The organism is Actinomadura barringtoniae (assembly GCF_017573505.1).
In the GTDB taxonomy this organism is placed as follows: Bacteria; Actinomycetota; Actinomycetes; order Streptosporangiales; family Streptosporangiaceae; genus Spirillospora; species Spirillospora barringtoniae.
In genome coordinates, this window is sequence record NZ_JAGEOJ010000038.1 from 1 (window position 1) to 57487 (window position 57487).

At 69.6% G+C, this 57487-nt stretch carries 50 protein-coding genes, 1 tRNA gene and 1 pseudogene (1 of these 52 cut by a window edge); 24 read left to right on the forward strand and 28 right to left on the reverse strand.

The window, feature by feature from the left end; genetic code table 11:
- Window positions 1-17 precede the first annotated feature (17 nt).
- The 6 genes from J4573_RS51135 to J4573_RS51160 form a co-directional block, all read right to left on the reverse strand.
- Entirely contained in the window at window positions 18-485 is a 468-nt protein-coding gene (locus J4573_RS51135; protein WP_208263738.1) for a SixA phosphatase family protein, read from the reverse strand.
- Window positions 486-877: 392 nt separating this feature from the next.
- Window positions 878-3466 carry a sodium-translocating pyrophosphatase gene (locus J4573_RS51140; RefSeq protein WP_208263739.1) on the reverse strand — a complete coding sequence of 863 codons (2589 nt, stop codon included), beginning with the start codon at window positions 3464-3466 and terminating at the stop codon, window positions 878-880.
- A 740-nt stretch (window positions 3467-4206) separates the two neighbouring features.
- Window positions 4207-4404 carry a hypothetical protein gene (locus tag J4573_RS51145; protein ID WP_208263740.1) on the reverse strand — a complete coding sequence of 66 codons (198 nt, stop codon included), beginning with the start codon at window positions 4402-4404 and terminating at the stop codon, window positions 4207-4209.
- Window positions 4401-4580, reverse strand: a complete 180-nt coding sequence (locus J4573_RS51150) for a hypothetical protein (RefSeq protein ID WP_208263741.1) — start codon at window positions 4578-4580, stop codon at window positions 4401-4403. Before J4573_RS51150 ends, J4573_RS51145 begins: the two co-directional genes overlap by 4 nt.
- 211 nt (window positions 4581-4791) lie before the next feature.
- The gene (locus J4573_RS51155; RefSeq protein ID WP_208263742.1) at window positions 4792-5232 is read right to left on the reverse strand and encodes an ATP-binding protein; all 441 of its coding nucleotides are present in this window, start codon (window positions 5230-5232) and stop codon (window positions 4792-4794) included.
- A gap of 9 nt (window positions 5233-5241) precedes the next feature.
- On the reverse strand, window positions 5242-5595 hold the full coding sequence (locus tag J4573_RS51160) for an STAS domain-containing protein (protein WP_208263743.1): 354 nt from the start codon (window positions 5593-5595) through the stop codon (window positions 5242-5244).
- Window positions 5596-5832: 237 nt separating this feature from the next.
- Here J4573_RS51160 and J4573_RS56875 point away from each other — a divergent pair.
- Window positions 5833-6120, forward strand: a pseudogene (locus tag J4573_RS56875) (DEAD/DEAH box helicase); the annotation flags it as partial.
- Window positions 6121-6234: 114 nt separating this feature from the next.
- On the forward strand, window positions 6235-8622 hold the full coding sequence (gene sftH / locus J4573_RS51165) for a Zn-binding domain-containing protein (protein WP_372443051.1): 2388 nt from the start codon (window positions 6235-6237) through the stop codon (window positions 8620-8622).
- A 164-nt stretch (window positions 8623-8786) separates the two neighbouring features.
- On the opposite strand, the gene J4573_RS51170 is transcribed toward sftH, so the two are convergent.
- The 5 genes from J4573_RS51170 to J4573_RS51190 all read right to left on the reverse strand — a co-directional run bounded on the left by J4573_RS51170 (window position 8787) and on the right by J4573_RS51190 (window position 13403).
- Complete coding sequence (locus J4573_RS51170; RefSeq protein ID WP_208263744.1) at window positions 8787-9176, reverse strand: hypothetical protein; 390 nt, start codon at window positions 9174-9176, stop codon at window positions 8787-8789.
- A 990-nt stretch (window positions 9177-10166) separates the two neighbouring features.
- Window positions 10167-11495: a hypothetical protein gene (locus J4573_RS51175; RefSeq protein ID WP_208263745.1), complete on the reverse strand. Its 1329-nt coding sequence runs from the start codon at window positions 11493-11495 to the stop codon at window positions 10167-10169.
- Window positions 11496-11737: 242 nt separating this feature from the next.
- Window positions 11738-12067: an Rv3654c family TadE-like protein gene (locus J4573_RS56880; protein WP_208263746.1), complete on the reverse strand. Its 330-nt coding sequence runs from the start codon at window positions 12065-12067 to the stop codon at window positions 11738-11740.
- A 770-nt stretch (window positions 12068-12837) separates the two neighbouring features.
- Window positions 12838-13212, reverse strand: coding sequence for a TadE family type IV pilus minor pilin (locus tag J4573_RS51185; protein ID WP_208263747.1), 375 nt, complete (start codon window positions 13210-13212; stop codon window positions 12838-12840).
- Complete coding sequence (locus tag J4573_RS51190) at window positions 13209-13403, reverse strand: DUF4244 domain-containing protein (protein ID WP_208263748.1); 195 nt, start codon at window positions 13401-13403, stop codon at window positions 13209-13211. The genes J4573_RS51185 and J4573_RS51190 overlap by 4 nt, the downstream gene beginning before the upstream one ends.
- A 320-nt stretch (window positions 13404-13723) precedes the next feature.
- On the opposite strand from J4573_RS51190, the gene J4573_RS51195 reads away from it, so the two are divergent.
- On the forward strand, window positions 13724-14104 hold the full coding sequence (locus J4573_RS51195) for a VOC family protein (protein WP_208263749.1): 381 nt from the start codon (window positions 13724-13726) through the stop codon (window positions 14102-14104).
- Window positions 14105-14927: 823 nt separating this feature from the next.
- Here J4573_RS51195 and J4573_RS56525 read toward each other — a convergent pair.
- The 6 genes from J4573_RS56525 to J4573_RS51225 form a co-directional block, all read right to left on the reverse strand.
- The gene (locus tag J4573_RS56525) at window positions 14928-15668 is read right to left on the reverse strand and encodes a type II secretion system F family protein (protein WP_208263750.1); all 741 of its coding nucleotides are present in this window, start codon (window positions 15666-15668) and stop codon (window positions 14928-14930) included.
- 118 nt (window positions 15669-15786) lie between these two features.
- On the reverse strand, window positions 15787-16551 hold the full coding sequence (locus tag J4573_RS51205) for a type II secretion system F family protein (protein ID WP_208263751.1): 765 nt from the start codon (window positions 16549-16551) through the stop codon (window positions 15787-15789).
- Window positions 16548-17729, reverse strand: coding sequence for a TadA family conjugal transfer-associated ATPase (locus tag J4573_RS51210; protein WP_208263752.1), 1182 nt, complete (start codon window positions 17727-17729; stop codon window positions 16548-16550). The genes J4573_RS51205 and J4573_RS51210 overlap by 4 nt, the downstream gene beginning before the upstream one ends.
- A gap of 855 nt (window positions 17730-18584) precedes the next feature.
- Entirely contained in the window at window positions 18585-19664 is a 1080-nt protein-coding gene (gene ssd, locus J4573_RS51215) for a septum site-determining protein Ssd (protein WP_208263753.1), read from the reverse strand.
- A 2675-nt stretch (window positions 19665-22339) separates the two neighbouring features.
- Window positions 22340-22975, reverse strand: coding sequence for a pentapeptide repeat-containing protein (locus J4573_RS51220; RefSeq protein WP_208263754.1), 636 nt, complete (start codon window positions 22973-22975; stop codon window positions 22340-22342).
- Window positions 22976-23601: 626 nt separating this feature from the next.
- Window positions 23602-24393: a Fic family protein gene (locus J4573_RS51225; protein ID WP_208263755.1), complete on the reverse strand. Its 792-nt coding sequence runs from the start codon at window positions 24391-24393 to the stop codon at window positions 23602-23604.
- 544 nt (window positions 24394-24937) lie between these two features.
- On the opposite strand from J4573_RS51225, the gene acs reads away from it, so the two are divergent.
- The 5 genes from acs (at window position 24938) to J4573_RS51250 (ending at window position 30686) form a co-directional block, all read left to right on the forward strand.
- A complete protein-coding gene (gene acs, locus J4573_RS51230; protein ID WP_208263756.1) occupies window positions 24938-26908 on the forward strand; it encodes an acetate--CoA ligase in 1971 nt (656 codons plus the stop codon).
- A 373-nt stretch (window positions 26909-27281) separates the two neighbouring features.
- Window positions 27282-28526 carry a Na+/H+ antiporter NhaA gene (gene nhaA, locus J4573_RS51235; RefSeq protein WP_208263757.1) on the forward strand — a complete coding sequence of 415 codons (1245 nt, stop codon included), beginning with the start codon at window positions 27282-27284 and terminating at the stop codon, window positions 28524-28526.
- A gap of 198 nt (window positions 28527-28724) precedes the next feature.
- Complete coding sequence (locus tag J4573_RS51240) at window positions 28725-29186, forward strand: phage holin family protein (protein ID WP_208263758.1); 462 nt, start codon at window positions 28725-28727, stop codon at window positions 29184-29186.
- A 6-nt stretch (window positions 29187-29192) separates the two neighbouring features.
- Window positions 29193-30119 carry an alpha/beta fold hydrolase gene (locus tag J4573_RS51245; protein WP_208263759.1) on the forward strand — a complete coding sequence of 309 codons (927 nt, stop codon included), beginning with the start codon at window positions 29193-29195 and terminating at the stop codon, window positions 30117-30119.
- A 24-nt stretch (window positions 30120-30143) separates the two neighbouring features.
- Window positions 30144-30686 (forward strand): DUF309 domain-containing protein, encoded by a 543-nt coding sequence (locus tag J4573_RS51250; protein ID WP_208263760.1) that lies wholly within the window; start codon window positions 30144-30146, stop codon window positions 30684-30686.
- A 332-nt stretch (window positions 30687-31018) separates the two neighbouring features.
- On the opposite strand, the gene J4573_RS51255 is transcribed toward J4573_RS51250, so the two are convergent.
- The 3 genes from J4573_RS51255 to nth form a co-directional block, all read right to left on the reverse strand.
- On the reverse strand, window positions 31019-32218 hold the full coding sequence (locus J4573_RS51255; RefSeq protein ID WP_208263761.1) for a MarP family serine protease: 1200 nt from the start codon (window positions 32216-32218) through the stop codon (window positions 31019-31021).
- 160 nt (window positions 32219-32378) lie between these two features.
- On the reverse strand, window positions 32379-33041 hold the full coding sequence (locus J4573_RS51260; RefSeq protein WP_372443050.1) for an NUDIX hydrolase: 663 nt from the start codon (window positions 33039-33041) through the stop codon (window positions 32379-32381).
- A 73-nt stretch (window positions 33042-33114) separates the two neighbouring features.
- Window positions 33115-33855, reverse strand: coding sequence for an endonuclease III (nth, locus tag J4573_RS51265; RefSeq protein WP_208263762.1), 741 nt, complete (start codon window positions 33853-33855; stop codon window positions 33115-33117).
- Window positions 33856-33971: 116 nt separating this feature from the next.
- On the opposite strand from nth, the gene J4573_RS51270 reads away from it, so the two are divergent.
- Entirely contained in the window at window positions 33972-34136 is a 165-nt protein-coding gene (locus J4573_RS51270; protein ID WP_208263763.1) for a hypothetical protein, read from the forward strand.
- A gap of 420 nt (window positions 34137-34556) precedes the next feature.
- Window positions 34557-35243 carry a Crp/Fnr family transcriptional regulator gene (locus J4573_RS51275; protein ID WP_208263764.1) on the forward strand — a complete coding sequence of 229 codons (687 nt, stop codon included), beginning with the start codon at window positions 34557-34559 and terminating at the stop codon, window positions 35241-35243.
- Window positions 35244-35376: 133 nt separating this feature from the next.
- Here the strand turns inward: J4573_RS51275 and J4573_RS51280 are convergent, their stop codons facing one another.
- The 4 genes from J4573_RS51280 to sp36 form a co-directional block, all read right to left on the reverse strand.
- The gene (locus tag J4573_RS51280) at window positions 35377-36333 is read right to left on the reverse strand and encodes an MBL fold metallo-hydrolase (protein WP_243774956.1); all 957 of its coding nucleotides are present in this window, start codon (window positions 36331-36333) and stop codon (window positions 35377-35379) included.
- Window positions 36334-36379: 46 nt separating this feature from the next.
- A complete protein-coding gene (locus tag J4573_RS51285; protein ID WP_208263765.1) occupies window positions 36380-37225 on the reverse strand; it encodes an NUDIX hydrolase in 846 nt (281 codons plus the stop codon).
- Window positions 37226-37417: 192 nt separating this feature from the next.
- Window positions 37418-37879, reverse strand: coding sequence for a RidA family protein (locus tag J4573_RS51290; RefSeq protein ID WP_208263766.1), 462 nt, complete (start codon window positions 37877-37879; stop codon window positions 37418-37420).
- 2 nt (window positions 37880-37881) lie between these two features.
- On the reverse strand, window positions 37882-38040 hold the full coding sequence (gene sp36, locus J4573_RS51295; RefSeq protein WP_157420262.1) for a Sp36 family protein: 159 nt from the start codon (window positions 38038-38040) through the stop codon (window positions 37882-37884).
- A 104-nt stretch (window positions 38041-38144) separates the two neighbouring features.
- On the opposite strand from sp36, the gene J4573_RS51300 reads away from it, so the two are divergent.
- The gene (locus tag J4573_RS51300) at window positions 38145-38642 is read left to right on the forward strand and encodes a GNAT family N-acetyltransferase (RefSeq protein WP_208263767.1); all 498 of its coding nucleotides are present in this window, start codon (window positions 38145-38147) and stop codon (window positions 38640-38642) included.
- Window positions 38643-39258: 616 nt separating this feature from the next.
- Here the strand turns inward: J4573_RS51300 and J4573_RS51305 are convergent.
- Entirely contained in the window at window positions 39259-39753 is a 495-nt protein-coding gene (locus J4573_RS51305; protein ID WP_208263768.1) for a MarR family winged helix-turn-helix transcriptional regulator, read from the reverse strand.
- An 81-nt stretch (window positions 39754-39834) separates the two neighbouring features.
- On the opposite strand from J4573_RS51305, the gene J4573_RS51310 reads away from it, so the two are divergent.
- A complete protein-coding gene (locus tag J4573_RS51310) occupies window positions 39835-41085 on the forward strand; it encodes an MFS transporter (protein WP_208263769.1) in 1251 nt (416 codons plus the stop codon).
- A gap of 792 nt (window positions 41086-41877) precedes the next feature.
- On the opposite strand, the gene J4573_RS51315 is transcribed toward J4573_RS51310, so the two are convergent.
- Window positions 41878-42918: a slipin family protein gene (locus tag J4573_RS51315; RefSeq protein WP_208263770.1), complete on the reverse strand. Its 1041-nt coding sequence runs from the start codon at window positions 42916-42918 to the stop codon at window positions 41878-41880.
- 439 nt (window positions 42919-43357) lie between these two features.
- Between J4573_RS51315 and bagA the strand changes: the two genes are divergently transcribed.
- Window positions 43358-44353 (forward strand): ATPase BagA, encoded by a 996-nt coding sequence (gene bagA, locus J4573_RS51320; RefSeq protein WP_307797544.1) that lies wholly within the window; start codon window positions 43358-43360, stop codon window positions 44351-44353.
- Window positions 44354-44355: 2 nt separating this feature from the next.
- Window positions 44356-45507: an ATPase BagB gene (gene bagB, locus J4573_RS51325; RefSeq protein ID WP_208263772.1), complete on the forward strand. Its 1152-nt coding sequence runs from the start codon at window positions 44356-44358 to the stop codon at window positions 45505-45507.
- Window positions 45508-45868: 361 nt separating this feature from the next.
- Here the strand turns inward: bagB and J4573_RS51330 are convergent, their stop codons facing one another.
- The gene (locus J4573_RS51330) at window positions 45869-46180 is read right to left on the reverse strand and encodes a WhiB family transcriptional regulator (protein ID WP_208263773.1); all 312 of its coding nucleotides are present in this window, start codon (window positions 46178-46180) and stop codon (window positions 45869-45871) included.
- A gap of 532 nt (window positions 46181-46712) precedes the next feature.
- Between J4573_RS51330 and J4573_RS51335 the strand changes: the two genes are divergently transcribed.
- Complete coding sequence (locus tag J4573_RS51335; protein WP_208263774.1) at window positions 46713-49037, forward strand: penicillin-binding protein; 2325 nt, start codon at window positions 46713-46715, stop codon at window positions 49035-49037.
- Between the two features lie 192 nt (window positions 49038-49229).
- Here J4573_RS51335 and J4573_RS51340 read toward each other — a convergent pair whose 3' ends face one another.
- Window positions 49230-49685, reverse strand: coding sequence for a GatB/YqeY domain-containing protein (locus tag J4573_RS51340; protein ID WP_208263775.1), 456 nt, complete (start codon window positions 49683-49685; stop codon window positions 49230-49232).
- A gap of 126 nt (window positions 49686-49811) precedes the next feature.
- Here J4573_RS51340 and J4573_RS51345 point away from each other — a divergent pair, with 126 nt between their 5' ends.
- The 9 genes from J4573_RS51345 to J4573_RS51385 all read left to right on the forward strand — a co-directional run.
- Window positions 49812-50714 carry a metallophosphoesterase gene (locus J4573_RS51345; RefSeq protein WP_307797545.1) on the forward strand — a complete coding sequence of 301 codons (903 nt, stop codon included), beginning with the start codon at window positions 49812-49814 and terminating at the stop codon, window positions 50712-50714.
- 97 nt (window positions 50715-50811) lie between these two features.
- Window positions 50812-50885, forward strand: a tRNA-Pro gene (locus J4573_RS51350).
- A gap of 594 nt (window positions 50886-51479) precedes the next feature.
- Complete coding sequence (locus tag J4573_RS51355; RefSeq protein WP_208263777.1) at window positions 51480-51965, forward strand: hypothetical protein; 486 nt, start codon at window positions 51480-51482, stop codon at window positions 51963-51965.
- Between the two features lie 120 nt (window positions 51966-52085).
- Window positions 52086-52625 (forward strand): RNA polymerase sigma factor, encoded by a 540-nt coding sequence (locus J4573_RS51360; RefSeq protein WP_307797546.1) that lies wholly within the window; start codon window positions 52086-52088, stop codon window positions 52623-52625.
- Window positions 52625-53611 (forward strand): CU044_5270 family protein, encoded by a 987-nt coding sequence (locus tag J4573_RS51365; protein ID WP_208263779.1) that lies wholly within the window; start codon window positions 52625-52627, stop codon window positions 53609-53611. Before J4573_RS51360 ends, J4573_RS51365 begins: the two co-directional genes overlap by 1 nt.
- Window positions 53612-53773: 162 nt before the next feature.
- The gene (locus tag J4573_RS51370) at window positions 53774-54727 is read left to right on the forward strand and encodes a D-2-hydroxyacid dehydrogenase family protein (RefSeq protein ID WP_307797547.1); all 954 of its coding nucleotides are present in this window, start codon (window positions 53774-53776) and stop codon (window positions 54725-54727) included.
- 10 nt (window positions 54728-54737) lie between these two features.
- Entirely contained in the window at window positions 54738-55805 is a 1068-nt protein-coding gene (locus J4573_RS51375) for a ketopantoate reductase family protein (RefSeq protein ID WP_208263780.1), read from the forward strand.
- 108 nt (window positions 55806-55913) lie between these two features.
- On the forward strand, window positions 55914-57305 hold the full coding sequence (locus tag J4573_RS51380; RefSeq protein WP_208263781.1) for an erythromycin esterase family protein: 1392 nt from the start codon (window positions 55914-55916) through the stop codon (window positions 57303-57305).
- Between the two features lie 91 nt (window positions 57306-57396).
- Window positions 57397-57487, forward strand: the start of a protein-coding gene (locus J4573_RS51385) for a HAMP domain-containing histidine kinase (protein ID WP_208263782.1). Its footprint extends 203 nt past the window's final position; the window shows 91 of its 294 coding nt (coding positions 1-91); its start codon is at window positions 57397-57399; its stop codon lies off the right edge, out of view.

Here is a 57487-nt window from a genome sequence, read left to right on the forward strand (position 1 = left end):
CCAACTAGCGCGCTGGCTCAGCCCTTGGGGGTGCGGGTGAGCGTGAGGACTCCTGACCCGCGCCAGGTGTCGGCCCATTCGCCGGACAGCTCAATGACGGCCAGTGCGCAGGTCGGGAAGGCCTCCGGCGCTTCTCCCGTGAGGTCGTGCACCAGTTGGTGAACGGACGGGTTGTGCCCCACCAGGAGCAGCGTCCGAACGCCGTCCCCGGCCTCCCGGACGAGGGACAGCAGCGTGTCAGCGTCGTTGTCGTAGATGCTGGACTCGAAGCTCACCTCGGACTCCAGCGCGAGCCCCTCAAGGGTCTCTCGTGTCCGTACCGCCGTGGAGCACAGCACCAGATCGGGCACCAGCCCGTTGTCCCGCAGCCAGTCGCCGGTGGCGGCGGCATCGCGGCGTCCCCGGTCGTTCAGCGGCCGGTCGATGTCGGCGAGCCCGAGGCCCGCGACGGCCTTGGCATGGCGCAGCACGATGAGCGTCGGCATGCAGCCACCCTAATCCGCGGCCATGTCAGGGAGCGACCAGCGCCGCCAAGATCCAGAGCACGAGCATGATTCCGAACATCCCGCAAAGGACGATGGCGAAACCCTTGGCTCCGGACACCGTGGACTTCTCGCCGCTCACCGCCGCGCCTCCTGCTGTCATCACTCGATCACGTCCACGGCGCAGACGCCGGTGGACTCCCGTACAGCGTACGACCGCCCCTCCGTGCTCCCGCCACCACCCACACCCAAGCGTGTCCCCCCGGCAGCACCCAGCCCCCCAGAAAGGCGCCCGTCGGGACGGCGAAGGGGCCGGTGGCTGGTGCCACCGGCCCCTTCTGGGTCGTACGGTCCGGGCGTTCGCTCAGCGAGCGGCGGTCCGGGGAGCGGGGAGGTCAGGCCTTGTTGGCCGACTCCTCGCGGTCGGAGTCGGGACGCGGCTTGGGCGGAACGTCGCCCGCCGTCTCCGCGGCTCCGTCGACCTCGGCCTCGGCGTCGACCTCGGCCTTCTCACCGGCGGCCTCGCTGCCGTTCTGACCGGCCTCGACCTCGGGCGCGGCCTCGACGGCCTCGGCCTCGGGGCCGGCCTCGGACTCGGCCTCGGACTCGGCGCCGGAGTCGGCCACCGCGCCGTCGGACGCGGGAGCGACGGCGGTCTCCGTGCCACCGGCCACCGCGGGCTGACCGGACGAGCCGATCGGGTCCGAGCGGCGCTTGGAGACCACGACGGCCGCGACCACGATGCCCACCGACACGACGGTGACGCCGACGCGCAGCGGGGTGTTGCCCGCGTACGTGACGACGGCGTCGGCGATCAGCAGCGCGACCAGGTTCATGACCTTGATCAGCGGGTTGATGGCCGGGCCCGCGGTGTCCTTGAACGGGTCACCGACCGTGTCGCCGATGATCGTGGCCTCGTGGGCGTCACTGCCCTTGCCGCCGAGCTTGCCCTCTTCGACGAGCTTCTTGGCGTTGTCCCAGGCACCGCCCGCGTTCGCCAGGAAGACCGCCATCAGCACGCCGCACGCGATCGCGCCGGCCAGGAACGCGCCGAGCGGCGCGTACCCGAGGCCGAAGCCGACCGCGATCGGCGTCATGATGGCCAGCAGGCCGGGCGTGGCCAGCTCGCGCTGGGCGTCGGCCGTGCAGATGTCGACCACCCGGTCGTAGTCGGGGGTCTCGGTGTAGTCCATGATCCCGGGCTTGGTGCGGAACTGCTCGCGCACCTCGACCACGACCCGGCCGGCCGCGCGACCCACCGCCATGATCGCCAGACCGGAGAACATGAAGACCACCGCGGCGCCGATGATCAGGCCGATGAGCACGTTCGGGCTGTCGATCCCCAGGTTGAACGTGGAGAACTGCGAGCCGAGCGCGTCCTTGGCGTCGTTGGACGCGTCGGCGAGCGCGCTGACCACGGTCGTACGGAACGAGCCGAACAGCGCGGTCGCCGCCAGCACCGCCGTCGCGATCGCGATGCCCTTGGTGATCGCCTTGGTGGTGTTGCCGACCGCGTCCAGCCGCTCGAGCACGGCCGCGGCCTCGCCCTCGACGTCGCCGGACATCTCGGCGATGCCCTGGGCGTTGTCGGAGACCGGGCCGAAGGTGTCCATCGAGACGATGACGCCGACGGTGGTGAGCAGGCCGGTGCCCGCCATCGCGACCGCGAACAGCGCGACGGTGGTGTTGCCGAAGCCGAGGAGGAACGCCCCGTACACCGCGGCGCCGATCACCAGTGCCGTGTAGACCGCCGACTCCAGGCCGAGCGAGATGCCCGACAGGATCACCGTCGCGGGGCCGGTGCGGGCGCTGTCGGTGACCTCCATGACCGGCTTGCGGTTGGTCTCGGTGAAGTAGCCGGTGAGCAGCTGGATGGTGCTGGCCAGCAGGATGCCGATCAGCACCGCGCCGAGGGCGACGACCTGCGGGTTGGCGTCCAGGCCGAGGATCTTGGGGTCGGTGACGCCGTTCAGGTCCTTGAAGGACGAGGGCAGGTAGCTGAACGTCGCGATCGCCACGAGGATCGCCGAGATGATCGCGGAGATGAAGAAGCCGCGGTTGATCGCCGACATCCCCGACCGGTCCTTGGCCCGGGGCGCCACCGCGAAGATGCCGATCACGGCCGTGATCACACCGATCATCGGCACGATCAGCGGGAAGACCAGGCCCTGCGTACCGAACGCCGCCGTGCCCAGGATGAGCGCCGCGACCAGCATGACCGCGTACGACTCGAAGAGGTCGGCCGCCATGCCGGCGCAGTCACCGACGTTGTCGCCCACGTTGTCGGCGATCGTCGCGGCGTTGCGGGGGTCGTCCTCGGGGATGCCCTGCTCGACCTTGCCGACCAGGTCCGCGCCGACGTCGGCGGCCTTGGTGAAGATGCCGCCGCCGACTCGCATGAACATCGCCAGCAGCGCGGCGCCGAAACCGAAGCCCTCCAGGACCTTCGGGGCGTCACCCTTGTAGGCGAGCACGACCACGGCGGCACCGAACAGGCCGAGGCCCACCGTGAACATTCCGGCGACGCCGCCGGTGCGGAACGCGATCCGCATCGCCTTGCGTTCGCCGCCCTCTTCACGAGCGGCCGCCGCGACGCGCACGTTGCCGCGCACCGCGAGCCACATTCCGGCGAACCCCGTGGTGGCGGAGAACAGCGCGCCGATGACGAAGAAGACCGAACGGCCGATCCGTTCACTTGCCGAATCGGCGGGGAGCAGAAGCAGCACGAGCGGGATCAGGACCACGAACACCGCGACCGTACGGAACTGGCGTTTCAGATAAGCACTGGCACCTTCTTGCACCGCTTTCGCGATGCTCTGCATCTTGTCCGTGCCTTGACCGGCGGCCAGTACTTCGCGTACCAGCCCTCCGGCTACGGCCAGTGCCAGCAGTGCGACCACTCCGACGACGACGACCAGGGTCAGGTCGCCGCCGCCGAGATCCACTTCTGAGCTGGCTGAGCTTGACAGGGAAAGCCCAGGCATCCGTCCTCCTCGACAGGGGCGTTGCGATCTTTGATCGACCGAAAGACGATCTCTACCGCGTACCCCGCGGGGGGCGATTTAGACGCCTCGCACGGCAACGCGGGTGCCGGGAGTCTACGCAGGCCACGTCTGAATTAGAAGCCTGTCGGTTCCTTAATGAGGCCGAAATGAAAAAGCAATCGACTTTACGCCGCGATTTGACCTGAAAGTGCCGAGAAGACGTATCGCCGCAGGTCAGAGAACCGCCACCGAACTGTGCCCCGATCGACCCCGACGAAACCCCCGGTTCGCTCCCCAAAACCTAGCGAAACCCCCACCCACATTCCAGCCCGACACAAACCACAAATACAGCCGGACCTAAATATTCTTCGAAGATCGACTCGCCTGAGATTCCCACACCGCCCTTTCCCCACCACCCCCCGACCCCCCACTTTTGGGCCGCCCCACCACCCACCCCAGCCCGTTCACCAAAGCCCCAACCTCCCCCCACCAAACGCCCCACCCCACGCACCCAGACACCCACCTCCACACCACCCTGCGCGGGCCAGCACCCGCCGCACAGCCGATCCAGCCGATCGCGTCCATGCCGCTCAAACCGGCGGCGATGTCGGGCAGCGCGATCGTCAACACCGTCTGGTCCAGCACCGACAGCAGCACCCCGAGCAGCAGGCCCACCGTGGCCAGTGCCACGTTGCCTGCTCGTACGGGCGGCGCCGCCTTCGCAGTCTCCACCGACACGGTCAGCTCCTTGCCCGGGCGAGCGGGTTCGGCAGGTCGAAGTCGGCGGACAGCAGGTCCTGGTCGATGACGGCGGCGGCGACCGTTCCACTGGCCGCAGCCGCGATGACGGCCGCCATCGGCACCGGAACGCTCGCCCCGCCGCGCCATGTCGCACGCCGCGTACACGCCGGGCACGCTGGCTGGTCGAACTCGTTCACCTCGACGCACCGTCGGCGAAGCTCGTACCGCCGAGCCGGTCGGCCAGGTCGGAGTGCTGGCGCGGCGCGTTGACGACGAACACCGCGTCCCTGTCCAGAGGCGGGCCGTCCTCGAACACGAACCGTTCCAGCTGCCCGCCGACACCCTCCAGGCAGTCGATCACCTCGTCGCGCACGCTGACGCCATGCGCCTCGAGTTCGTTCGTGCCACCGGATCGAGCGGCTGCCCGCCAGTGCACAGTGCGACGTCGGCAAAGCCCCTCAGCTGGAACGCGAGCCGTACCCGGGCCGCGTCCGCGCCCAGAGACGGGCGGCGGGCGGTGAGGGGCCGGGGGTATGAGTGAGGCCCCGCTGATGGGCGGGGCCTCACTTGTACGTCTGGTCGGGCTAGGCGGGCGCCGGGGTCTCGGCCGGCCAGCTCATGCGGATCTGGACACCCTTGGGGGTGGCCGCGATCTCCACGTCGTCGGCCAGGCCGGCGATGACGGCCAGTCCCAGCTCGGCCGCGCCTTCTCCCAGCACGAACTCCGGGTCGTCCGGCGCCGCGATCGGGGGAAGGCCGCCCGCGGCGTCGTCGCCTGGAACCGCGTCGTTCACGATGACCTCGAACCGGCCGTTCGCGCTGGTCAGCTCCAGCCGCACCGGTTCGTCCGGACAGTGCCGGCGATGCGCCTCGACTGCGCGAGAGCAGGCCTCGCCGACTGCCAGCCGTACCTCGTCCAGGATCGGCTCGGCGACCCCGCTGCGGCGGGCCACAGCGGTGACGATCAGACGAGCCGTTCGGACGTGGACGGGCAGCGCGCTGAAAGAGAGCTCAACGGTCGCCATCGCGGGCCGCTACTTGGCGCCCTTGCGCTTCTCCTGGGCCTCGGCGATCGAGTCGTGAATGCCGAAGACCTTGGTCAGCCCGGTGATCCGGAAGATCTTGAGGATGCGCTCCTGGGTGCACACCAGCTCCAGGGAGCCGTCGTGCGCACGCACGCGCTTGAGCCCGCCGACCAGGACGCCCAGCCCGGTGGAGTCGAGGAACTCGACCTTCTCCATATCCACGAGGAGGTGGAACTTGCCCTTGTTGACCAGGTCGATGAGCTTCTCGCGAAGCTTCGGCGCCGTGTAGACGTCGATCTCGCCCTCCACACTGATGACGGTCAGGCCATCGTCGGTGGTGTAGTCGTTCACCTTCAGGTCCACAGATCCTCCAGCGCCGTACAGCAAAACTCTCATCCCGTTCCCAAGGCCACCCGGGGTGACGGGACTCCGCCGTGATTCAACCACGCTCCGGCGTCGCGTTCACACGAAATCGCCACTCGGGCGAAAGTTCACGCCATCCCGTCTGACCTGCTGATCTGGGTGTCGGGCAGGGGGCGACAGAGCTTCGGCGCCGGGGCGTTCCCGTAGTTCTGCCCCGGCTGGCACACTGAAAACCTGATGGGACCTCAAAGATCTTCTGCCCCCCTGGAACGCCTCCTCGCCGACCCCACCAGGCGCGACCGCATCACGCATATCGAGAGCGTTCCCGCACGTCAGGGCCGTCGCGCGGAGTGGCCGCAATGGTCGCCGCAGCTGCTGCTGGAGCGCCTTGAGGCGGCTGGGATCGAGGCGCCCTGGGAGCATCAGGCGGTCGCCGCCGAGCACGCCCATGCCGGTCGTTCTGTGATCATTGCCACAGGAACGGCGTCAGGAAAATCGCTGGCTTACCTGCTGCCGGCGGTCGCAGCGATCTATGGGGATGAACGTCGCGCCGCGTCTGGCGAGCAAAGTTCAGCCAAGAGCGAAGCGCAATCGGCCGTCGGAGTCGTACGGCGCCCGGCACGAAAGCGGCGCGGTGCGATGCGCAAGGGGCCGTGGCAGGAGCTGACCGGCCCGTGGATCGCCGAACTCAAGCCCATCCTCGACCGCCGCGTCCCGATGCCCCGCCAGAACGCCGAGGACGCCCGCCCGCACGGCGAGAACGCCCGCCCGCACAGCGAGAACGCTCCTGGGCCTGAGCCCGAGCAGGCTCAGACCCAAGCCCAGGCCCCAACAGCCCAAGCCCTGGCGCCCGCGACTGCCCGCCGAGCCACCGATAGAGGTAACGGAGGCACCGAATCCACGCCCAGCGGTACGCCATCTGAGCCGCCCGCCAGCCGAGTGGTCGGCATCCGGCCAACCAGCGCGATCAGCGCGGCCAGCGCGGCCAGCGCCAGGAGGATCGGGGCCAAGGCCAAAGACTCCCTAAGGCCCGACGGGACAATCCTCTACCTCTCGCCCACCAAAGCCCTCGCCGCAGACCAGTTGCGCGCGCTGCGGGACTTGCACCTGACGCGCATGCGCGCCGCCACGTTCGACGGCGATACCCCGCGCGACGAACGCGACTGGGTGCGGCAGCACGCCAACTACGTACTGACCAACCCCGACATGCTGCACCGGTCGATCCTGCCTTCCCACTCGCGCTGGGCTTCCTTCCTGCGCCGCCTGCGCTACGTCGTCGTAGACGAGGCGCACGGCTATCGCGGGGTTTTCGGCTCTCATGTGGCGCAGGTCCTGCGCCGCCTACGCCGCGTGTGCGCGAAGTACGGGGCGGAGCCCGTTTTCATCCTCGCCTCGGCCACCACGTCCGAGCCTGCTACCGCCGCCTCACGACTCACCGGCCTGGACGTGGTCGCGGTCAGCGACGACGCCTCGCCCCGGGGATCGGCCACGTTCGCCCTCTGGGAACCGCCGCTCACCGACCTGCGCGGCGAACGCGGTGCTCCCATACGCCGTACCGCCACAGCAGAGACAGGCGACCTTCTCGCGGACCTTGTGGTCGAGGGCGTGCAAACCCTTGCCTTCGTACGATCCCGCCGCGGCGCGGAGTCGGTTGCCCTGGGCGCCAAGCGCGCGCTGGACGAGGTAGCACCACCCCTCGCCGAGCAGGTGGCCGCCTACCGCGCCGGTTACCTCCCTGAGGAACGACGCGCTCTCGAAGCCTCCCTACGTTCCCGCGAACTAGTAGGCCTGGCGACCACCAATGCCCTCGAGCTAGGCGTCGATGTCTCAGGCTTGGACGCGGTCGTCGTCTGTGGCTGGCCGGGAACTCGCGCCTCGCTCTGGCAGCAGGCCGGACGAGCAGGGCGCTCAGGCCAGGACGCCCTCGCCGTCCTCGTGGCACGTGACGACCCGCTCGACACCTTCCTGGTCCACCACCCCGAGGCGATCTTCGGAACGCCCGTCGAATCGACGGTGCTAGACCCCGACAATCCGTACGTCCTCGAGCCCCACCTCTGCGCCGCCGCGTCCGAACTCCCCCTCACCGACGCGGACCTGGCGCTCTTCGGCCCGACGACCGCAGACCTTCTTCCGGACCTCGTGCGCCGCGGGTTCCTCCGTCACCGGCCTTCCGGCTGGTACTGGACCCGCCGCGACAAGGCCGCCGACCTCGCCGACATCCGCGGAGCCGGAGGCGCGCCCATCCAGGTCGTCGAGGCCGCCACCGGACGTCTCCTCGGCACCGTCGACGAAGCCGCCTCGCACACCACCGTCCACGAAGGCGCCGTCTACATCCACCAGGGCGAATCGTTCATCGTCCAGACGCTCGACCTGGACGACTCCGTTGCGCTCGTAGAGGCCGCCGAGCCCGACTACTCGACGACCGCGCGCGACGTGACCGACATCAGCATCGTGGAACGCCTCCGTTCCACCGCCTGGGGCGAGGCCACGCTCTGCTTCGGCACGGTCGAGGTGACCCGGCAGGTCGTCGCGTACCAGATGCGCCGCACGCAGACCGGCGAAATGCTCGGCGAGAAGCCCCTCGACCTCCCCGCCCGCACGCTCCGAACCCGCGCCGTCTGGTGGACCCTCTCCCCAGACCAGGTCGAAGCCTTCGGCGACATGGACCTCGCCGGCGCCGCCCACGCCGCCGAACACGCCTCCATCGGCCTGCTCCCGCTCTTCGCAACATGCGACCGCTGGGACATCGGCGGCGTCTCCACCGCCGTCCATCCCGACACAGGCCTCCTGACCGTCTTCGTCTACGACGGCCACGAGGGCGGTGCAGGCTTCGCCGAACGCGGCTACTCCGACGCCGCCGAATGGCTCCGCGCCACCCAGAACGCCATCAAGTCCTGCGAATGCGAGTCCGGCTGCCCGTCCTGCATCCAGTCCCCCAAGTGCGGCAACGGCAACGACCCTCTAGACAAGCAAGGCGCCCTAACCCTCCTAGCCGAACTCCTCCGCCACGCCCCACCCTCGTCCTAAGCCAGGGCTCAGTTTGCTCGGAACTTAGAGACGGGCCGAGCGCGTAAACGGGCTGGACGCGGGTGGTCGCAGCACCACTGCATCCCACGTCGCCGCAGCCCGTGCGCTCTTAACGCCAGTGGCTACCCGTCCGCTAACGCGGCCACGGGCTGGCGTGCGCTGTGTCAGGACGTCGGGCGCGCGACCGGTCGGCCAGGCGCAGGTACAGCCTCGGCGCCTGCCTGGCCGCCGTTGTGGCGGAACCGGGCCAGCTCACGCTGAAGCTGGCGCTTCTCCAGCTCGAGGGTGTGAATCGACTCCTCGTGCTCTTCCCGCAGCTCACGCAGTTCGCGGCGAACGCGCACCGAGCGGTTGAATCCGAAGGCCGCAAGCGTGATGCCCGCCATGAACACGATGGCGACCACGGCGCCCGCGAGGAAGACCTGCCACTCCGACGTGATCCCCGGCATGGTGTCGCCGAACGCGGTCAGCTCCGCCTTCCCGGTGTTGTCCACGACGACTGCCGCACCGGCTACGACGGCCGCGATCGCGACCGCCAGCCCCAGGAACATCATGCGGAGGGTCTCCTCTCCGTACCGCTGGGAGATCTTGACTGGGAGGGAGCCTAGACCCTGGGCAAATCGGACGCCATCGGTTCAGCCCGCAATACCCCTTCAACGCACCCGCATACGCAACGGCATCAGCGCCGCCCCAGCAGCCCACCACCCCCCACCAACGACCAATCCACCAGATCCAGACGGAGCCCAGCGTCTCCACCCGGGGCCCCAGCGTCATCCATCACCCCGTGGGCCTACAGCGTCCTCACCCGTGGCCCCACGGCATCGTCACCCGTGGGCCCACAGCATCGTCACCCGTGGGCCCATAGCGTCGCGCCCGTGGGCCCCAGCGACGTCTTCTTGGCCCCGACGACATCTTCTTCTGGGCCACCGCCGACATCGGCTGCGGGTCCGATGTCGTCGGTTGGGTGGTCGGCCACTCCTGCATCGTCTACGGACCGGGACAACCGTCGTGCTGAGCACGCCCCGGGAGACATGCCCGGGGAGGGCCGCCAACCACAGATCTGCGGCCGCGCGAGCACGCCACTAGTGGGCCCACTCACACCCGGCCCTCCAGTACCCAAGCCGCGGTAGCCAATGCCCAACTCACCATCGGCCGGGCGAACTCGTCACCACGCAGCCAACCAAGCCTGGCCCACCTCACCGAACCCACCACCGGACTGGCTAGCGTAGGTCCGCGCGAATCCGCAGGCTCACCGCACCGACCCACTCCCAGAACCCGATCCAAACGGTCCCGTTCCACAGCACGGCGTGCAGGCAGGCATTCAGCTCGAGATAGGCCTGTACGAGGCGCTGGCCGCCGCACCGGACGGCAGCGGCCCCGCGATCTGCCCTCTCCCCTGATCTGTCCGCCGCGGCCCTGGCGTAGTTGCGAAGGAGCCCGCACCATCAACCGAGCAGGCCCGTCACCACTGGCAGGCGACGGCCTTAGCAGAAGCCCTTCTGACAAACGGTCCCAGCAAGCGGCGGCGCGAGTCTGAGCAGGTCCTACTTGTTACGGCGGCGACGGCCGCGGGCCGTGTGACCGGGCTTGCCGTCCGCGCCCTCTTGGCCGGCGATGCTCACGTCCACGCCTCCGGCGCGCTTGCCGAGCGCGGCCGGACGGCGCTTGGGCTTGTCCTTGCCCTCGCCACTGGTCCCCGGGGCCTTCATGACGGCGGTCGCGGTCTTGTCCACGGCCGCGTTCTTGCCAGCACCCGGCTTGGCGGGGGAAGGCGCGGGCTTACCGGGCGGCGTGAGGGTCGCGGTCTTGGCGATCGCCTCCGCTCGCGCGATCCGCTCGCGTTCCTTGCTGACCCTCTTGCGGCCGACGCCGGCGCGCGCCATCCGGGCTGCCATGCCGCGGTTGCTCACGCCGGCCTGCGCGACCCGGAGGCGCCGGGTCCACGTGCCCAGGTGAGCCGCGACGACCAGGAGCACCAGCGCGATCCCGACGCTCTTGCCCCACTGCAGGCTGCTGGTCGCGGCGACGTTCTTGGCCTTGGGCGACATCTGGTTGGCGACCTGCGGTGTCGGGTAGGCGAAGCCCGGCGTGGCCCCGTCCGGCTGCACGTTCGGCAGCGTGAGCGGAGACGAGCTGTTGAACGGGGTCAGCGGCGTGGTCGGGGTGGGCGCCGTGGTGCCTGGCGGAAGCGAGGGCGTGCTGCCAGGCGGAAGGTTCGCCCCTCCGCCGCCGCCACCGGCGTTCGCCGTCGCGGCCGCCGCGCCCGAGTAGACCGAGCCACCCGCGCCGCTCGGCCGCTTGGCCGTCACGCTGACGCCCACGTTCCCAGTAGCGCTGGACGGGAGGGAGAAGCTGGCGGAGCAGCTGGTGCCGGAGCAGAACGAGCCCGTCGATCCGGACCTGGAGCCGACGCCGCTGGCCTTGACCGTGTAACCGGACAGGTCGTCTTCGAGGCCGAGGTTCCAGTTCACCCGCAGCTTGCCGCCCGAAGCCGTGGCGGAGACGCCGCTCGGGCTGGCCGGAGGGATCCTCACCTTGAACGTGTTGTGGTCGTACACGTGGTTGGTGGGACGGCCGACGAGGTAGACCTCGTAGTTTCCGTTGCGCTGCAGGTAGATCGTGCCCGAGAGGTCACCGGTGCCGGACTTCTTGGCGAGGAACGAGTCGTCGCCGCTCGGCGTCTTCACCCGCAGCTCCATCGTGAGCGCGAAGTCGAAGTGCGCCCGCGCGGTCACCGAGGACCCGCTGGTGATCACCGAGCCGTTGCTCGGCGACAGCACGCTGGTCGTGGCTGCGTCCGCGGACAGCGGCAGACCTAGGACGGCGGATCCAGCCGCGAGAACGACTGCACCGATCCTGCGAATCCTGGTCACGGCCTCAATCCCTCCATCAACTCCTTCGCCGCACCCGGGAGCCTGGCCGGCTTCGGGGGGCGATGCAGCCGCCGTGTCTGGTGATACCACTGGGTTTACGGCAGCGTAACGTACTAATCGGTAGCGAACGTCACGGAAGGGTGACAAAGCGAGAGCGGCTCGTGGCCGCCCTTGGCCTCAGAGACCCTTCCACACGCCCGCCAGACCTCTATTGACGTTCGATTCAATACGAACCTGGTTGGTCAGGGTACGCCTTCGTCCCCCACAGGACCAGCCCTGGCCCGGGACGAGACCCGCAGATCACCTGCCGCGATCGGCACTCGGATCATCACGAACACCGAGACGTCGACGATCCTGCCACGCACCCGGCACGCCGACAGCCGCCCGCCGGAATCCGCCGCGATCGACGTCGCCGCCCGGCATGCGACCCCGGTCCCCTCTGCCACCCGAGCGGCCGCGGCCAACGCCGCCAAGTCCGCCGCCGCATCCGCCCGATGCCGAGCCGCCCTGACCCCGCCCACCATCATCGCGACCACTGCACCGAACCAGACAACCCCCATGACCGCCGCCACCCAGATCGTCCCAGCCCCCCGGTCACCAACAACTCCCCACCCTCGGGCACCCCACCCTGAAGCCCTCCGCCCTGAAGCCCTCCGCCCAAGTCCACCCATCGCCCGGCGCCTCCAATCCCGTCTCCGCCGCCAACACCTGACTCCTGGACTGCGACCGCCCAGCCGCCCCAACTCATGCATCCAGCACGTGCTGTCCCTGGCTGGTATGGCTTGCCGAAGTCACTCCAACCCCAGCCATCCCGACTCCAGCCGCCCTAACCCCGGCCGCCCTAACCCCGGCCGTCCCTAACCCCGGCCGCCCTAACCCCGGCCGCCCTAACCCCGGCCGCCCTAACCCCGGCCGCCCTAACCCCGGCCGTCCCTAACCCCGGCCGTCCCTGACCCCGGCCGTCGCGACCCCGGTCGCCCTAACCTCGCTGTTCGTCATCTGGTCGCTGACGGGGCTGGCGCTCGAGGTGCCGTCGGATGTGTGGGCGGACGCGTTCTCCCGTCGGCTCCCCGGCCGTCGCGACCCGGCCCTGGTCACCCCAACTGCAGTTGCCCAACTCCAGCCGCCCGACTCCGGCTGCCCGACCCTGGACCGTTGCCGGGCAGCTCGATGCTCACCGTGAAGCGCTCCATGCGAGCCGGATTCAGGCGGCCGAGGACCTGCCCTTGCCGTCTGGACAGGCAGCCATGGTCGCCGGGCCGCGTGCTCGCATGCAGAGAGCACCGCCATGCGTTCAGAGTCGGGCCCCACGGCTGTAGCCGATGGCCTGAGGACGGAAGCTCTAGCCGGACGGGCCTGCGTCCGCGGCTCCGGGCTCTGTGGCTGCGGCGGCGTGGGCGCTGACCGTGATGGGAGGGAGGCCGCTCGGCCCTGGCGCGTTGACCTGGACTGTGACGACGACCTCGGCAGTCTCGGCGTCCCGGCTCGCCTGGACTTTCGCCCCCGAGGGGACTGCATGGGCCACAACCTCACGAACCGTGGCCAACGACTCCCCACGGGCCGCAGCACGAGCGCCACTCCGGGCAGCATCCGTGCAGGCCAACTGAACCGAGGCGACCATCACGCCCCACAGCGCCGCGACCATGATCAGAACGAGGCCGGGCAGGGCCACGGCGATCTCAGCCGTGGCCGAGCCTCGGTCTCCGCGCCCCTTCACCCCGCGAGTTGGAGGGCGCGTTTGATGATCCCTAACAGAAGGGTGCGTACCTCCGGACTAGTTACGATCTTGAACAGAAGACCGGCGAACGCGGCTGCCGCGACCGTGCCGACCGCGTATTCGGCGGTCGACATGCCGGCGTCCTTCGCGGCCCGGCGCCAGCGCCGCACGATCGTTCTTGTCACCCGCATTCGGGGCTCCTTCCTTGTTGACTCGGACGCCCGTTAGCGCCCGAACCAAGCCTGCGGCGCCCCAACTCAGACCACCAGGCGAATCCCGTTCTGTGGATAACTCATCTGAGATCTGAACCCTGTGCACCGTTTGCCCAGCTAGAAGGCTGTTTCGCCACGGTCCCCTTGAGTGCCGTCCACCGCCCACAGGGACTCGTTCGCCCCCTCCTCTGGGATCGGGTTGGCCGATGACCCTCATCGCGCCCACATCTCGACCCGCGCGGCCGATCTTCCGAAGGTCAGCCAGGCTGTAGATCCCTCGATGGGGTAGAACGACATGCATGGCTAGTCGAATGAGTGAGCTGGTCCTGAAATGCCGCGACCCCGAGCGCCTCGCCGCGTTCTGGTCCGAGGCGCTCGGCTACGTGGAGATCGACCGCGAACCGGACGCCATCGCGATCGGCCCCGAGAAAGACGGGGACGGCAGCGGACAGCTCTCACTCCTCTTCGAGAAGAGCAGCGATCCCAGGCCCGGCAAGCCTTGGCTCCACATCGACATCAACGCCACGGATCGCGACCAGGACGCCGAACTCGAGCGCTTGTACGCCCTCGGCGCCACTCCGGCCGATGTCGGGCAGACGGGCGAGGAAACCTGGCACGTCCTAGCCGACCCCGAGGGCAACGAGTTCTGTCTACTCCGCAGGAGGCTGGACCCTCTGTAGGAGGAAGCCCAGCCGACTCAGCTGAGACCTTGGCCCATATCTGCAGTCGTTTCACGACAAGGCAGTCCGCCCGTTCCGGCAAAGCGCTTGAGGCCTTGCTCCTGGTGAAGTCTTGAGGCGCTGCCACAGCCGTCCTTGGCGGGTTCACTCTCGCGAGCGGCAGCGAAGGCGGAATGACCGGATGGCCACCGCTCCGGCGCGGCTCCCACCTACGCCCGGTACGGCAGCAACGCGCCGTTCACTGCGGTATTGAGGGCTCTGGAAGTGACTCTCGCACGAGATTGCATCCGCTCCTGGCGGCCTGATCACATGGAGGAACTGAGGACCAGAGCACTGATCAAGATCCTTCTTGATGTCTCTGCTCGCACCGATGAGCAGGACGAGGGGGGCCCTGCATCTAGCTCAGAGCGACCATCCCTAGGCTCGAAATTGCGTCCGATCCCAACACGGGACCGCGTTGTCGCCGCCTCCGCTGGTGAGTTGCTGGGAGAACTGGCCACGAGACTCGGCGGACTCAGGGAACAGGAAGTCGCGCGACTCACGCCCGCGACCGGACTCTCGACCCGCGCCCCACCCTCACCCCCACCCGTGACCCGTGACCCGTGACCCGTGACCCGTGACGAGTATCAGTCCGCGTCTCACGCAGAAGCTGAGGCGCACGCCGAACAGCGCCGAGGCGATTCTCCTGAGCACGAGCAGCGAATCACGACCCAATGACGGCAGTGCTCGGTCTAGCTCAGGGTGGTCAAGCCGACGCACGCCCAGTGGAACAGCAGGTCTTCTGTCACCTGCCGTGGCGCAGCGTTGGGCGCCATCCACTCGGCTACCAGGGCAAGAGGATCGTTGAAGCGATTCCGGCGATGGCAGGCACCACTCCCAGCAGAACGAAGGCAGGCAGGAAGCAAAGCCCCAGCGGAGCGACCGCACGGATACCTGCCGCTCGGGCTCGTGCCGCGGCTGCCGTACGAGCAGTACGGCGTTGATCGCGAGCAAGGCGGGAGAGGGTTGGGGCCAACGAGGCCCCACTCTGCGAAGCCCGTACGGCGGTCCTGGCCAAAGGTGCGAGGGAAGCATCTTCAGCGAGGGCGAGCCAAGCTGTGGATGGATCTGCGCCAAGACGTACCTGCGCAGCGACTCCGCTCAACGCCTCACCCAGCGGGCCACCAACCGTGGTCGCCACAGCCTCGACTGCCTCACCCCAGGGCGTGCCTCCCCGTAGGCACGCGGCGAGGAGGTCGACAGCGATCGGAAGGTCGGCGATCAGACGGGCTTTCCGACGGCGCTGCTCGGCGTTCGCCATGCGACCTGACGTCCTGGCCACGACCACGCCAACGACGAGACCGGCAACTGCGCCCACTGGTCCGCCCAATGTCACCGCAGTCACTAGGCCCGCGACACCGGCCGCCACAAGGCGGAGCTGCTGCTCGCGGCCTCGCGGTGGTGGAGGCCCGGGTTGCGACGGCGACCGCACGAGAGCGGCAAGCCTCTGCGCTCCTGGCGCAGGCCCTCTGGGCAGCAAGAGCCCGAACGCCGCCATGCACGCTAACGCCACCCAAACCAGCATCTCTCCTCCTCACAGGGCCCCGAAGCGCCACGTCGCGCAGCCCAGCTGTGCCGGACGCTCGGTGGTCTGCGGCGTGGTCGCCGGGATCTCGGCGGTCTTGGGCAGGCTGTGGGCGGGCTCATCTTGGGACCTCGGCGGCGCGGGCAAGGCGGCGGGTCCACCAGAGGCCGGTGGCATCGAGGGCTAGGCCGGTGAGGAGGCAGCCGAGGCCCGGGAGCGTGCCGAAGAGGAAGGCGAGTGGGTTTGCGCCGAGGGCGGCCGCCATGCCCAGGCCGAGTAGGGGCAGGCCAGCCAAGAGGCGGGCTGTGGCCTTGGGGCCGGCTAACTGGGCGGCTACCTCCTGGCGTTGGGTCTCTTCGTCGCGTAGTGCTGAGGCGAGGCCGTCGAGGACCGTCGCTAGTGTGCCGCCGCGTTCGGCGCCGATTCGCCAGCAGGCCACGAGGAGGCGTAGGCCTTCAGCACCTGGGCGTTCGGCCAAGGCCTCTAGGCGTTCGATCGCGGGGGTGTCCGCTGCGGCTTCGGGCGCCCTCGAAGGGATGTGGCTTGAGGGGTGTTGTTCGTCTGGGGCGGATAGTTCGTAAGCCACGGTTCGGTCCACGAAGGTGGCTGCTGCTGCGAAGGCCTCGTCGGGTGTACGGCCTGCGGCTAGCTCTGCTGCCATGCCATCGCAGAGCTCGATGACAGCCGTACGCCAGACGAGTTCCCGGCGGTTGCGGTCGCGGATGTTGTTCAGCCAGGTCGCCAGCTGGTTGAGGGGGTTGGGGTGGTCTGTTGAGTGTGGGTGCAGTAATTGAGCCAGGCGGTGGGCGGGTAGTGAAGGGCCTGCCAGGAAGTAGATGGCTACGGCGATGCCGACTGCGGCGAAGCCCAGTGGGCCGATCATGGTGATTGGTCCCTGGTGGGCGGGCATTTCCAGCGGTTTCCGAGGCGGTTGGCCAGGAGCTGGGCGCCGCTGGCTGCGATGAGGGTTCCGTTGGGAGTGACCGAGACGGCGGGGACGACCTCGACCAAGCCGTCGGAGCCGCGTTGGAGGAGACAGACCTCCGCTACGCGGCGGCGGCCGCCACCGGGTTCGCGGACCAGGTGTACGACGACGTCTAGGGCTGCGGCTAGCTGGCTGTGTACCGCCTCGCGGCTCAGTCCTGCGGCACAGGCCAGGGCCTCTAGGCGAGCCGGAACGTCGGCCGCGGCGTTGGCATGAAGCGTTCCGCAACCTCCTTCGTGGCCTGTGTTGAGTGCGCCTAGGAGGACGACGACCTCGGCACCTCGGACCTCGCCGACGACCAGGCGGTCTGGACGCATCCGCAACGCTTGCCGTACCAGGTCGAGGAGATCGACGCCGCCTGCGCCTTCCACGTTGGGTGGGCGGGCTTCCAGCCGTACGACGTGGGGGTGGGAAGGGCTTAGCTCGGCAGAGTCCTCGACCAGGAGGAGGCGTTCCCCTGGATCGGCTAGGGACAGTAGGCAGCTGAGCAGGGTCGTCTTGCCTGTACCTGTGCCGCCCGTGACTAGGAACGCAACGCGTGCAGACACCAGGGCGGACAGAAGCTGCGCGCCGTCGGAGGGGATTGCTCCTGCTTCCACAAGTTCGGTGAGGGTGAAGGCTCGCCGACGCGGGAGGCGCAGCGACAGGCACGTGCCGTTCGCGGCGACTGGTGGGAGAACGGCATGGAGGCGTACGCCGCCCGGGAGGCGAGCGTCGGCATAAGGTGCAGCGTCGTCCAGGCGGCGGCCGGCCGCAGCGGTCAGTCGCTGGGCCAGCCTGCGGAGGCTGGCCTCGTCCGGGAAGCGCATCGACGTACGGATCAGTCCTTCGCCCGCTTCCACCCATACTTCGTCCGGACCATTGACCAGGACGTCAGTGACTTCTGGGGCGCGGAGCAACGGCTCAAGGGGGCCCGCACCGACGAACTCGGCGCATAACTCGTCCGCGAGGGTCAGGACTTCGCGATCGCCAAGCAGGCGTTCTTCTGCCCTGAGTGCAGCGGCTACTCGGCCGGCTGTCGGCTCGGCTCCTGCGTCCGCGAGCCGATCTCGTACTGCGTCTGAGAACTTGTTCATGTCGGGGTCTCCTTTGGAGCTCGGCACTGTCTTGGGATCGGGTGCTGCTTGATGTAGTGGTGGCTGGGGCGGGCTCGTTTGTCGGCTGCCAGCGCGCTAGTGGGTGACTGGCTCGTGTCCAGTCGGCTGGGGCTCGCGCGCGGCGATGTCGATGGCTCGTGTGGCTTAATGCGCGTCTCAGACGCCTGGGTCCGAGCGATGGCCACCGAAACTTGTTGGTTGTCCGGGGGCCGCCGCCAGGCAGCAAGGCCTGTGGTGATGTAGCGCTGGCCTGGCGGGCGCGGACTCTCGGTTCTGCTTGCGGTTTCCAGCCTCTGTGCGCCGCGCCGCGCTGCACAGCGAGGCTGGTCTCTGGTTCAGGGTGCTTCTGCCAGGCGGCGGCAGGTGTCTCCCGGGCAGCACGGACGGACGTCGCTGCCCAGCGCTGTCTTTCGGAGCGCCGGGCAGCGACGCTTGCCGTCTCGTCCCTACAGTCCCCAGCTCAGCTCAGCGGCCGCATGCCGTTCAGGCGGAGTGGCACCGAGGTGACCGGCTGGATGTTTGAGCGACGGGTTGGGCACGGAGTGCGGTGTTGCTGAATGCCTCCTGGATGACAGGAATGGAGGCGCGGCGGGGACGTGTCTTGGCCGCGTAAGGCTTCTGGTGCGGCTCAGGGCGGTGACTTGGGTTGGTCTGGCATGCGATACGTGTTGAGGGCAGCCACCCAGCTCACTCCTCGGCGAGTGGCTTTGGGCATGGTTCGGACGTTCGAAGCAAGGTCTCGGGGGCTCTTGGGGGTGACGCGCGCTGCCGTGTTGGTTCGGTGTGCTCGGTCGAGTGAGTTCATTGCCGGGGATCGGGTTGCGGTGTGGGTGGTCATGCCGCCTCCATTCGGGGCTCGTAGGTGTGAAGGTCAAGCTCTTCGACGAGAGCCGAACAGAGGTCCGTGAGGGAGCCTCGTCGGGCGGCTCGGGGGAAGTCACCCTGCTCTAGGGCTGCGGGGAGACGTCGGTCGCGTTCGAAGGTGCCGCTGGGCGGGAGTGCCAGCGATTCGGCGATCACTTTCGGAGTCAGGCCGCCTGGAGACGGACCGCGCACGATCAGGCGGAGTTCGGAGGTCTCGCGGCGAAGCGCTGCGGCCTGCAGGTTGGCTGCGACGGCCGCACGGACCTCGGCCGGTACGAGGAGGAGGGTCAGGTCGGACGCCCTGAGCGCCGTTCGACCGATGTCTCCCAGGTGACTCGGTACGTCCACGACGACCAGGGCGAACCCGCGTACGGCGGCGTCTAGAAGCGACAGGATCGCTTCGGGCGCGACGGGCACCGGGTCTTCGCGAGACCACGAGAGCACGGAGAGATCTCCCAGACGTGGGAGCGCCTGGCGGAGAGTGGCCGCGCTCAGCCTGCCTTGCCGTTCGGCGAAATCAGGCCAGCGGGCGCCGTCGTACTCCTCAAGCCCCAGGACCAGGTCGAGGCCACCGCCAAGGGGATCGCCGTCCACCAGGAGCGTTCGCAAGCCCTGGCGTGCGGCAGTCAGCGCCAAGCCTGCAGCGAACACGCTCGTGCCGGACCCCCCTCTGGCACCGGTAACGCAGATCATGGTGCCGAAGCCGTCCACTGGTTCGGCCGCCGATGCGAGCGCGTCGATCAGCCAGGCCTCGTCGCGAGGCAGCAAGGCCAGATCCTGCGCCCCGATCTCGACGGCTTGACGGTAGATGTTCTCGGTCTCACTCTCCCTGCTGACGAGGACGACGCCGGCGCGGCGCTGTGGCTCTGCCGCGGCGACCTCGTCGGCTAAGTCGGTCCCCACGAGGACGAGGGGCGGACTATGCCAGGACGGGCGTGCTTGGTCGGGGTGGTGGGCGACCTCGGCCTGGGCGTTGGCCGCTGCTGCTAGCCGCAGCAGGTCGTCCTGAATGGTGGGGTCGGCGGTCACGATCATCGCCGCACTGGCCATCGGGGCCTCCTTCGCGTTCGGAGGTCTCCACCATGCGCCGCCGCGGTCGGGATCTGGAAGACCTTCCCCAACCTGTGGATAACTTCTTGAAATGGCTGGTGAGAGCCACCTACCTCGCCTTGGCACGAGCGATGACGCCTGAAGAACAGGCCTCTGACCTGCACGTTTGACCGAACGAGCCAATGACGGCGGCGTGGAGAGCGGCGCCAGCGGGGTGATTGCGAGCGAGACCACACGTGGAACTGCACTGCGGGCGGGACTACATGCAGCACCGGACTGCATGAACGCTGGGCTGCATGCGGCGGGACTGCACGCCGCGGGACTGCGCAAGGCAGTCCGGCATTGGACCGCGCGGCGCTGAGCCGTGGACGGGACGGCACGCGCCAATGCACTGCGCTCCATCGAACTGTGCACGGGTGGAATGCACGACGCTGGATTGCGCTGCACTGCGCTGCGCGGGATTCAACAGCGCGGCGCTGGGCTGTGCGGGACCGGCCTGCGCGGGCTCTGCACTGCACGGGCGCTGCACTGCACGGGCGCTGCACTGCACGGCGCTGAACCGCTCCGGGGCTGAACGCGCACGGGGCTGAACCGTGCGGCGCCGGCCTGTCGATGGGGCGGCACGCGGCGCTGCACTGCACACCGTCGAACTGCACTCTGCTGGGCTGCGCAGGGCTGGGACTGCGCGGGAATTAACTGCGCGACGCCGGGGCTGCGCGACGCCGGACGGCGCGGGGCTGGCCTGCGCAACGGGGCTGGACCGCGCATGGCCCAACTTAGCGACGCTGGAATGCGCGGCGCCGGACAGCGCAGGGCTGGGCCGCGCAGGGCTGGGCCGCGCAGGGCTGGGCCGCGCAGGGCTGGCCCGCGCAGGGCTGGCCCGCGCGGGGCTGGGCCGCGCAGGGCTGGGCCGCGCGGAGCCGGGCCGCGCGGGGCTGGGCCGCGCAGGGCTGGGCCGCGCGGAGCCGGGCCGCGCGGGGCTGGGCCGCGCAGGGCTGGGCCGCGCAGGGCTGGCCCGCGCGGGGCTGGGCTGCGCAGGGCTGGGCTGCGCACGGCTGGGCTGCGCAGGGCTGGGCTGCGCGGGGCTGGGTCACGCACGGCTGGGCTGCGCACGGCTGGGCTGCGCAGGGCTGGGCTGCGCGGGGCTGGGTCGCGCGGAGCCGGGCCGCGCGGGGCTGGGCTGCGCGACGCAGGACAGCACAGGGCTGGCTTGCATGGAACTGGCCCACGCTGGGGCTGGGCTGCGCAGGATCGGACCGTAGGGCCAGCCTGCGCGGGCCTGAACGGCGGAGGCCGGACGGCACGTGGCCGGACTGGGCGATGGTGGAGGAGGCTCCTCTGGGCGTCGGTCGCAGAGGGATGTCCACAGGTGCAGGGCAAGCGCGAGAGCGGGCGCTACTCACGCTCGAGCGCCAGAGGTGCGTTGTGGAAGTGGGCCCGTGGCGGAGACGACGGCGTCGGGACCGCGCGCTGGTGCCTGTGGGCTTGTGCTGTGGACGGACGCGCTCGCGGTGGGCGGCGTAGGTAGACGCACCTCTTGATGGCGGTGCTTCGGCTGGGGTGCGCTGAGGTTCTTGGGGTGGCTGGAGTGAGGGATGCGTTAGGGGTGTTGGCTTTGCGACGGAGTCTGCGTGTGGCCCGCTACGTGGGTGTTTGGCGCATGGCGGCAAGGAGCTGGTGACGCTGCGCGGCGGGCGCGGGGTGGGACGTTGGGCGGTGGGCTGGTTGTTCGGCACAGCCCACCGCCCGTGGCCTTGGGGGCGGCGGTGCCGCTACCCCAGGCATAGGGCGACCCCCGCCGGGGGGGAGAGCGGGGGTCGCCTAACGGTCCGGCTCCGGGGGGGTAGAGCCGGCCCGTTTTCCAAGAAAGTCCTCGAGGGAGATCACGCTATGCGAGACGCAAGTTTGATCTATAGGAGAAGCAAAGTCGTTGTCCCCAGTCTAGGCAGATACAACATATGCTGCCCGATCGTCGAGACTTCCGTCGAGCGGCAAAGTCGCCCTGACGGGTGACGTTTTTTCTCACTTGGTTGTGGTGATCCCTACCCCCGGGACCGAACCGCCCTCGGAGGCGGCACCTTCCCCGCCCGGGACGATGATCCCGCCTGTAAGGATCCGCCCGGAAGTGGGAGCGTACAGCACATCTAATGATCGTTCCGTCGCGGTACGAGATCGGCTACCAAAAAGAATCGATCACACTCCGTGATCGAATCACGGAGTTGCCGGACAGTCGCCGATACGGCCGGGAATGGCGCGTTCCATGGTCGTCAGTGCCTCCGGCGGCGGGCCGGCATGACTGGTCGTTACGGGTACGGGTGTCGCCTTTGGGTGGTCGCTTTTACGAATAGGGGCTTGTCATCAGGGCGAATGAGGCGTAGACAGGTTCTACGGACCAAGTGTCCGAGCACGGCAGCCGGGCACCCACGCGCGACCAGCCGCGGGAGGCGCGTCGAGACGGGCTTGACCCGCTCCGACGAATATGAGGTGCACGCTTGGTAACCCGGTGTGACGTGACTGGCGACGGCGTCCCCTAGTGATAGGGACGCCGTTCGCTACGTCTGAGGCCGAATCGGAATCGACACGCCGGACGGGCATTGGCCGTAGGGGCCCATAACGCGGCATGTCCGACTTGCGAGCCGACGTCACCGAATCGCGCGGAGGTTGTCGCCACTCGGTTAGGTGGCTGGATCGTCGTCCGGTCGTACGGCCAGGCCGAGAGACGTCGCGAGAACGACGGCCTGCAGCGGGTCGATCACGGCATTGCGGAGCTCGACCGTGTAGGGGTCGATCGAGGAGATCTCGCTGCCACGCAGATCACTGCCGGAAAGGTCAGCCTTGTGCAGCATTGCCCCGGAAAGGTCGACTCGACGCAGTGACGCGCCGGCACAGCGCGCGCCGGTTAGGTCCGCCTCCCGGAGACGTACGTCGCTGAAGGCGGCGCGCCGCAGGTCCGCCCCGGGCAGACCGGTGAACGACCAGTCGCCGCCGCTGACCTTCATCAGATCGTACGTGCAGCCGTCGAACATGCTGCCCACGAACTTGCAGCCCGTGAAGGTGGCGTCGAAAAAGCCGCACCGGACGAACGCGCAGTTGAGAAAGGCCGTGTCGATGAAGGTGGAGGCGTTGAACCGTGCACCCCGGAACGTGCATTCGGAGAAGACCGCGCCCGTCGCGTGCGCCTCGGTCATGTCCACGTCGATGAGCAGGACGTTCGCCTGTTCCTCGCCCGTCAGGTCGCGGGAGTCCCAGTTCTCGGACCGTACGGTGGTATCGGTGGGCGGAGCAGGAGCGCCGTGCGGCCGGTCAGCCATGCCTACCTCCGAGAACGCCCATATCGGCGACCGTACCCGCGAGGTCGGACACAACCGCCACCGCGCGGTGGCGGAGCGCTCAGTCGGCTAGGGCACGCCCGCCCGCGGCTGCGCGGCCTTGATGCGGCGGCCGGCGTTTGGAGGGGCTAGTGAACGAGGGCGCAGGCTACTCATGCGCGGAGGCATTCGCGTCAGTCGCGCAAAGGCCCAGCGGCGCTAGGCCAGTGTTGGGTTGGTCACGCAGAACGCGTCTTTGACCGTTCAAGCCCGCATCTGTCGCCCGGAGCCTGTGGCGCTGGCTGGGGCGGCGTTCACGCTGAGCCGTATGCCTGGCCGGCCATTAGAACGCGGGCGTTGGGCGGCCAAGAGGCTGAGGGCTAGAGGCCAGCTGTGTGTCGCGTTGGACTCTGTGGGGGCAGCCGCGCTGAGCCGTATGCCTGGCCGGCCCTCAGAACGCGGGCGTTGGGCGGCCAAGAGGCTGGGGGCGGAGGCGGAGGCGGAGGCGGAGGCGGAGGCGGAGGCGGAGGCGGAGGCGGAGGCGGAGGCTGGCTGTGTGTCGCCTTGGGCTCTGAATGGCGGTTACAGCTTGGCGTGGGCCTGCAGGGCGGCCAGGGCGGCCTGGGGGGTCAGCCTCGGAGGAAGGCTTCGCAGATTGCTTGGGAGTCGCGGGCGGCGGCTGCGGCGGCATCGGCGCAGTGGCGGATCCAGGTGGCTACGCCTTCGGGGGTGCCGGACGCGTAGGCGCGCAGGGATTCCGCGTACTGGTCCTGGAGTTCGGCATGGCCGACCTCGGGGGCGGTCAAGGACTTGGGGTCGAGACCGCGGGACACGTAGGTGAGGCGTTGGGCGGCGCGGGCCACGATGCCGTCGCCCCAGCCGAACGGCCTCAGCGTGAGGAGTTCGCCGTGGACGATTGCTGCTACCACTAGGGCCGGAGCCTTGGTCTGCGACGTCAGGAGACCGCTGAGCATGTCCAGGCGTCCTGCCACTTCCGCAGGGGAAGGGGGCTCGCCCAGGCCGAGGATGTCCTTGACGACCGTTCCCTCGCCGCGTGGGCGACCCAGGTCCGCCTCGTCGACGGCGTCGGCGGCAGCGAGTACGTGAAGGCGCGCCAAGACCTGCCTTGGCGCCTGACGCCAGGTCTCGGCCAGCGAACCCAACTCGGCAGAGACGCGCAGTGCGCCCTGGACGACCGGGTCGGTTGGGCTCTCGCCGCTCCGGAGCTCATCCAGCGTGACCGAAGCGCCTTCCAGTACGGCTGAGGCACGGGCGCCGCGCAGTGCGGACTCCGTCGACACCTCGGCACTGCGCCTACGCAGGATCCGGTGGCCCAGCAGCCGGTCCACCGCCTTGCGGGCGTCGGCGACGGCGTCGTCCACTCCGGGCAGGGCGGCCACTTGGGCGAGGGCATCGGTCACGTGCCGACCTTATGCGGTCGTCGATGCTGGCTCCGCAGGCCCCTCACGCTTCAGCCCCCTTCCGGGCTTCCGGCGCCCCGGTACCTGCCCCCTCCGGGCTTCCGCCTCCCAGGGCATCTGGATCCCGGCTGGTGGCCCCCGGGCATCCCGCGCCCCCGACATCCGGCCCCTCCCGCATCGCGTCCCTCCGGCGTCGGCTGCGCTTGGCCGGGTAAGGCTGGCCCCGCGTTCAGAGGGCTGGGGACCTGATGGGCAGAGGGGCCTGATGGGCAGAGGGACCGGACGGGCGGACAGGCCGGAGGCGGAGGGGGACAGGCCGACGGGCAGAGGGGCGGAGGGTTGATCCGGTGGTTAGCGGACATTGATTTGTTAGGACGAGAATGTGCAGGTCCGGCTGTGGCGGGCATCACTGAGCATCCGCCGGGGGCCGGGGAGCTGGTGAGCCTTGATCCGCGCTCATGGGGGAGGACTTGTGAGCGGGGACACTTCCCTGGTGAAGTGGGCTCACCGGGCGCCTCCCTCTTTCGCTAGCAAGGAGTACGCGTTGAGCCAGAATCAAGAGACACTTTCGAACCTGCTGCAGGAGACGCGGCGCTTCGCCCCGCCCGCGGAGCTCGCGGCGGACGCCAATGTCACGGCGGCCGCGTACGACGAGGCGGCGGCGGATCGGCTCGGGTTCTGGGAACGGCAGGCGGACCGGCTGACCTGGGCCAAGCGGTGGGACCAGACGCTCGACTGGAGCAACCCGCCGTTCGCCAAGTGGTTCATCGGCGGCGAGCTGAACGTCGCGTACAACTGCGTGGACCGGCACGTCGAGGCCGGGCGCGGCGCCAAGGTCGCCTTCCACTGGGAGGGCGAGCCCGAGGGCGACACCCGGACGATCTCGTACGCCGAGCTGCAGAGCCAGGTCAACAAGGCGGCGAACGCGCTGCTCGAACTCGGTGTCCGCAAGGGCGACCGGGTCGCGATCTACATGCCGATGATCCCCGAACTCCCGATCTCGATGCTGGCGTGTGCCCGCATCGGCGCGACGCACTCGGTGGTGTTCGGCGGGTTCTCGTCGGAGGCTCTTCGCACCCGGATCGACGACGCCCAGGCCAAGCTGGTCATCACGGCGGACGGCGGCTACCGGCGCGGCAAGCCGTCGGCGCTGAAGCCGACCGTCGACGAGGCCGTCGCCCAGACTCCGAGCGTGGAGAACGTCCTGGTCGTTCGGCGAACGGGGCAGGAGACAGCCGACACCGACCGCGACGTGTGGTGGCACGACGTCGTGGACCGGCAGAGCGACCAGCACACCGCCGAGCCGATGGACTCCGAGCACCCGCTCTACATCCTCTACACCTCCGGTACGACGGGTAAGCCGAAGGGCATCCTGCACACGACCGGCGGCTACCTCACGCAGGTCGCCTACACCCACCACGCGGTGTTCGACCTCAAGCCGGAGACCGACGTCTACTGGTGCTCGGCCGACATCGGCTGGGTGACCGGGCACTCCTACATCGTGTACGGCCCGCTCGCGAACGGTGCGACCAGCGTGATGTACGAGGGGACGCCCGACACGCCGCACCGCGGCCGCTGGTGGGAGATCATCGAGAAGTACAAGGTCTCGATCTTCTACACCGCACCGACCGCGATCCGCACGTTCATGAAGTGGGGCGACGACATCCCCGCGCAGCACGACCTGTCGTCGCTGCGCGTGCTGGGCAGCGTCGGCGAGCCCATCAACCCCGAGGCCTACGTCTGGTACCGCGAGCACATCGGCGCCAACAAGACGCCGGTCGTGGACACCTGGTGGCAGACCGAGACGGGCGCCATCATGATCAGCCCGCTGCCGGGCGTGACGTCCGGAAAGCCGGGCGCGGCCATGAAGCCGCTGCCGGGCATCGTCGCGGATGTGGTGGACGACCAGGCGCAGTCCGTGCCGAACGGCGGGGGCGGCTTCCTTGTGCTCCCCGAGCCGTGGCCGTCGATGCTGCGCACCATCTGGGGCGACGACGAGCGGTACGTGAAGACGTACTGGTCGCGCTTCGACGGGCTCTACTTCGCCGGTGACGGCGCCAAGAAGGACGACGACGGCGACATCTGGCTGCTCGGCCGGGTGGACGACGTGATGCTGGTGTCCGGCCACAACATCTCGACGACCGAGGTGGAGTCGGCGCTGGTCTCACACCCGAAGGTCGCCGAGTCCGCCGTGGTCGGCGCGACCGACCCGGTCACCGGCCAGGCGATCGTCGCGTTCGTCATCCCGCGCGGCAGCGCCGGCGAGGAGGTCGAGGGCGAGGACTTCCTGAAGGAGCTGCGCGACCACGTGTCCAAGACGCTCGGCCCGATCGCCAAGCCCCGCCAGATCATGATCGTTCCGGAGCTCCCGAAGACCCGGTCCGGCAAGATCATGCGGCGCCTGCTCCGCGACGTGGCCGAGAACCGCAGCATCGGCGACGTCACCACCCTCGCCGACAGCACGGTCATGGACCTGATCTCCGAGAAGCTCCCCAGCGCCAAGTCCGAGGACTGACCAAGGACCCACGACGTCGGCCGAAATCCCACGACCCGCCGACACGACGGCACCCCGACGCCCCGGCGCCCGACAACGGGCCCGGGGCGTCCGCTATGCATACGGCCCCGGGGCGTTCGGCACTCACGCGGGCCCAGGGCGTTCGGCACCCACGCGGCCGCCATGCTGCGGGCCCGGGGCCCTCGGCGTGCATGCAGCCCGGCCCTGCGGGGCGGTCTGGGCTGGTGGGCGGGCTTGAGGGGTGATCTTCTCGGGTACGTTGATCAGCAGGTGTGCCGGGAAGTCTGGTCGGCGGGGGCCGTTCCGTTCCGGCTTATGGCGGGGACGGGCACGGCGCTCGAGCCAGTCCGTCCGCTCACCGCTCGGGGGATCAATGCCGCGTCGTGTCGCCGCCATGTGGCCGTTCAGGCCGACCGTCAGGTACAGCCGCAATCTGACGGAGGCGTTGCGCACCGAGACGATCGGCGGCGTCATCATGCTGGCGGCCACGGTCGCGGCGCTGGTCTGGGCGAACACGCCGTGGGCGTCGGCTTATACGAAGCTGCAGAAGTACGAGCTGAGCCCGTCGTGGCTTGGCCTGGACCACATGGACCTGCAGCACTGGGCGTCCGGCGGGCTGCTCGCGGTCTTCTTCTTCATCGCCGGCGTCGAGCTGCGCGAAGAGCTCACGCACGGCGAGCTGCGCAATCCGCGAGATGCGGCGCTGCCCGTGATCGCGGCGTTCGCGGGCGTCGCCATGCCCGCGTTGCTGTTCCTCGCGGTCAGTTCCGGAACGGGCGGGGCGGCGCGAGGGTGGGCGGTGCCGACGGCGACCGACATCGCGTTCGCGCTGGCGGTGCTGGCCGTCACGTTCTCGCAGTGCCCGGCGCCGCTGCGCGCGTTCCTGCTGACGCTCGCCGTGGTGGACGACCTGATCGCCATCACGATCATCGCGATCTTCTACACCGACAAGCTCGCCTTCCTGCCGCTCGTGATCTCGGTCCTGCTCGTCGCGCTGTACGGGGTGCTGCAGGCCAAGGGGTTCCGTTCGCCCTGGGTGTACGTGCCGCTGGCGGTCGCCGCCTGGTATTTCATGCAGCGCAGCGGCGTTCACGCGACCGTCGCGGGCGTCGCGCTCGGCATGCTCACGAACCCGACCGAGACCCCGGACGAACGCCCCACCAACGCCGAGCAGGCCGACCATCAGCTCCGCCCGTTCGTCGCGGGCGTGTGCGTGCCGCTGTTCGCGTTCCTGTCGGCCGGCGTGGCGCTCAGCGGGCCCGCGCTGAACGCCGTCTTCCACGACCGGGTGGCCCTCGGTGTGATCGCCGGACTGGTGATCGGTAAATTCGTCGGCGTCTTCGGCGGGGCGTGGACGGCCGTACGGTTCGGCCTGGCCACTCTCGGAGAGGAGCTGCACTGGCGGGAGATCGCGGGTGTGGCGTTGCTGGCCGGTGTCGGCTTCACGGTTTCGCTGCTGATCGGCGGTTTGGCCTACCCCGACCCGGAACAATTCGAGAGAGTGACAACAGCGGTCCTGATCGCGAGCCTCATCGCGTCGGTGGCCGCCAGCATGGTCTTCCGGCACCGGGTCCGGCAGCGCGCACGTACCGACGGCGAAGTCGCCGCCACGGGTTGACGCCCACGTGACTCCCACGTGGACGCCTCGTGCAGGCGCCTTCGCGGGCACCCGCGTGGACGCCCACGTGACGCCCCGCGCGAGCGGCGGTACGGGTGCGGTGCCGGGGTGACGCATGCCGAGTAGCACGACCGACCGCCCGGCTGCCAGGCTGATGCGGCCCCCGCCGTTCCCTGGGGCACTGGAAGGAGAAGCGATATGACCGAGGCACTGCCGGGCGAACGCATCGAGGACAAATCCCTCGGTGAACTGGTCGCACTGGCTTCCAGCAACGTCTCGAACCTCATCAGGTCCGAGATGGATCTGGCCAAGCTGGAGCTCAAGGACGACGCCAAGAAGGCCGCCCTGGGCAGCACCATGTTCGCCGTCGCCGGGCTGTGCGCCGGGATGATCGTGATCCTGCTGTCGATCGCGCTGGCGTACGGGCTGGTCGCGATGGGGATCTGGCACTGGGCGGCGTTCCTCATCGTCTCCGGTGTGTACGCGCTGCTCGCGCTGGTACTGATCGGCATCGGCTACCTGCGGATGAAGAAGATCGACGGCGCCAAGCGCAGCCGCAGGCAGTTGCGCGAGGACTTCTCGATGCTGCGCAAGCGCGGCGAGGACCGTGACGAGGACCGCGCGGTCGCCGGCCCGGACGCGCGCGAGCTGACGGACTGACGAACGATGACCGGGCGCGACGCGTTCTCGGCCATCGAGGTCGAGGGACCCTGGACCCACCGGGCGGTGAGCGCCGGCGGGACCCGTTTCCACGTCGCGGAGATGGGCGAAGGGCCGCTGGTCCTGCTGCTGCACGGCTTCCCCGAGTTCTGGTGGTCGTGGCACAACCAGCTGGTCTCGCTCGCCGCGGCGGGCTACCGCGCGGCCGCAGTCGACCTGCGCGGGTACGGGGGCAGCGACAAGCCGCCACGCGGCTACGACCTGGTCACGCTCGCGAGCGACGCGGCCGGGCTCGTACGGGCGCTGGGCGAGGCGAACGCGGTGGTGATCGGCCACGACCTCGGCGGCCTCCTCGCCTGGACGATGGCGGTCTACCACCCGAAGGTCGTACAGCGGCTGGGCGTGGTGAGCGCACCCCATCCGCTGCGGCTCCGGCAGGCCCTGCGCGGTGACGTACGCGGGCAGACCTGGGCGACGCGGCACACGCTCGGCTTCCAGGTGCCCGCCTGGCCCGAACGGCGGCTGGTACGCGACGACGCGGCGCTGGTCGGCCGGCTGCTGCACGAGTGGTCGGGGCCCGGCTGGCCGGACGAACGCACCGAACGCCTCGTACGCAAGGCCGTGCAGATCCCCGGCGTCGCGCACTGCGCGCTGGAGTACCACCGCTGGCTGTTCCGCTCGCAACCGCGCCCGGACGGCATCCGGTACGCGCGCCGCATGCGCACGCCGATCCAGGTGCCCACGCTGCAACTGCACGGCGCGCTCGACCCGTGCATCCTGCCCGCGAGCGCGCAAGGCTCCGGGCGGTACGTGGCCGCTCCCTACCGATGGAAGCTCATCGAGGGAACGGGGCACTTCCCGCACCAGGAACGCCCGCGATCGTTCGACGCCCAGCTGATCAACTGGCTGCAGGACCCCGAACCCGAGCGCTGACCGTACGGCGCGTACCGTGAAGTCGTGGCGCGCGATCAAACCCCGGCGCAGAGCCAAGCGCAGAACGAGGCGCAGGCGCCGAACGAGGCCCAGCCGCGGAACGAGACGTCGCGGCGCGACCGCGACGAGACGGGCCGAGCCCGCAACGCCCGCCCGCGCGACGCGTACGGCCGCCCTCTCCCTCGCGGCTCCGTCGGCGAGCCCACCATGCCCGACGATCTCGACCTGCCGCCCGCCGAGGCCCTGATCGAGGCCCAGCGGCTCCTGGACGCCGACCGCCCCTTCCACGCCCACGAGGTCCTGGAAGCCGTATGGAAGGCCGCCCCCGAGTCTGAACGCGAACTGTGGCGAGGCCTGGCCCAAGTGGCCGTAGGCATCACCCACCTACGCCGAGGCAACACCCGAGGCGCCCAAGCTCTCCTGTCCCGAGCCGCCGACCGCCTAGAGCCCTACGCCACCGCCCCACCGCACAACATCGACGTCCAAGGCATCATCACCACAGCCCGATCCCTGACGAACAGCCCTGCTCAGCAGGGCGATGCCATCCGCCTCCGACTCATCCGCTGAGACCGCCGCCAGGCAAGGCACGGGCGGGCACAAGCACAGCCGTCCCAGGCGCACGCGTGCGACAGGCGCTCAAGCACAGCCACACCCCGCAGGCGGCAGCGACCCACCGCCCAGGCGCGCACAGACGTAGCAGCCACAGGAGCGCACAGGTACAGCCGCCGCAAGCGGACACACGCACGCACCCGCAGGCGGACACACGCACGCACCCGCAAGCGGGCAGACACAGGCACCCGCAGGCGGGCAGACACAGGCACACAAGGACAGGCCCCCGCAGGCGGGCACACCTGCAGCCGCCGCAAGCGAGCCGCTACAGGCGGGGGACGAGCGCTTGGTCAGTCGGAGCAGCCGTCGGTGGAGACGGGGATGGTGGCGTCCTGGCCGACTCGGGCGTCGACGGCGACTTCCTCGGAGGTGAGGGCGTAGCCGGTGGGGGTCGAGGTGTCCAGGGCGGCGGCGAAGATGACGCCGTAGACCGAGCCGTCCTTGGCCAGGAGCGGGCCACCGGAGTTGCCGGGCTCGACCACGCCGCGGATGGCGTAGATCTCGCGGCTGACCTTGCCTGAGTGGTAGATGTCCAGGCCGGTGGCGGTCTGCCGGGCGCGGACGCGAGCGGCCAGGGCGGTGAACGGGTGGCCCTTCGGGAAACCGGCGATGATCGCGTCGTCCTGGACCCGGGCGGGGCCGGCGAACCTCAGCGGCTTGGCCTGGAGGTCCGGAACGTACAGGACGGCGATGTCCTTCTTGGGGTCGTACAGAACGACACGGCCACGCACCTCGGGGTGCGTCAGGCTCTTGACCGTCGACGCGCCCTGCGCGCCCGCGACCACGTGGGCGTTGGTCATCACGTGGTTGGGCGCGAAGACGAAGCCGGTGCCCTCGATCCGCCGCTGGCACTGGGGCGCCGTGCTGGTGATCTTGACGATGCTCTTCTCCGCGTCCTTGAGCACCGGCGTGTTGAGGATCGCGTCGTTCGGCGGCGGCACCTCGGCGACCGACTCCCCACCGAGGCCGTTGAAGACCTGCGGGAACTTGCTGCTGGCGACGAAGCCCTTGAACGAGGAGAACCACGTCTGCGCCTGGCCGGGCATCACGTCGTTGACGCCCTTGATGATCGACGACCCGTTCACCTGGGTGCGGACCGGCTTGAACTCCGAGTGCGCGACCAGCGTTCCGAAGAACCACGCCACGATCAGCAGCGACAGGGCGCTCACCACGGCGCCGCCCGCGGCGTCGACCTGGCGCGCGTTCAGGCCCGTCACCCGGTTGCGCAGCACGGCGCCCGCCGAGGACGCGATGAGCTGGCCGAGCGTGGCCGACAGGAAGGCGATCACGATCGCCAGCAGTGCCTGCTGCGCCGCGCCCTCCACGGCCGCCTCGGCGATCGGTGGCGCGATGAGGACGCCCACGACGCCCCCGCCGACGAAACCGACGAAGCTCAGCAGGCTCACGATGAAGCCCTGCCGGTAGCCCGACACCGCGAACAGCACGATGAGGACAAGCAGGATCAGGTCGAGAAGGTGGTCGCCAAGCACCGCTTCACCGTATAGCGCGAACACCCGTGTTCACGTCCCCTCAGTGGACCAGATTCGGCGACATCACGTAACCGTGGGGAGCGATGCGCCTTTGTCCCGGTACGCGAAGGGGATGAGAGCGAGGCAAGAACGGGCGCTCAGACCGGGGAAATGAGAGTGGTCAGCCTCGGGCGGCCAGGTTGAGGACTTCGGGGGGCAGGTCCTCTACGTGGTCGGTGTCCCAGGGGCGTTCCCAGCCGCCCACCTGGAGGATTTGGGTGAGGATGCCGGCGGTGAAGCCCCAGACGAGCATGCCATGGACGCGGAACGCGGGGCCGAGCCTCATGCCGGACGGGTGGCGTACGGTCAGGCGGTTGGCCGGGTCGGTGAGCTCGGCGATGGGAACGCGGGAGACCAGGGCGACCTCGCCCGGGTGGCCCGGCGAGACCTCGGTCGGCTCCCGCCACCAGGCCGCCACCGGGGTGACGCGGTAGTCGCTGCGGCCCAGGTAGAGCTCGGGCAGAACGGCCAGGACGTCCACACCCTCGGGCCGTACGCCGCATTCCTCGCCGGCCTCCCGGAGCGCGGCGGCGACCGGGCCGTCGTCCTCGGGGTCGATGCGGCCGCCGGGGAACGCGGGCTGCCCGGCGTGGTTGTTGAGCGTCGCGGCGCGTTCGGTGAGCAGGATGTCGGGCCCCTCGGCCCCTTCCCCGAAGAGGATCAGCACGGCGGCGGCGCGCGCCGTGGCGGAGTTGGCCCGCATGACGGGAGGCACAGGCATGCCCGGCGCCTTCGCCAGGAAGGCGTCGAGCCACTCGGGGTGGGCAGCCGTTGTGTCCGTCACGCCAATCCCAACCCGATCAAGTCCAGAATCCTTCCCGAAACGTTCGACACCCCCGCCGCGATGGCGGGCGGGCTCAGTTGGGCGGGCCGTCCTTGACCAGCTTGCGGGCCTCCTCGGCGTCGATCGGGCCTTCGCCGTACGAGGGGCACAGGTCCGCGAGGGGGCAGACGCCGCAGGCGGGGCGGCGGGAGTGGCACATGCGGCGGCCGTGCCAGATCAGCCGGTGGGACAGCATCGTCCAGTCCTTGCGCGGGATCAGCTCGCCGACCTCGTGCTCGACCTTGACCGGGTCGGTCTCCTGGGTCCAGCCGAAGCGGCGGACCAGGCGGCCGAAGTGGGTGTCGACCGTGATCCCCGGGACGCCGAACGCGTTGCCCAGCACGACGTTGGCGGTCTTGCGGCCCACGCCGGGCAGGGTGACCAGCTTGTCCATGGACGGCGGGACCTCGCCGCCGAACTCGTCCCGCAGCGCCACCGACAGGCCCATGACCGACTTGGTCTTGGCCCGGAAGAACCCCAGCGACTTGAGGATCTGCTCGACGTCCTCGGGGTTGGCCGCGGCCAGGTCCTCGGGCGTCGGGTACTTGGCGAACAGCGCCGGGGTGGTCATGTTGACCCGCACATCGGTGGTCTGTGCCGAGAGCACCGTCGCGATCAGAAGCTGGAACGGGTTCTGGAAGTCCAGCTCGCAGTGCGCGTCCGGGTAGGTGTCGGCCAGCACCCGGTCGATCTTCCGGGCCCGCCGGACCAGCCCCAGATGTGTCTCTTTCGCAAACCTGCGAGCCCGCGCCGCAGGAGTCTCCACCCTCGCCATGCGGCAAGCGTACGGGCACCCTGCGACAAGAACGCCGCTCTCCGCCATCACGACCGTTCTGGCCTGCGAGAACCCCGGTGTCGGCGCGGCCCGCCAGCGATCATTACCGTACGAGCATGGCTCGTGACGCCGAGCTGGACTCGCTCCAGACCACCGCGGAGCCCTGGGAGGCCCACGACCGGATGGTGATGGCGACCGGCTTCTGGGTCATGCCCCGGCAACTCCCAGCGCCTACCAAGACCCCGATGATCAAGACCCCGACCAGGCGAGTGTCCAGATAGGTGAACATCCAACGGATCAGGACGTTCAGCAGGGCAACGGCGACCTCGGCAGGACCTCGGACCGGACTCCGGCGGCCTGACCTCGGGGTCCAGGGCCTGAATCCGGTCAGGCCATGACGCAGAGCATGGCCCGTTTTGAATAGGATTGTCGCTCTTGCTCCAGTGGACCATTGGTGGGTGATGAGCCCGGTGTGATGCCATTCACCCAGCGGTCCGTACACTGGAGTAACAAGAATCGTGATGCCCGGCCGTCGGGACGGACGCTGGTGTCCGAATGGACGCCCGGGTGCCGGTGGAGCGGTTCGAGACGCGAGGGCTGAGGAATTTCGGTCCTCCGTTTCGGCGCGCCGTGGCCCCACCTTCACGTACGCGGTGGGACGTACGTCACACTAAGCATGTAGGTGTTCGAGGAGGAGAAGCGTGACCGACCGCGACGTGGACGTTCTGAGCAGAGCTCCGCTCTTCGAGGCCCTCGACGAGCAGGGGGCCAAGGCGCTGCGCGCCAACGTGACCGAGGTGCGCCTGGCCCGCGGTCAGACGCTCTTCAACGAGGGCGAGACGGGCGACCGCCTGTACGTCGTTCTCGAAGGCAAGATCAAGCTGACCAGGACGGCTCCCGACGGCCGCGAGAACCTGCTGAGCGTGCTCGGCCCGAGCGAGATGTTCGGCGAACTGTCGCTGTTCGATCCTCGCCCGCGGACCGCGAGCGCGATCGCGGTGACCGAATGCCGTCTTGCCGGACTGGGCCACGATGACCTGCGGCCTTGGCTGACCGGCCACCCGGAGGTCGGCGTTCAGCTGCTGCGCGCCCTGGCCCAGCGGCTGCGCAAGACCAACGACATCATGGCCGACCTGGTGTTCACCGACGTGCCCGGCCGCGTGGCCAAGGCCCTCCTCGACCTGGCCGAGCGTTTCGGCCAGCCGTCCGAGGCCGGGCTGCACGTCCACCACGACCTCACTCAGGAGGAGCTCGCCCAGTTGGTCGGCGCCTCCCGCGAGACGGTCAACAAGGCCCTGGCCGACTTCGCGCAGCGCAATTGGCTGCGGATCGAGGCCCGAGCGGTGGTCATCCTCGACATCGAACGCCTCCGCAAGCGTTCCAAGTAGGCACCACCACCCGCCGCCAGAGCTCCCAGCTCCCGGCACCCGGCACCCGGCACCCGGCACCCGGACCCACCCGAGCCCAAGGCACCGGCCCAGCACCCGGCGCCCAACCCGCCCGGGCACTCAGGCGCGTCGGTTACTTGCGTTCGTTGAGGTAGTCGAGCTGGGCCTGGACCGACCATTCGGCGGCGGGCCATAGGGACTGGTCTACGTCCGCGTAGACGACTTCAACGACTTCGCGGGCTGTGGTGGCGCCGTTTTCGACGGCGGCTTCGACCTGGGCTAGGCGCTGGCGGCGGTGGCCGATGTAGTGGTCCAGAGCGGCGATGGGGTCGTCCAGCTTGGGGCCGTGCCCGGGCAGGATGGTCGCCGCGCCCTGCTCCTCGGCGAACTTCCGCAGCCGGTCCAGGGAGCTCAGGTAGTCGCCGAGCTTTCCCTCGACGACCGTCGTCCCGTACCCCAGGACCGTGTCGCCGGTCAGCACCGCGCCGTCGGCGGGCAGCCAGAACGTCAGCGAGTCGTTCGAGTGGCCCGGCGTCTCCAGGATGCGCAGCTCCAGGCCGCCGGTGGTGACCACGTCGCCCTCGATCAGGCCTTCGTCGCCGAGGCGGTGGCGCGGGTCCATGGCCCGTACGGCGACCGAACCGGCCGGAACGCCTGCCGAGGCGGCGGCCAGCTCAGCGAACTTCTTCGCGCCGGCGGAGTGGTCGGGGTGGCCGTGGGTCAGCAGTACGAGTCCGACCCGGCGGCCCTGCGCAGCGACCGTTTCGACGACCCGGCTCAGGTGCTTGCCGTCCTTGGGACCGGGGTCGACGACCACGACCTCCTCGGCGCCCGGCTCGCAGATGATCCAGGTGTTGGTGCCGTCCAGGGTCATCGCGGACGGGTTGGGCGCCAGAACGCAGGTCGCCCGATCCGTTCCCATGCCGTCGATCTCGCTCATCTCACCCATCTTGCCCGAGCGACGATCAGGGTGATCAACCGGATTCCAGCCGAGACGGTCGAGGTGACGCAGCGCGGACGTTCCGCTGAGCCGCCACATGGCCGCCTGCCACAGCGGCGCCTTGTACCTGGCCAAGCGGCGCGGAAGCATCGCCGCCCCCTTTCGAGGATGTGCCCTGGCCACAGCCTTCAGGCGATCATCCCTGTGGATAGTGGTGCGCGGCGCTCTCGGGCAGAACGAGGTACGGCTCGCCGTCGACGATCTCGCCCTTGGGCTCCAGGACTTCGATCTCGCGTTCAGCGGCCAGAACGTCGGCGACGGTCTCGTACTCCGCGAGTTCGGCGAGCGTGGCCAGCGTCGGCGGCAGCATGAACCACTCGCCGGCCATCGCCCGTTCGGCCGCCTCGGCGGGACGGACCCAGGCGACGCGGTCGGCCTCGGTGCTGACGTCGCGCGCCCGCTGGCCCTGCGGCATCGCCGCGACGAAGAACCGCGTGTCGTAGCGCTTGGGCTCGATGGCCGGGGTGATCCAGTGCGCCCACGGGCGCAACAGGTCGGAGCGCAGGACCAGGCCGCGCCGGTCGAGGAACCCGCGCAGCGACACCGAACGGTCGAGCAGCGCCTGCCGGTCGGCCTCCCAGCCGTCGCCGCGCGTGTCGTCCACGACCGAGTCGCCGGTCGGCCCGGCGAGCAGCACGAGGCTCTCCTCGAACGTCTCGCGTACGGCGGCGCAGACCAGCTCGCGCGCCACCGTCTCGCTCGCCTTGAACGACGCGCCCCACTCGGCGGCGGCCGGACCGGACCAGCCGATGGTGGCGTCACCGTCGCGCGCGTCCACCGACCCGCCGGGGAACACGTACGCGCCGGGCGCGAACGCCATCGACGACACGCGCCGCAGCAGGAACGCCTGCAGCCCGTGCTCATCGTGGTCGCGCAGCACGACGACGGTGGCGGCGTCCTTCGCCGGCACCGGTTGGTAGGTGCCGTCGAGGATCCCCTGGATCTGCTCCCGGAACTGGTCCGGCAGCTTGAGCCCGTTCATCGTCGTCCAGTCGAACGCTTGATCCTCATGGGCGCTAATTCGGACACACCGAATGGGATTCCGTCAAGCCCCGCGACGGCCCCTCGGCCGTCCCGCGACGGCCCCCTCGGCGACCCTTCGGCGACCCGAGCGTGGTCAGCCGACCCTGATCGACACGGAGCGGGCCAGCCGACCGCAGCTACACGGAGCGGGTCAGCCGACCTCGACGATCAGCTCGACCTCGACCGGCGAGTTGCGTGGCAGGACCGAGACGCCGACGGCGCTGCGGGCATGCCGCCCCGCGTCCCCGAACACCTCGCCCAGCAGGTCGCTGGCGCCGTTGATCACCTGCGGCTGGCCATAGAAGTCGGGCGCGCTGGCCACGAACCCGACGACCTTCACGACCCGCTTCACCTTCGACAGGTCGCCGACCTCGGCCTTGATCGCGGCGATCGCGTTCAGCGCGCAGGTCCTGGCGTGGCCGGCGGCCTCCTCGGCGCTCACCTCGGCACCGACCTTGCCGGTGACGACCAGCTCGCCCTTGACGATCGGGAGCTGCCCGGCCGTGTAGACCAGCGATCCCGTACGGGCCGTCGGGACGTACGACGCCAGCGGCGCGACGACGTCGGGGAGCTCGAGACCGAGCTCGCTGATGCGCTCCTCGGGCGTGGCCACCGTCACTGCTCCACTTCGCGCTTGAAGTAGGCCACCAGGTTCTCCGGGTTCGGGCCCGGCAGAACGGTGACGAGCTCCCACCCGTCCTGGCCCCAGTTGTCGAGGATCTGCTTGGTCGCGTGCACCAGCAGAGGAACGGTCGCGTACTCCCACTTCTTCATGGCGCTCAGCCTAGCGATCGCCCCACCGCCGACGGCCCACGGCGCCGGGTGGAAGCTGGAGTCGTCGCCCCCGCTCGAACCCCGAACGCAAGGAGGACGGACCCTTGGGGAACATCAGGCAGCCCCGGCCGGACGATCACACCACCCTCATCGCGGCCATCGAAGACTGGTGGGCCGACTCCCGCACGCCGGAGGAGGCGCGCGAGCTCTCCAGGCAGCTGCCCAAGCTCTTCCTGAAGCACTTCGCCGGAACGAGCCTGCTCATGGAGGGCGACGCCGGCGTCGAGGGCTTCCTGATCGGCTTCCACTCCGCCGACCATTCCGACGAGTCGTACATCCACGTCATCGGCGTCCACCCGGACAAGCGCAAGGACGGCGTGGCACGGGAGCTCTACGAGCATTTCTTCGAGAAGGCCGCCGCAGCGGGCCGTACGCGCGTACGGGCCATCACCTCGCCCCGCAACAAGGGGTCCATCGCCTTCCACCGCTCCATGGGCTTCACCCTCGAAGACGGCGACCAGGTGGTCGACGGCGTCCCCATCCACATCGACTACGACGGCCCCGGCGAAGACCGAGTCTCCTTCCGCCGCACCCTCCCCTAGGCCTCCAGACCCCCTGGGCCTATGGCCCCGTGGGCCCGTGGACTGGCGGGCCCGTGGCCCCGTGAGCCGGTGGCCCGGTGAGCCGGTGGCCCCGTGAGCCGGTGGCCCGGTGGCCCGGTGGGCCCGTGAGCCGGTGGGCCCGTGAGCCGGTGGGCCCGTGAGCCCGTGGGCCCGTGGGCCCGTGAGCCGGTCGGCCCGTGAGCCGGTGGACTCGTGGGCCCGTGAGCCGGTGGACCCGTGAGCCCGTGAGCCCGTGAGCCCGTGGACCCGTGAGCCGGTGGACCCGTGAGCCCGTGAGCCCGTGGACCCGTGAGCCCGTGGGCCCGTGAGCCCGTGGCCCGTGAGCCGTGGGCCCGTGGGCCGGTGGGCCCGTGAGCCGGTGGGCCCGTGGGCCGGTGGCCCCGTGGGCCGGTGGGCCCGTGAGCCGGTGGGCGCGTGAGCCGGTGGGCCCGTGAGCCCGTGGACCCGTGGGCCCGTGAGCCCGTGGCCCCGTGAACCCGTGGCCCCGTGAACCCGTGGCCGCGTGAGCCCGTGGGCCCGGGGGCCGCCCTGCAGCCCGTTCGGCCAGGCCCGCTGCAGGGCCTGGACAAGGGGCGCTAGCTCGGCGGACCTCGTCCTAGGCCTGCTCAGCCTTGATCATCACGCGGCGCAGCAGGTCGGACAGCTGCCGCCGTTCCTTCTCGTCCAGAACGCCGAGCAGGCGATACTCCTCGTTCCCCAGAACGTCCATCGCCCCCAGCCAGACCGCCCGCCCGTCCTCGGTCAGCTCGACATCGACACGCCGCCGGTCGGTCGCGGACGGCGTTCGGCGAACGTAGCCACGGCGATCGAGGGCGTCCAGCCGTCCGGTGATCGAGTTGGGCGCCATGCCCAGGTCACCGGCCAGTTCCGACGGCGCCGCCCGGCCGCCGCGCCCCGCCAGCGCGTGCAGCGTCTCGAACTCGTGCCGCTGCAGGCCGAAGTCCACCAGCGACTGCTCGCGGTGCCGCTTGAGATGCGCCGACAGATAGTGAACGCGGGTGACGGCGCCCTCGATCTCGGGGTCGAGGTCGGGCAGAACGGGCAGCCATCGCTCCACGTGCAGGTCGGTCTGGTCCCTGGGCTCCTCCATGGCACCCGAGCTTATCCCGACATCCTTCCCTCCAGAATAATTCGTTGACGAACTATTCTCCACCGAACTATATTGCGAGCCATGAGCACGCCTCATCCACTCCGCGACCGGACGTTCCGGCTGCTGTTCACCGCCAGGGCGCTCTCCCTGACCGGCGACGCGGCCGTTCCCGCCGCGCTCGCGCTCGCCGTCCTGCGCGTCACGGGCTCGTCCTCGGCACTCGCGCTCGTCCTGGCCTGCGCGATGATCCCCCGGCTGATCCTGCTGCCGATCGGAGGCGTGGTCGCCGACCGCCTGAACGCCCGTACGGTCGCCATAGCCACCGACCTGGTCAGCTTCGTCGCCCAACTCTTCGCCGCGTTCGAACTCCTCAGCGGCCACCCCAAGCTCTGGCATCTCGCCATTGCCCAGGTCATCAGCGGCGCGGCCGCGGGCTTCGCGGCGCCGACCATCTCCTCGCTCGTCGCCGGGACCGTTCAGCCACACTCCCTCCAGCGCGCCAACGCGGCACTCAGCATGGCGAACGGCGCCACCCGCCTCGCCGGCCCCGCGCTCGCCGGAACGTTCGTGCTGACCGTCGGGCCGGGCTGGACGTTCCTGCTCGACGCCGCGTCCTTCGGCGCCAGCGCCGCGCTCCTCGCCCTGATCACCGTCCGGCACGTACCGTCGCCGCGCCGTTCCCTCCGCGCCGACCTGGCCGAGGGCTGGTCGGAGGTCAGGTCACGCGACTGGTACTGGTCGAGCCTGATCGCTCACGGCGTGTGGAACGGGGCCATGGGCGTCATGCTCACCCTCGGCCCCGTCCTGGCGGTCGACCGGCTCGGCGGCGAGGGCATCTGGATCGCCACCCTCCAAGCCGGGGCGCTCGGCCTGGTGCTCGGCTCGTTCCTGGCCTCCCGGATCCGCCCCCGCCGCCCCATCCTCATCGCGAACCTGGCCCTGGCAACGTTTGCCGCGCCCCTGGCCCTGCTGGCCGTGACCGCGCCCGCCCCGCTGGTCATCGCCGCGTACGGAATCGCCCTCACCGGCCTGGGCATCCTCAACCCAACGTGGGAGACCGTCGTCCAGACAACGGTCCCCCCGCAGGTCCTGGCCCGCGTCACCTCGTACGACTGGCTGCTCTCCCTGGGCGCCGCACCCCTCGCCTACGCCCTGGCCCCGGCCGCCGCCTCAGCCTGGGGCCCCTCCGTCCCCCTGGCCATCACCGCCGCCCTGGTCGGCACCGCCTGCCTGGCCACCGCCGCCGTCCCCGGCGTACGCAACCTGACCGCCCCAACCCCCACCCACCAGCAAGAAGCCCCATCCGCCCCAGCCACCGCACCCGCCAACTAGCCCCACGCGACCGAGAGCCAGGTGAACGCCAGACGAGCAGCGCAAGCAGGAATGAGCCGAAGCGCGAGGCGCCGAGCCCCCGCGCCATCGTGGCCTTTGTGTGTGGATCGCCGGTCGTAACTGCGTTGGCCGCACGGGCTGCCTGCTGACTGCCTCATTCCGGCGCGGGCGGGCCACCACCAGGACCACCTCGACCAGGCGCTCTCGCCGGCCGGGATCCGGCCCGCGGGTCGCTGGAACACGCGGTCGTGATCCTGCAGCCCGAAACCAGGCGCGAATCGGCCACAAGCTGGCGCCGCGCGGGCAGGCCGCATACAGCCAGACCGTGATGGCAGGCCTCGTGCAAACAGGCCGCGACGGCAGGCCGCATGAAGACGATGAGCGCAGGCAGGCCGCATGAGGGCAGGCCACGCAGACAGGCCGTGACGGCGGGCCGTGACGGCAGGCCGCATGAAGACAGGCGCCCGGGGAGACCGTGTGAGGACAGGCCGTGTGAGGACAGGCCGGCAGGCGGTGTGAGGACAGGCCGTGTGAGGACAGGCCCCGTGCAGACAGGCCGTTCAGACAGGCCGCGCAGACAAGGCCGCATGAAGGTAGGCCGTACACCACAGGCCACTTGCAGACAGGCCGTGACGGCAGCCGCAGGAAGACAGGTAGCGCAGGCAGGCCGCGTAAAGGCAGGCTGCGCGGGACGTCAACATGCTCTGGGCGGGCGTGGGAGTGGGGCGGGAAATGAGGCGGCCACCGCAGGCCCGGGTTGGTGGGCGGTGCGGTGGCCGGGGTTGGAATGGGTCAGGCGGGCGGCTGCTGGGACGGGTCCGCGGCGGGCGTTTGCTCACCGGAGGCCAGGCCACGCTGGTCGTTGTCGGAGCCGTCGGGAGGCGAGACCTCCTTGTGCCGCGTCGGCTCGTCCAGGCCGATCACGGGCGGGAGGTCCCCCGCCGCCGGCAGGGTCGACGGTTCCTCGGCCGCCTTGGCCAGCTCCTGCTCGGCCTTGGCGAGGCGTTCGCCCAGGTCGGGCTTGGGCGCCGCACTCGCCTTCTCGGCGTCGCCCGTCATGCGGTCGAAGAACCGCAGGATCTCCACGGGGAGCGGCATGACCAGCGTGCTGTTCTTCTCCGCGGAGACCTCGACCACGGTCTGCAGCAGACGCAGCTGGAGCGCGGCCGGGTCCTGCGACATGATCTCGGCGGCGGCGGCCAGGCGCTTGGAGGCCTGGAACTCACCGTCGGCGGTGATGATGCGGGCGCGGCGTTCACGCTCGGCCTCGGCCTGGCGGGCCATGGAACGCTTCATGCCCTCGGGCAGGGAGACGTCCTTGATCTCGACGCGCTCGATGAGGATGCCCCAGGGGTCCTGGGTGATCTCGTCGATGATGCCGCGCAGCTTGACGTTGATCTTTTCGCGCTCGCCGAGGAGCTCCTGCATGTCCGCCTGGCCGATGACCGACCGCAGGGACGTCTGCGCTACCTGGGAGACCGCATAGCCGTAGTTCTGGACGTTCACGATCGCCTTCACCGGGTCGATCACCCGGAAGTAGACGACCGCGTCGACCCGGACGCTCACGTTGTCCTGGGTGATGCCCTCCTGGGCGGGGACGCCCATGGTGACGGTCTGCTGGTTGACCTTCTGCATTCGTTCGGCCAACGGAAGGATCACGGTCAGACCGGGTCTGCGGACGGCGCCGGGCCGCAATTGGCCGCCGCGCTGTACTTGGCCGAACCGGAACACGATGCCGAGCTCGAACTGCTGCACGATCCGTACGGACGTGCCCAGTCCCACCAGCACGAGCACCGCGATCACGGCGAGAAGTGTCAGGACTACCGCTGCCATCACGGCCGCCTCTCACGAGAAGGGAGCCTTCTTCACCGGTCAGACGGGACCAACCCGCGATCGGTTGCACGTTTCCCAGCTAACCGCGCGGGCACGGCGAATGACAACGGGGCTGGCAGGCGGACCGCCAAAGCGGCCCGGCTGAGGGCTCGATCGGCCTCGAGCAGGGGCTCGTTCCGCCCTCGGCAAGGGCTCGATCTGCGCCCGGCAGCGACCCAGCCGGGTCCGGCAGGGCTCCGGAACGGGTCCGGCGGGGCTTCCGAAGGAGCCCGGCAGGGGTTGTGCGGGGCTTCGGCGGGGGCCTGCGGGGCTTTGCTGCGTGGGCCGATCGGGCTCTGCCGGGCTGATCGAATCACGTTCGGTCATCGTGTCAGGAATCACTTGCATGAGGCCGGGCACCCTCTAAAGTCCTTGACGAGCGAACGATATGGTCGATCGGGTGAGCGCGAAAGACACCGACTGGGACGGCGTCCGTCTCCACGTCGTCACCGGTAAGGGCGGCACGGGCAAGACCACCGTCGCGGCCGCACTCGCCCTGGCGCTGGCCGCCGGGGGCCGCAAGGTGCTGCTGGTCGAGGTCGAGGGGCGGCAGGGCATCGCCCAGCTCTTCGACGTACCGCCGCTGCCGTACGAGGAGCGCCGCGTCGCCGTCGCGCCCGAGGGCGGCGAGGTGTACGCGCTCGCGATCGACACCGAAGAGGCGCTCATCGAGTACCTCGAGATGTTCTACAACCTCAAGCGCGCCGGTAAGGCGATGAGCAAGCTCGGCATCGTCGACTTCGTGACGACGATCGCGCCGGGGCTGCGCGACGTGATCCTCACCGGCAAGACCAGCGAGTCCGTGCGCCGCAAGGAGAAGGACGGCTCGTTCATCTATGACGCGGTGGTCATGGACGCGCCGCCGACCGGGCGGATCACCAAGTTCCTGAACGTGAACGACGAGGTCTCGGGCCTGGCCAAGGCGGGACCGGTCCGCAAGCATGCCGACACCGTGATGAAGGTCGTGCGCAGCCCCGAGACCGCGGTGCACTTCGTCACGCTCCTGGAGGAGATGCCGGTCCAGGAGACCATGGACGGCATCCACGACCTCACCGAGGTCGGCCTGCCGGTCGGCGGCGTGATCATCAACATGGAGCACCCGCCCGTTCTGGACGCCGCCGACCTCGCGGCCGCCGCCGAGGGCACGCTCGACCACGACGAGATCGTTCGCGACCTCAAGGCGGCCGGGCTGGAGCACGAGGCGGAGGCGGTCGCCGCCGACCTGATCGCCGAGGCCGCCGAGCACGCCCAGCGCACCGCGCTGCAGCGCCGCGAGAAGGAACGCCTCGAGGCGATCGACCGGCCGCAGTACGTGCTGCCGCTGCTGACCGACGGCATGGACCTGGCCGGGCTGTACGCCCTGGCGAAGGCACTTCGCGAGCAGGGAGCGGCCTGATCATGAGCCCCACCAAGACCCCGCCGGCCCTGGACGTGGACGCGCTCCTCGACGACCCGCGCACGAAGATCATCGTCTGCTGCGGTTCGGGCGGCGTGGGCAAGACCACGACCGCCGCCGCGCTGGGCGTACGGGCCGCCGAACGAGGCCGCGACGTCGTCGTGCTGACCGTCGACCCGGCCCGCCGCCTCGCCCAGTCGATGGGCCTGTCCGAGCTGGACAACAACCCGCGCAAGATCGAGATCGAGGGCGACGGCGAGCTGCACGCCATGATGCTCGACATGAAGCGCACCTTCGACGAGATCGTCGAGGCGCACTCCGATCCCGACCGCGCCAAGCAGATCCTGGCCAACCCCTTCTACCAGTCGCTCTCCTCGTCCCTGTCGGGCACGCAGGAGTACATGGCGATGGAGAAGCTCGGCCAGCTGCACCGTTCGGGCGCCTGGGACCTGATCATCGTCGACACTCCGCCGTCGCGGAACGCGCTGGACTTCCTGGACGCGCCCGAACGCATGGGCCGCTTCCTGGACGGCCGCTTCATGAAGATCCTGGCCGCCCCGGCCAAGACCGGCGGCCGCTTCGGCGTGAAGGTGATCAGCGCCGGTTTCGGCATGTTCACCGGCGCCATCAACAAGGTCCTCGGCGTCCAGCTCCTGCGTGACGTGCAGACCTTCGTCGCCGCGTTCGACACGATGTTCGGCGGCTTCCGCGAGCGCGCCGAGAAGACGTTCAAGCTCCTGCAGACCCCCGGCACGGCCTTTCTGGTCGTCGCCGCACCCGAGCCCGACGCCCTGCGCGAGGCCTCCTACTTCGTGGAACGTCTCGCCGAGGAGCGCATGCCCCTGGCCGGCCTGGTCGTCAACCGCGTTCACGAGTCCACGCCCGACAGCCTGTCCGCCGCGCGCAGCCAGGCCGCCGCCGAGACTCTGGAGGAACGCGGCGAGCACGAGCTCACCGCCGCCCTGCTGCGCCTGCACACCGACCGCATGCAGCTGGCCGCCCGCGAGGAGCGTCTCCGCGAGAACTTCGCCTCCACGCACCCGACCGTCCCGGCCACCTCCGTTCCCGCCCAGGCCGAGGACGTCCACGACCTCGAAAGCCTCCGCCGAGTAGGCGAGGACCTCTCCACCACCCGCCGGGCCCCCGCCGCCTGACCACCGTCTCGGCCCAGGTCGTCCCGAATCCCGCCCCTATTGCGCCAGTAATTGCTGGCGTTGTATTTGCGTTTTTCGGATAGCGCGGTGATGACCAATCGGACGATTGATGGGGTGGCCGATTTGAGAGAACTGCCGGGATACGGCGGGTTTCTGACCGGTGACTAAACAAGAGCGCCGTGGCCACATGCGGCCACGGCGTTTTGGGAAGCCTGAACTGATCAGTAAAGGTGAGGCCGAAAAAGAGGAACGGCGGTGGGTCCGCACCGCCTGAGGTGCGGACCCACCGCCGTTCTATATCTCTACCGGTCCTTGGAGCGCTCCGGGCTCGGGGCCCGGGCCGCCTGAAGGAGATCTCCGGTCAGCTTGCGACGAGTTCTGACTCGTCGGGGTCGACCGACCGCTCGTACTCCTCCTTGGCGGTCTCCAGCAACTCGCGCCACGAGTCAACGTCCGGACGCCGCCGTAGCAGTGCTCGCCGTTCACGCTCGGTCATCCCACCCCAGACACCGAATTCGATCCGGTTGTCGAGAGCGTCAGCGAGGCACTCCGTGCGCACCGGGCAACCGCGGCAGATGAGCTTCGCCCGATTCTGCGCCGCACCCTGCACGAACAGGGCATCTGGATCCGCGTTACGGCAGGCGGCGCGGGCGGTCCAATCCGTGATCCACATCTTGGCCCCACTCCCCTAGGGTCTGTGTCGATTTGCGCTCCATGGCCAGACGGGCGCGGACGTCAGGCCGCCAAACGAAAGCCGTGGGGAAGAACTTACGGAAGCGAGGGACGATTCAACAGTCCCCGATGGGCCCATTCTCGATATAGCCCACCAGGGCCATACCGCCGGAACGGACTAGTTACCTCTACTTGACGCTCCGGTCGGCGCGCCGGTCTACGGGCGCTGAACCACGGAACGACGGTACGCCGCAGGCGCCTCCGCCGTGGCGGGAACGCCGATGCCGGTCTCGGTCAAGCGTTCAGAACGCACCCCAACACCGGGGCAGCCCCCGAAACACCGGGGCAGCCCCCGAGTTGGTCTGTCGATCAGGGGGCTGGGCGGGGTGGGATCGAGGTTCGGGGGAGGCGATCAGGGGGTCTGCCTGGGGGTCCGGTTCCACAGGCGATCCCGGGGAGGAAGATCCCTTCCGACGCGGCGCGCAGGAGGCCTGTCCCCGTATGCACTGGTCGTCCCGCGTACCCTAGACCCCGTGCATGATGCGAATGAGGGGCGAGCGAACATCTTCTCCACGCTGTTCAAGCTGATTGGAGCGGGTGTCGCCGCGGGGGTCCTGGTCGCGTTCATCGCGCTGCCCGGGGTCGGCAGCGCCGGCCTGACGGCACGTGACGCAGCCAACAACTTCGAGAGCATGGACAGCCAGCTGAAGACCCAGCGGCCGTCCGAGCGAACGGTGGTCTACGACTCCAGCGGCAAGCAGTTCGCCTCGTTCTTCGACAAGTTCCGCGAATCGATCCGCCTCGACCAGGTCGCGCCGATCATGAAGACCGCGATCGTCGACATCGAGGACTCGCGCTTCTACCAGCACGGCGCGCTGGACATGAAGGGCACGATCCGCGCGTTCGCCACCAACGTGGAGTCCGACCGGACCCAGGGCGGCTCGACCCTCACGCAGCAGTACGTGAAGAACCTCCTCGTCGACAACGCGCAGAACGACGACCAGTACAAGCAGGCCACCGCCCCCACGGTCGGCCGCAAGCTCAAGGAGCTGCGGTACGCGCTCGACATCGAGAAGAAGATGTCGAAGGACCAGATCCTCGAGGGCTACCTCAACGTCGCCTACTTCGGCGCCGGCGCGTACGGCGTCCAGGCCGCGGCCAAGCGATACTTCAGCGTTCCCGCCGACAAGCTCTCCCTGAACCAGGCCGCCACGCTGGCCGGCATCACGCAGAACCCGAACGCCTTCGACCCGATCCGCAACCCCCAGGACGCCAAGAAGCGCCGCAACATCGTGCTGTACCGGATGGTGCAGCTGGGGCACATCACCAAGGCGCAGGCCGACGAGCTCGCGGCCACCGACATCCCGCTGAACCAGACCCGCCCGGTCGGCGGCTGTGAGACCAGCGACGCGCCGTACTTCTGCGAGTACGTGAAGTACGACATGCTCAACATCCTGTCCAAGGGCAAGTACTGGCAGATGAAGCCCAAGCAGCAGCAGGAGGTCCTCAACAAGCTCAACCGCGGCGGCTACACGATCCGCACCACGCTGGACATGAAGTCCCAGAAGGCGGTCGACAACGCGCTGCGCGACGTCGTGGCGCCGACGGCTCACCGGGTGGGCGCCGAGGCGATGGTCGAGCCGGGCACGGGCAACATCAAGGCCATCGGGCTGAGCAAGCGGTTCGGCGACCGTAAGGGCCGTACGACGATCAACCTGGCCGCCGACGGGCAGCACGGCGGCGGTGGCGGCGTGTCCGCGGGTTCGACCTTCAAGGTCTTCACGCTGGCGACCGCGCTGGACCAGGGCATCCCGGTCAACACCACGATCAACTCGCCGCAGACCACCGGCGTGTCCGGCTTCCCGGCCTGCCCCTACACCGGCACGTTCATGGGCAAGCACTACGACAACCAGCCGCTCGGCGGCGGTTCGTGGTCCTCGGTCTCCAACGCCGGCGACAGCGAGGCGGGCAACTTCAACCTGAAGACCGGCACCTGGCACTCGGTCAACACCTTCTACGCGCAGCTGGAGAAGCGCGTCGGCCTCTGCAACGCGGTGAAGATGGCCGAGAAGTTCGGCATGAAGCGCGCCGACGGCAACGACCTGGTGGCGTTCCCGTCGCAGGTCCTGGGCGCGAACGAGATCGACATGGTGCACCTGGCCGCCGCGTACGCCGGCTTCGCCGCCCGCGGCAAGTACTGCGCGCCGCAGTCGGTCACCGAGGTCAAGGACGCCGAGGGCAAGAACGTGCCGCTGCCCAAGCAGGACTGCCACCAGGCCGTCGACCAGGACGTCGCCGACGAGGTCAACTCGATCCTCAAGGGCGTCATGACCCAGGGCACCGCCAAGGGCCGCGGCGGCATCGGCCGCCCGGCGGTCGGCAAGACCGGCACCTGTGAGGAGAACACCTGTGCGGTGTTCGCCGGTCACACCCCGAACCTGGCGGCGGCCACGGCCTACTGGGACCCGCGCGGCCCCTGGAAGTACCCGGTGAACGTCTTCGGCGCCGACCAGCCGCTGAGCATGTGGTCGGAGAGCATGCGGAACGCCCTGCGCGGCAAGCCCGCTCCGCCGTTCGCCCAGTCGACCGAGGACTTCGGCGACACCACCGGCGTGCCGGACGTGAAGGGCATGTCGATCGGCGCGGCGATGGCCAGGCTGAGGGCCGCCGACATGACCGGCAAGGTGTCCGACAAGCCGGTGCCGTCCGACCAGCCGAAGGGCAGCGTGGCGTCCACCTCGCCCGGGCCGGGCACGCAGGTCGGCCCCGGAACGGTCATCACGATCTTCATGAGCAACGGCAAGAAGCGCGGGGACAACCAGCCCACCAACGACGGCGGTTTCCCCTGGCCCTTCTAGGCCTCTCGCCGTACCGATCGCCGTACAGATCGCCGTACCGGCCGGCCCAGCCAGACCGGACACAGGCGGGACTGACCGGACACAGGAAGGCTCCCGTACCGCTGCGGTACGGGAGCCTTCGTCGTTTGAACGGCGCGTCAGCCGGGTCGGTCGCCCTGCCGTTCAGCCGGGTCGGGTCGGGTCGGCCCGCCGTCAGCCGGCCAGTTGCCGCTTGACCTCACCCGCGACCCGGCCGCCCTCGGCGCGGCCCGCGATCTTCGGGTTCACGATCTTCATGACCTGCCCCATGGCGCGCGGCCCCTCGGCGCCGGACTCGGCGATGGCGGCGGCGACGATGGAGGTCAGCTCCTCGTCCGACAGCTGCGCGGGCAGGTACTCATCGAGCACCGCGTTCTCGTCCCGTTCGGCCTGCGCCTGCGCGTCGCGGCCCGCGTCGGCGAACGCGGTGGCGGCCTCGCGGCGCTTCTTGGCCTCCCGGGTGAGCACCTTGACGACGTCGTCGTCGGACAGCTCACGGGACTGCTTGCCGGCGACCTCTTCGTTCTTCACCGCGGTAAGGGCCATGCGCAGCGTCCGCGTGCGCACCTCGTCGCGGGCCTTCATCGCGACCGAGAGATCGGTTTCCAGCTTTTCCTTCAGGGCACTCATGGCAACATCATGCCCGTCCGGCCCCCGCGGCCTCACCAGGATTGTTCGCGGCTCGCCCCGGAAGTTCTGCGAGCCCCGCATCTCTGGGACCATGGAAGGCGTCGGGAAGGGCCTGGAGGGAGAATCGTGCGAAAGCTCTACGCCGCGCCCCTGGGGCTGGCTGCGGCCGGTGCCGCCACGTTCGGCTACGCATCGCTGATCGAACGCAACTGGTTCCGGCTGCGCCGTTTCGAGGTGCCGATCCTCGCGCCGGACAGCCCTCCCCTCAAGATCCTGCACGTCTCCGACGCGCACCTCACCCCGGGCCGGCACCGCCTGATCCACTGGGTCCGCGCCCTGGACGAGCTCGAGCCCGACCTGGTGGTCAACACCGGCGACTCGATCTCCCACCCCGACTCGATCGGCCCGTTCCTGGACGCCCTGGGCCCCCTCCTGGACCGCCCCGGCGTCTTCGTCTACGGCTCGAACGACCTCTACTCGCCGATCTTCAAGAACCCCATGCGCTACGTCTGGCGTACGTCCCAGACCGACTACAAGAAGCGCCGCCGCGAGCCCGACCTGCCCTACCGCGAGCTCGGCTCGGCCCTCCAGGCGGCCGGCTGGCTGGACCTGAACAACCGCATCGGCCGCCTCAAGGCCGGCGGCCTGGACGTGGAGTTCGGCGGCATCGACGACTCCCACATCAACCGGGACCGCTACGACAAGATCGCCGGCCCGGTCGACCCCCAGGCCGACGTCCACCTGGCGATCATGCACTCCCCCGAGCCCCGCAACATGGACCGCTTCGTCGCCGACGGCTACGACCTGCTCCTCGCCGGCCACACCCACGGCGGCCAGGTCTGCGTCCCCTTCTACGGCGCCCTGGCCACCAACTGCGGCATCGACCGCCCCCGCGTGAAGGGCCTCCACAAGCACCGAGGCGCCTACCTGCACGTCTCCGCGGGCCTCGGAACGTCCCCCATGGCCCCCATGCGCTTCTGCTGCCCGCCCGAAGCGTCCCTGCTCACCCTGGTCCCGCGCACCCCCTGATCTCCGCCCCCGGATAATGGGGACGCAGCACTCCCAAGCATCCGCTAAAGTAGTCGAGGCGCCGGGAGGCACGTACGACTCCCGGGCAGCCACCAACCGGGGTGTAGCGCAGCTTGGCAGCGCGCTTCGTTCGGGACGAAGAGGTCGTGGGTTCAAATCCCGCCACCCCGACACGGTTGACGCAGGTGAGAGAGGGTCTCGGATTCGGTCCGGGGCCCTTTTTCGGTTTTCTGGAGCTGGGTGGGGAGCCGCGCCAGACGCCTGGAGACCTTGGAGCCCCCTCTCGGCCTTCGGGAGGGGGCTCGTCCGGGCTTATGGGCGGGTGGTCGTCGTCACCTGTCTGCTAGATGCCATGCCCAGGCGGCGCGCTCGCGTAGGTGGTCGGCGTAAGCCCGAAACCTTGCTCGGTGGGCCCCTGTCGTGTTGGCGGCGATCTCGTCGAACGTGATCGCCAGCTCGGCCTGGGTCGCCGCGCAGGTCCTGAGGTTGCGCTCGTAGTGAGTTCTGGCTGCTTGGCGGGAGAAGTTGGGAGCCATGAGAGAACCCGCCTCATTCCTGGCCGACGGTTCGGAGCCAGTCTGACAGGGTTGGCGGAAAGAAGCCCGGTCTGTTTCCGGACGTCCGCAGCTCTTTGTCATGAGACGACTGATCTGGTTTCCACGTTCGGGGATCTCCCGGTCCGGGTAGCGTGTGAAGCGCGGCCAGACGGCCACCCTGAGGTGATGAACCCGCATGAGCGCTGATCAGCAGAGTGACCCTCCGGCCATGACGAGTGAGCCGATCGACGCCGTCCCGGAGTCGGTACGGGCCGCGGTCGAATCGGTCCGGGCCGAATTGTGGCGGGACCACGCGGTGCGTTCCGCGGAACGCGCGGTCGCCGAGCAATGGCTGCAACACCTGCGGAGCCGGCTGCGGTTCGCGTTCGAGGAGTGGCAGGCCGTACGGCGGGAACGGGACGCGTTCCAGCGCGAGCTGGAGGAGGCGCGGGCCGCCAAGGACCGGCGCCGCGTCGCCGCGATCGAGCCGATGGCCAACCAGGCGAGCGTGAACGACCTGGAGGCGCGACGCCGTTACCGGGTGGTCGCGAACTCCGTGGTCGTGGAGATGTGCCGCATCCGTGAGGTCATCGTCCAGATGAACCGGAACTACCTGGCACAGATAAGAGATCTGCGAACCGCGATCGACACGGTCGACGCGGCCCTGGGCCTGCCCCTGCCGCCGGTGACCCGGCCTCCCGAACCTGACGACTGACGCCTGTTCCTTGTCACCCGACGTCTTCGGCGTCGGGGGTTGTGCGCTGCCGGGCGGTTGCGTGTAGGGAAAGAGGGACTCCTGGACATCTCGGAGTGATGCGAGATGAAGGGAGTTGCCGTGGCAGATGCGGATGACGGGTTCGCCGCTCTGTGGGACGCGCATTACGACGATGTCCTGGGTTATGCGGCTCGGCGGGTCGACTTCGAGACGGCGCGTGACGTGGCGGCGGAGACGTTTCTTGTCGCGTGGCGGAGGCGGGGGGATGTGCCGGAGGACCGGCCGTTCCCCTGGCTGCTGAGCGTGGCACGGAACGTACTGGCGAACGAGACGCGCCGGGGTCGCAGGCAGGGACGGTTGTGGGGACGGCTGCGCGGCGTTCGGGAGGCGAGGGAGCCCGCGGCGGACGTTGCCGCGGCGCATGCCGAGGGTGGGCGGGTGCGCGCGGCGCTGGCGCGGCTCTCTGAACGGGACCGCGAGATCCTGCAGCTCATCGGGTGGGAGGACCTCGCGCCCAAGGACGCCGCGATCGTTCTGGGCTGCTCGGCCAAGACCTTTTCCGTACGCCTGCACCGGGCCCGGCAGCGCCTGGCCGCCGTGCTCGCCGAGATGGACACCGAAGACCAGCCGCTGGCCGTAGCGGTGCGAAGGAGCGCGTGATGATGACCGAGAACGTCGACGACGTCCGGCGGATGCTCGCGCCGGCCAACCCGTACCCCAGCGGAAGCCTGGCCGGGGCGGGGCAGGACCAGACCGGGCACGCGGCCTACCTGCGGGTGACGCGCGGTGGGCGGCGGGCCACGCGCAGGACTGCTGTACGGATCGGGGTGGTGGGCGCGCTGGCGGCCTCGATCGCGGCGGGGGTGACGGTCGTTCAGGGCCTCGGGGGTGTGGACGATCAGGGGCGGCCGCGGCCCGTCGTTCCGGGGCTGCCGCCCGGGCCCGCGGCGAACGCGCAGGTGGTGCTGGGCAAGGTCGCCGACGCCGCGCAGGGACGGGCGAGCGTGGGGCCGAAGCCGGGACAGTGGACCTATGAGGAGACGCGCGGCACCCTGCCCGTGCGCAAGGACGTTCAGTCGCCGAAGACTCCGATGAAGACGCGGGTCGACCGTGTGTGGGTGAGGGGCGACGGCACCCGGCTCGCCACGTTCGAGAAGGGGAGGCTCGTGGAGTCGCCGACGGGTGGGCCGACCGTCATGCCGCCGAGCAGCTACGCGGCGCTGACCGCGCTTCCTAGGGACCCGGCCAAGCTGCTGGCCTGGGCTTATCAGCAGAGGGCGCCGCTGGAGAAGAACGACGGCGCGTTCAAGCTGCTCACGTCGATCATCGCCAACAACGCCGTGCTGCCGCCCGCCCAGGAGGCCGCCACCTACCGGGCCCTGGCGATGATCCCGGGAGTCGAGGTCGACCGGAACGCGGTGGATCCGCAGGGGCGGCCGGCGCTCGCCGTGAGCCGCGTCGCCGAGGGGTGGGTGCGGGAGAGCATCATGCTCGACCGGGCCACGTTCGCCTACCGGGGGTTCCGTGACGTCGCGGTCAAGGAGCACCACGACGACCAGATGAAGATCGCGAAGGGGACCGTGATGGCGGTCGGCCTGCGGATCAAGTCCGGTGTCGTCGACAAGCCGGGGCAGCTGCCTCACTGATCGAAGGGGATGTCCGGGGAGGCCGGGTCGCGGGTGCGACCCGGCCTCCTGGCGTGATCTCCCTTTGGGCCTGCTTATAGCCTGATCCGGGTCGGAGCCTCGGGGTGTCGAGGTGTCGAGGTGTCGAGGTGCCGGGCGTGTCGGAGGGTTGGTGGGGATCAGGTGAAGTGCGCGGTGCTCGACGACTTCCAGGGCGTCGCGGCGACCATGGCGGACTGGTCCCCGGTGGCGGATCGGGTCGAGGTCGTCTCGTTCGATCGGCACTTCGGCTCTGAGGACGAGCTGGCGGCGGCGATCGGGGACTGCGAGATCGTCGTGACGCTGCGGGAGCGGGTGCCGTTCCCTGAATCCCTGCTCACGCGCCTGCCGCGACTGCGACTGCTGATCGCCTCCGGGATGCGCAACTCCGTCATCGACTACGCGGCGGCCGAACGGCAGGGCGTCGTCGTCTGCGGAACGGCGAGTTCGGGCACGCCGCCGGTCGAGCTGACCTGGGCGTTGCTGCTCGGACTGGCGCGCGGGATCGTTCCGGAGAACGTCGCGATGCGCGGCGGCGGGCCGTGGCAGAGCACGGTCGGCGCCGATCTGGACGGCCGGCGGCTCGGGCTGCTGGGCCTCGGGCGGATCGGCTCGCGCGTCGCCAAGGTCGGGCTCGCGTTCGGCATGGACGTCGTCGCGTGGAGCCAGAACCTCACGAGCGAACGGGCGCACGAGGCCGGCGTCGGACTCGCGGCCTCCAAGGAAGAGCTGCTGGAGACCAGCGACTTCGTGTCCGTTCACCTGGCCTTGAGCGAGCGGACGACCGGGCTGGTCGGGGCGGCCGAGCTGGCCCTCATGCGGCCGAACGCGTACCTCATCAACACCTCGCGCGCCGCGATCGTCGACCAGGACGCGCTGCTGCGTGCGCTGGAGGCGGGCGCGATCGCCGGGGCCGGGATCGATGTGTTCGACGTCGAACCGCTTCCGCCCGGGCATCCGATGCGGACGGCGCCGCGCCTGCTCGCCACGCCCCACCTCGGCTACGTGACCGAGGCGAACTACCGCACGTACTACCAAGACGCCGTCGAGAACATCCGGGCGTTCCTCGACGGCTCGCCCATCCGGCGTCTCGGCTGAGGGAGGACCCATGCGTTACGTCATCATCGGGGCCGGTGCGATCGGCGGCGCGATCGGCGGGCGCCTGCACCTGGCCGGGCACGACGTCGTACTGGTCGCGCGCGGCGCGCACTACGCGGCGCTGCGGGACAAGGGGCTGCGCTTGACCACGCGGGACGGCGTGCACGAGCTGACGATCCCGGTCGTGGACGGCCCGGAGTCGATCGAGCTGACCCACGACGACGTGCTGATCCTCGCGGTGAAGACGCAGGCCGCGACAGCCGCGCTCGACGCCTGGGCGGCACGCCCCGTGAGCAAGGCTGAACCACGCCGCGCGGTCGGGGCTGGACCACACCCCGCGAGCGGGGCCGGACCACGCAGGGCGGTCGGGGGTGGAGCGACGGCCGCGGAGGTGCTGCCACTGATCTGCGCGCAGAACGGCGTCGAGTCGGAACGGATCGCGCTGCGGCGTTTCCGCAGGGTGTACGGCATGTGCGTATGGCTTCCGGCGACGTTCCTCGTGCCGGGCGAGATCACCACCCACAGCGCGCCCTACACCGGCGCGTTGTCGGTCGGCCGCTACCCGAGCGGGGCGGACGAGACCGTTGAACGGATCGCCGCCGATCTGGCGTCCGCGAACTTCCTCGCGCCGGTCCGTACCGACGTGATGCGCTGGAAGTACGCCAAGCTCGTCAGCAACCTCGCGAACGCCGTCGAGGCCATCTGCGGATCGGGCGCGGGCGTCGAGGAGCAGACCCTCATCGCGCGGGCCCGCGCGGAGGCGGTCGCGGTCCTCGACAAGGCGGGGATCGAACGCGTGCCCGCGGACGAGGAGCAGGCGCTGCGCAAGGGCAGGGTGAGCTTCGGGCCGAACGACGGCTCGCGCGGCGGCGGGTCATCGTGGCAGGACCTGCGGCGCGGGAACGGCTCGATCGAGGTGGACTACCTGACCGGCGAGATCGTGCTGCTGGGCCGCCTGCACGACGTGCCGACGCCGGTGAACGAGACGCTGCAGCGGGTCGCGAACGAGTTCGCGCGTGAACGGCGGGCCCCGGGCTCCATGACGGGCGCAGAGCTCACCACGCTCATCGACGGCTGACGAACCCACTTTTGATCTTGTCAGCGGGTGGTGCGCCGCTGGTCAGCGGCCACCGCGAATCTTTCGATCATCAACGACGCGACGAACGCGAAAGTGAGATCGAGAGCCATGAAGCGCACCACGAAGCTGATGATCGGAATCACCGCCACCGGCTTGGCCGCGAGCGCGATCTGCGCCCCGGTAGCCCTGGCCGAGACCCGGACGACCAAGGGTGATCCGGTCGCCCGCGGGCTGAATCAGGCCGCCCGGCCACTCCAGTCCACGACGCCGAACGGAAGCCTGAAGGACCTGAAGCCGTTCGGCAAGATGGTCGGCAACGCGCAGGTGGTCGGCATCGGCGAGGCCACCCACAGCACGAGCGAGTTCTACACCCTGAACAACCGGATCCTGCGCTACCTGGCAGAGGAGAAGGGGTTCACGACGTTCGGCCGCGAGCTCAGCTGGTCCACCGGCCTGCGCCTGAACGACTATGTCCTGCGCGGCAAGGGCGACCCCCGCGTCATCATGCACAACGAGTTCCGCGGGCCGTACGCGCTCTTCGACAACGCGGAGTTCCTCGGCCTGCTGAAGTGGATGCGCGCCTACAACAGCACGCACGCGCAGGCCAAGAAGGTCCAGTTCATGGGCGACGACCTGCTCTACCCGGGCGACGTCCTCTTCGACAAGGTCCTGGCCTACGTCAAGCGCGACCGGCCCAAGCTTCTGCCGGCGTTCATCAAGCTCTACGACGGCCTGCGACCCGGCACGCCCGACGCCGGCGTCTACATGGGCAAGGCTCTGAGCCAGCCGCCAGAGGTTCGCCAGCAGAACGCGGCGCGAGCGACTCAGGCGCTCAATCTCCTTCAAAAGCAGGGCCCGGGCAGGCACAAGACCGATTACGTCTGGGCCGTGCAGCACGCACGTTCACTCACCCAGACCTTCACCGACTACACCTTCGACCAGTCCAAGCCGGGTGAGGCGCAGAAGGCGCAGGTCTACCGGGACAAGTCCATGGCCGACAACATCCTGTGGTGGAACCGCGTCACGCGCAGCAAGGTGCAGTTGTCTGGCCTCGACCCGCACATCAGCCGCAAGGCCATCGACCCGGCCTTCGTTCCGCATCCGCAGGGCGCGTTCCTCCGCGACCGCCTGGGCTCGCGGTACGTCAACGTGGGCACGACGTTCAACCAGGGCGGCTACAACTTCCAGCCCGAGGCCGGAAAGTCCTGCCCGACCGACTCTGTGCCCGCGGAGAGGCCGGGCACCTGCAAGGGAACGGTTTCTGCAGCGAGCAAGGGCTACAACGAGAACGTCCTGGATCAGGTCCGCTACCGCGACTTCTTCCTGGACACCCGTACGGCGCCGCCCGCCGTGCGCAACTGGCTGGCCGGCGTACGCCCCACCCGCGTCATCGGCGGCGGTTTCTGGTCGCCCGGCGAGGACCTGAAGGTCTCCCTGAGCGCCTCGTACGACATCGTCATCCACCTGCACCAGGTCAAGGCCGCCAAGCTCCTCCCGTAACCAAGGCCCGAGTCAGTGGCGCAGCCGGTAGAGGGCCACTCCACCGTCCTGCGCCACTGGCGCGTATCCGGCCTGCGGCAGGCGGCGAAGCGTGTCCGCGTCGGACGGCGACAGCGACTCGAACGGTTCGGTGCCGGTGATCGCGATCGCCCACTCCGGGCGCGGCCAGGGCGGGGACGCGA

What these genes read in the sequence shown, in the direction of transcription:
- J4573_RS51135 (WP_208263738.1), bottom strand. Translation starts at nt 485, where the DNA reads ATGCCGACGCTCATCGTGCTGCGCCATGCCAAGGCCGTCGCGGGCCTC.
- J4573_RS51140 (WP_208263739.1), bottom strand. Translation starts at nt 3,466, where the DNA reads ATGCCTGGGCTTTCCCTGTCAAGCTCAGCCAGCTCAGAAGTGGATCTC.
- J4573_RS51155 (WP_208263742.1), bottom strand. Translation starts at nt 5,232, where the DNA reads ATGGCGACCGTTGAGCTCTCTTTCAGCGCGCTGCCCGTCCACGTCCGA.
- sftH (WP_372443051.1), top strand. Translation starts at nt 6,235, where the DNA reads ATGCGCAAGGGGCCGTGGCAGGAGCTGACCGGCCCGTGGATCGCCGAA.
- J4573_RS51170 (WP_208263744.1), bottom strand. Translation starts at nt 9,176, where the DNA reads ATGATGTTCCTGGGGCTGGCGGTCGCGATCGCGGCCGTCGTAGCCGGT.
- J4573_RS51190 (WP_208263748.1), bottom strand. Translation starts at nt 13,403, where the DNA reads ATGCGGGTGACAAGAACGATCGTGCGGCGCTGGCGCCGGGCCGCGAAG.
- J4573_RS51195 (WP_208263749.1), top strand. Translation starts at nt 13,724, where the DNA reads ATGGCTAGTCGAATGAGTGAGCTGGTCCTGAAATGCCGCGACCCCGAG.
- J4573_RS56525 (WP_208263750.1), bottom strand. Translation starts at nt 15,668, where the DNA reads ATGCTGGTTTGGGTGGCGTTAGCGTGCATGGCGGCGTTCGGGCTCTTG.
- J4573_RS51205 (WP_208263751.1), bottom strand. Translation starts at nt 16,551, where the DNA reads ATGATCGGCCCACTGGGCTTCGCCGCAGTCGGCATCGCCGTAGCCATC.
- J4573_RS51210 (WP_208263752.1), bottom strand. Translation starts at nt 17,729, where the DNA reads ATGAACAAGTTCTCAGACGCAGTACGAGATCGGCTCGCGGACGCAGGA.
- ssd (WP_208263753.1), bottom strand. Translation starts at nt 19,664, where the DNA reads ATGGCCAGTGCGGCGATGATCGTGACCGCCGACCCCACCATTCAGGAC.
- J4573_RS51220 (WP_208263754.1), bottom strand. Translation starts at nt 22,975, where the DNA reads ATGGCTGACCGGCCGCACGGCGCTCCTGCTCCGCCCACCGATACCACC.
- nhaA (WP_208263757.1), top strand. Translation starts at nt 27,282, where the DNA reads ATGCCGCGTCGTGTCGCCGCCATGTGGCCGTTCAGGCCGACCGTCAGG.
- J4573_RS51240 (WP_208263758.1), top strand. Translation starts at nt 28,725, where the DNA reads ATGACCGAGGCACTGCCGGGCGAACGCATCGAGGACAAATCCCTCGGT.
- J4573_RS51245 (WP_208263759.1), top strand. Translation starts at nt 29,193, where the DNA reads ATGACCGGGCGCGACGCGTTCTCGGCCATCGAGGTCGAGGGACCCTGG.
- nth (WP_208263762.1), bottom strand. Translation starts at nt 33,855, where the DNA reads ATGGCGAGGGTGGAGACTCCTGCGGCGCGGGCTCGCAGGTTTGCGAAA.
- J4573_RS51270 (WP_208263763.1), top strand. Translation starts at nt 33,972, where the DNA reads ATGGCTCGTGACGCCGAGCTGGACTCGCTCCAGACCACCGCGGAGCCC.
- J4573_RS51280 (WP_243774956.1), bottom strand. Translation starts at nt 36,333, where the DNA reads ATGCTTCCGCGCCGCTTGGCCAGGTACAAGGCGCCGCTGTGGCAGGCG.
- J4573_RS51285 (WP_208263765.1), bottom strand. Translation starts at nt 37,225, where the DNA reads ATGAACGGGCTCAAGCTGCCGGACCAGTTCCGGGAGCAGATCCAGGGG.
- sp36 (WP_157420262.1), bottom strand. Translation starts at nt 38,040, where the DNA reads ATGAAGAAGTGGGAGTACGCGACCGTTCCTCTGCTGGTGCACGCGACC.
- J4573_RS51305 (WP_208263768.1), bottom strand. Translation starts at nt 39,753, where the DNA reads ATGGAGGAGCCCAGGGACCAGACCGACCTGCACGTGGAGCGATGGCTG.
- J4573_RS51310 (WP_208263769.1), top strand. Translation starts at nt 39,835, where the DNA reads ATGAGCACGCCTCATCCACTCCGCGACCGGACGTTCCGGCTGCTGTTC.
- J4573_RS51315 (WP_208263770.1), bottom strand. Translation starts at nt 42,918, where the DNA reads ATGGCAGCGGTAGTCCTGACACTTCTCGCCGTGATCGCGGTGCTCGTG.
- bagB (WP_208263772.1), top strand. Translation starts at nt 44,356, where the DNA reads ATGAGCCCCACCAAGACCCCGCCGGCCCTGGACGTGGACGCGCTCCTC.
- J4573_RS51330 (WP_208263773.1), bottom strand. Translation starts at nt 46,180, where the DNA reads ATGTGGATCACGGATTGGACCGCCCGCGCCGCCTGCCGTAACGCGGAT.
- J4573_RS51340 (WP_208263775.1), bottom strand. Translation starts at nt 49,685, where the DNA reads ATGAGTGCCCTGAAGGAAAAGCTGGAAACCGATCTCTCGGTCGCGATG.
- J4573_RS51355 (WP_208263777.1), top strand. Translation starts at nt 51,480, where the DNA reads ATGACGAGTGAGCCGATCGACGCCGTCCCGGAGTCGGTACGGGCCGCG.
- J4573_RS51365 (WP_208263779.1), top strand. Translation starts at nt 52,625, where the DNA reads ATGATGACCGAGAACGTCGACGACGTCCGGCGGATGCTCGCGCCGGCC.
- J4573_RS51375 (WP_208263780.1), top strand. Translation starts at nt 54,738, where the DNA reads ATGCGTTACGTCATCATCGGGGCCGGTGCGATCGGCGGCGCGATCGGC.
- J4573_RS51380 (WP_208263781.1), top strand. Translation starts at nt 55,914, where the DNA reads ATGAAGCGCACCACGAAGCTGATGATCGGAATCACCGCCACCGGCTTG.